The sequence below is a fragment of the Corallococcus sp. CA053C genome (genome assembly GCF_003611675.1).
In the GTDB taxonomy this organism is placed as follows: Bacteria; Myxococcota; Myxococcia; order Myxococcales; family Myxococcaceae; genus Corallococcus.
In genome coordinates this window covers 1-56,232 of the sequence record NZ_RAWA01000008.1, presented here as the reverse complement: position 1 = coordinate 56,232, position 56,232 = coordinate 1, and the positions used below count along the sequence as shown (strand labels likewise).

At 67.9% G+C, this 56,232-nt stretch carries 51 protein-coding genes and 4 pseudogenes (1 of these 55 only partly in view); 23 read left to right on the top strand and 32 right to left on the bottom strand.

All coding sequences use genetic code 11. The features are described from left to right. Positions 1-199, bottom strand: a pseudogene (locus D7V97_RS02450) (IS30 family transposase); its annotated part reaches 89 nt to the left of the window's first position; the annotation flags it as partial. A 510-nt stretch (positions 200-709) separates the two neighbouring features. On the opposite strand from D7V97_RS02450, the gene D7V97_RS02445 reads away from it, so the two are divergent. The 3 genes from D7V97_RS02445 (at position 710) to D7V97_RS02435 (ending at position 3,469) form a co-directional block, all read left to right on the top strand. Then, positions 710-1,444, top strand: a complete 735-nt coding sequence (locus tag D7V97_RS02445; RefSeq protein ID WP_120608949.1) for a hypothetical protein — start codon at positions 710-712, stop codon at positions 1,442-1,444. 127 nt (positions 1,445-1,571) lie between these two features. Then, entirely contained in the window at positions 1,572-2,159 is a 588-nt protein-coding gene (locus tag D7V97_RS02440; protein ID WP_147444656.1) for a hypothetical protein, read from the top strand. Then, positions 2,156-3,469 carry a nitrilase-related carbon-nitrogen hydrolase gene (locus tag D7V97_RS02435; protein ID WP_120608947.1) on the top strand — a complete coding sequence of 438 codons (1,314 nt, stop codon included), beginning with the start codon at positions 2,156-2,158 and terminating at the stop codon, positions 3,467-3,469. The genes D7V97_RS02440 and D7V97_RS02435 overlap by 4 nt, the downstream gene beginning before the upstream one ends. A gap of 626 nt (positions 3,470-4,095) precedes the next feature. On the opposite strand, the gene D7V97_RS02430 is transcribed toward D7V97_RS02435, so the two are convergent. Both D7V97_RS02430 and D7V97_RS02425 read right to left on the bottom strand, forming a co-directional pair. Then, a complete protein-coding gene (locus tag D7V97_RS02430; RefSeq protein ID WP_120608946.1) occupies positions 4,096-4,866 on the bottom strand; it encodes a zinc-dependent metalloprotease in 771 nt (256 codons plus the stop codon). A gap of 442 nt (positions 4,867-5,308) precedes the next feature. Further along, complete coding sequence (locus D7V97_RS02425) at positions 5,309-7,417, bottom strand: hypothetical protein (protein WP_147444655.1); 2,109 nt, start codon at positions 7,415-7,417, stop codon at positions 5,309-5,311. Between the two features lie 448 nt (positions 7,418-7,865). Between D7V97_RS02425 and D7V97_RS02420 the strand changes: the two are divergent. Beyond that, positions 7,866-8,054 (top strand): annotated as a pseudogene (locus tag D7V97_RS02420) (DDE-type integrase/transposase/recombinase); the annotation flags it as partial. Positions 8,055-8,806: 752 nt separating this feature from the next. On the opposite strand, the gene D7V97_RS02410 reads toward D7V97_RS02420, so the two are convergent. Together D7V97_RS02410 and D7V97_RS02405 are read right to left on the bottom strand one after the other, a co-directional pair. After that, positions 8,807-9,361, bottom strand: a complete 555-nt coding sequence (locus D7V97_RS02410) for a dihydrofolate reductase family protein (protein WP_120608943.1) — start codon at positions 9,359-9,361, stop codon at positions 8,807-8,809. A gap of 314 nt (positions 9,362-9,675) precedes the next feature. Beyond that, entirely contained in the window at positions 9,676-9,942 is a 267-nt protein-coding gene (locus D7V97_RS02405) for an integrase core domain-containing protein (protein WP_120608942.1), read from the bottom strand. A gap of 149 nt (positions 9,943-10,091) precedes the next feature. On the opposite strand from D7V97_RS02405, the gene D7V97_RS02400 reads away from it, so the two are divergent. Together D7V97_RS02400 and D7V97_RS02395 are read left to right on the top strand one after the other, a co-directional pair. Beyond that, positions 10,092-10,898: an SGNH/GDSL hydrolase family protein gene (locus D7V97_RS02400; RefSeq protein WP_233582469.1), complete on the top strand. Its 807-nt coding sequence runs from the start codon at positions 10,092-10,094 to the stop codon at positions 10,896-10,898. After that, entirely contained in the window at positions 10,895-11,746 is an 852-nt protein-coding gene (locus D7V97_RS02395) for an NAD(P)H-binding protein (protein ID WP_120608941.1), read from the top strand. Before D7V97_RS02400 ends, D7V97_RS02395 begins: the two co-directional genes overlap by 4 nt. A 4-nt stretch (positions 11,747-11,750) precedes the next feature. Here the strand turns inward: D7V97_RS02395 and D7V97_RS02390 are convergent, their stop codons facing one another. Then, positions 11,751-12,356, bottom strand: coding sequence for a TetR/AcrR family transcriptional regulator (locus D7V97_RS02390; RefSeq protein WP_120608940.1), 606 nt, complete (start codon positions 12,354-12,356; stop codon positions 11,751-11,753). A gap of 347 nt (positions 12,357-12,703) precedes the next feature. On the opposite strand from D7V97_RS02390, the gene D7V97_RS44475 reads away from it, so the two are divergent. Beyond that, the gene (locus D7V97_RS44475) at positions 12,704-12,862 is read left to right on the top strand and encodes a hypothetical protein (RefSeq protein WP_158623251.1); all 159 of its coding nucleotides are present in this window, start codon (positions 12,704-12,706) and stop codon (positions 12,860-12,862) included. A 156-nt stretch (positions 12,863-13,018) separates the two neighbouring features. Here D7V97_RS44475 and D7V97_RS02380 read toward each other — a convergent pair whose 3' ends face one another. Both D7V97_RS02380 and D7V97_RS02375 read right to left on the bottom strand, forming a co-directional pair. Further along, positions 13,019-14,200, bottom strand: coding sequence for a serine hydrolase (locus D7V97_RS02380; RefSeq protein ID WP_120608938.1), 1,182 nt, complete (start codon positions 14,198-14,200; stop codon positions 13,019-13,021). 265 nt (positions 14,201-14,465) lie between these two features. Beyond that, positions 14,466-15,095: a TetR/AcrR family transcriptional regulator gene (locus D7V97_RS02375; RefSeq protein WP_120608937.1), complete on the bottom strand. Its 630-nt coding sequence runs from the start codon at positions 15,093-15,095 to the stop codon at positions 14,466-14,468. A gap of 140 nt (positions 15,096-15,235) precedes the next feature. On the opposite strand from D7V97_RS02375, the gene D7V97_RS02370 reads away from it, so the two are divergent. Then, positions 15,236-16,360, top strand: a complete 1,125-nt coding sequence (locus tag D7V97_RS02370; RefSeq protein WP_120608959.1) for an FAD-dependent monooxygenase — start codon at positions 15,236-15,238, stop codon at positions 16,358-16,360. Between the two features lie 88 nt (positions 16,361-16,448). Here D7V97_RS02370 and D7V97_RS02365 read toward each other — a convergent pair whose 3' ends face one another. Next, positions 16,449-17,477 (bottom strand): hypothetical protein, encoded by a 1,029-nt coding sequence (locus tag D7V97_RS02365; RefSeq protein WP_120608958.1) that lies wholly within the window; start codon positions 17,475-17,477, stop codon positions 16,449-16,451. 638 nt (positions 17,478-18,115) lie between these two features. After that, a complete protein-coding gene (locus tag D7V97_RS02360) occupies positions 18,116-19,036 on the bottom strand; it encodes a LysR family transcriptional regulator (RefSeq protein ID WP_120608936.1) in 921 nt (306 codons plus the stop codon). 57 nt (positions 19,037-19,093) lie between these two features. On the opposite strand from D7V97_RS02360, the gene D7V97_RS02355 reads away from it, so the two are divergent. Next, positions 19,094-19,963, top strand: a complete 870-nt coding sequence (locus tag D7V97_RS02355) for an aldo/keto reductase family oxidoreductase (protein ID WP_120608935.1) — start codon at positions 19,094-19,096, stop codon at positions 19,961-19,963. A 31-nt stretch (positions 19,964-19,994) separates the two neighbouring features. Here the strand turns inward: D7V97_RS02355 and D7V97_RS02350 are convergent, their stop codons facing one another. Beyond that, on the bottom strand, positions 19,995-20,822 hold the full coding sequence (locus tag D7V97_RS02350; protein ID WP_120608934.1) for an NAD(P)-dependent oxidoreductase: 828 nt from the start codon (positions 20,820-20,822) through the stop codon (positions 19,995-19,997). A gap of 298 nt (positions 20,823-21,120) precedes the next feature. Between D7V97_RS02350 and D7V97_RS02345 the strand changes: the two genes are divergently transcribed. Further along, positions 21,121-21,702, top strand: a complete 582-nt coding sequence (locus tag D7V97_RS02345) for an AraC family transcriptional regulator (protein WP_120608957.1) — start codon at positions 21,121-21,123, stop codon at positions 21,700-21,702. An 87-nt stretch (positions 21,703-21,789) separates the two neighbouring features. Here D7V97_RS02345 and D7V97_RS02340 read toward each other — a convergent pair whose 3' ends face one another. Next, positions 21,790-22,731 carry a LysR family transcriptional regulator gene (locus tag D7V97_RS02340; protein ID WP_120608933.1) on the bottom strand — a complete coding sequence of 314 codons (942 nt, stop codon included), beginning with the start codon at positions 22,729-22,731 and terminating at the stop codon, positions 21,790-21,792. 119 nt (positions 22,732-22,850) lie between these two features. Here D7V97_RS02340 and D7V97_RS02335 point away from each other — a divergent pair, with 119 nt between their 5' ends. Beyond that, a complete protein-coding gene (locus D7V97_RS02335; protein ID WP_158623250.1) occupies positions 22,851-23,717 on the top strand; it encodes an MBL fold metallo-hydrolase in 867 nt (288 codons plus the stop codon). A 196-nt stretch (positions 23,718-23,913) separates the two neighbouring features. On the opposite strand, the gene D7V97_RS02330 is transcribed toward D7V97_RS02335, so the two are convergent. From D7V97_RS02330 to D7V97_RS02310, 5 genes are all read right to left on the bottom strand, one after another. Then, positions 23,914-24,249, bottom strand: coding sequence for a carboxymuconolactone decarboxylase family protein (locus tag D7V97_RS02330; protein WP_120608931.1), 336 nt, complete (start codon positions 24,247-24,249; stop codon positions 23,914-23,916). Between the two features lie 13 nt (positions 24,250-24,262). Then, positions 24,263-24,784, bottom strand: a complete 522-nt coding sequence (locus tag D7V97_RS02325; protein WP_120608930.1) for a cupin domain-containing protein — start codon at positions 24,782-24,784, stop codon at positions 24,263-24,265. Between the two features lie 128 nt (positions 24,785-24,912). Then, a complete protein-coding gene (locus tag D7V97_RS02320) occupies positions 24,913-25,950 on the bottom strand; it encodes an alcohol dehydrogenase catalytic domain-containing protein (RefSeq protein WP_199728680.1) in 1,038 nt (345 codons plus the stop codon). A gap of 151 nt (positions 25,951-26,101) precedes the next feature. Beyond that, a complete protein-coding gene (locus D7V97_RS02315; RefSeq protein WP_120608928.1) occupies positions 26,102-27,346 on the bottom strand; it encodes an MFS transporter in 1,245 nt (414 codons plus the stop codon). Then, positions 27,343-28,299, bottom strand: coding sequence for an alpha/beta hydrolase (locus D7V97_RS02310; RefSeq protein ID WP_199728679.1), 957 nt, complete (start codon positions 28,297-28,299; stop codon positions 27,343-27,345). The genes D7V97_RS02315 and D7V97_RS02310 overlap by 4 nt, the downstream gene beginning before the upstream one ends. A gap of 369 nt (positions 28,300-28,668) precedes the next feature. Between D7V97_RS02310 and D7V97_RS02305 the strand changes: the two genes are divergently transcribed. From D7V97_RS02305 to D7V97_RS02295, 3 genes are all read left to right on the top strand, one after another. After that, positions 28,669-29,574 (top strand): LysR family transcriptional regulator, encoded by a 906-nt coding sequence (locus tag D7V97_RS02305; protein ID WP_120608956.1) that lies wholly within the window; start codon positions 28,669-28,671, stop codon positions 29,572-29,574. A 273-nt stretch (positions 29,575-29,847) separates the two neighbouring features. After that, a complete protein-coding gene (locus D7V97_RS02300; RefSeq protein ID WP_233582468.1) occupies positions 29,848-32,715 on the top strand; it encodes a PQQ-dependent sugar dehydrogenase in 2,868 nt (955 codons plus the stop codon). Positions 32,716-32,836: 121 nt separating this feature from the next. Further along, the gene (locus D7V97_RS02295; protein WP_120608925.1) at positions 32,837-33,415 is read left to right on the top strand and encodes a TMEM175 family protein; all 579 of its coding nucleotides are present in this window, start codon (positions 32,837-32,839) and stop codon (positions 33,413-33,415) included. Between the two features lie 19 nt (positions 33,416-33,434). On the opposite strand, the gene D7V97_RS02290 is transcribed toward D7V97_RS02295, so the two are convergent. Then, positions 33,435-33,986, bottom strand: a complete 552-nt coding sequence (locus D7V97_RS02290; protein ID WP_120608924.1) for a TetR/AcrR family transcriptional regulator — start codon at positions 33,984-33,986, stop codon at positions 33,435-33,437. Between the two features lie 105 nt (positions 33,987-34,091). Here D7V97_RS02290 and D7V97_RS02285 point away from each other — a divergent pair, with 105 nt between their 5' ends. Further along, positions 34,092-35,006 (top strand): NmrA family NAD(P)-binding protein, encoded by a 915-nt coding sequence (locus tag D7V97_RS02285; RefSeq protein WP_120608923.1) that lies wholly within the window; start codon positions 34,092-34,094, stop codon positions 35,004-35,006. Between the two features lie 177 nt (positions 35,007-35,183). Beyond that, positions 35,184-35,747, top strand: a pseudogene (locus D7V97_RS02275) (LysR substrate-binding domain-containing protein); the annotation flags it as partial. 20 nt (positions 35,748-35,767) lie between these two features. Here D7V97_RS02275 and D7V97_RS45680 read toward each other — a convergent pair. The 4 genes and pseudogenes from D7V97_RS45680 to D7V97_RS02255 form a co-directional block, all read right to left on the bottom strand. Beyond that, complete coding sequence (locus tag D7V97_RS45680; RefSeq protein WP_233582470.1) at positions 35,768-36,022, bottom strand: DUF1801 domain-containing protein; 255 nt, start codon at positions 36,020-36,022, stop codon at positions 35,768-35,770. Between the two features lie 189 nt (positions 36,023-36,211). Next, positions 36,212-36,628: pseudogene (locus D7V97_RS45675) on the bottom strand (DUF1801 domain-containing protein); the annotation flags it as partial. Beyond that, complete coding sequence (locus tag D7V97_RS02260) at positions 36,625-37,071, bottom strand: SRPBCC domain-containing protein (RefSeq protein WP_120608922.1); 447 nt, start codon at positions 37,069-37,071, stop codon at positions 36,625-36,627. The pseudogene D7V97_RS45675 and the gene D7V97_RS02260, both read right to left, overlap by 4 nt. Then, positions 37,068-37,382: a helix-turn-helix transcriptional regulator gene (locus tag D7V97_RS02255; RefSeq protein WP_233582467.1), complete on the bottom strand. Its 315-nt coding sequence runs from the start codon at positions 37,380-37,382 to the stop codon at positions 37,068-37,070. Before D7V97_RS02255 ends, D7V97_RS02260 begins: the two co-directional genes overlap by 4 nt. A gap of 191 nt (positions 37,383-37,573) precedes the next feature. Between D7V97_RS02255 and D7V97_RS02250 the strand changes: the two genes are divergently transcribed. Next, on the top strand, positions 37,574-38,419 hold the full coding sequence (locus D7V97_RS02250) for a flagellar motor protein MotB (RefSeq protein WP_120608920.1): 846 nt from the start codon (positions 37,574-37,576) through the stop codon (positions 38,417-38,419). Between the two features lie 15 nt (positions 38,420-38,434). Here the strand turns inward: D7V97_RS02250 and D7V97_RS02245 are convergent, their stop codons facing one another. From D7V97_RS02245 to D7V97_RS02235, 3 genes are all read right to left on the bottom strand, one after another. Then, a complete protein-coding gene (locus tag D7V97_RS02245) occupies positions 38,435-39,280 on the bottom strand; it encodes an SDR family oxidoreductase (protein WP_120608919.1) in 846 nt (281 codons plus the stop codon). Between the two features lie 90 nt (positions 39,281-39,370). Next, positions 39,371-40,000, bottom strand: coding sequence for a TetR/AcrR family transcriptional regulator (locus D7V97_RS02240; protein ID WP_120608918.1), 630 nt, complete (start codon positions 39,998-40,000; stop codon positions 39,371-39,373). A gap of 82 nt (positions 40,001-40,082) precedes the next feature. Further along, positions 40,083-40,877, bottom strand: coding sequence for an NAD(P)H-dependent oxidoreductase (locus D7V97_RS02235; protein WP_120608917.1), 795 nt, complete (start codon positions 40,875-40,877; stop codon positions 40,083-40,085). Between the two features lie 104 nt (positions 40,878-40,981). On the opposite strand from D7V97_RS02235, the gene D7V97_RS02230 reads away from it, so the two are divergent. After that, positions 40,982-41,317 (top strand): helix-turn-helix domain-containing protein, encoded by a 336-nt coding sequence (locus D7V97_RS02230; RefSeq protein ID WP_120608916.1) that lies wholly within the window; start codon positions 40,982-40,984, stop codon positions 41,315-41,317. A 6-nt stretch (positions 41,318-41,323) separates the two neighbouring features. Here the strand turns inward: D7V97_RS02230 and D7V97_RS02225 are convergent, their stop codons facing one another. The 4 genes from D7V97_RS02225 to D7V97_RS02210 form a co-directional block, all read right to left on the bottom strand. Further along, the gene (locus D7V97_RS02225; protein ID WP_120608915.1) at positions 41,324-41,674 is read right to left on the bottom strand and encodes a nuclear transport factor 2 family protein; all 351 of its coding nucleotides are present in this window, start codon (positions 41,672-41,674) and stop codon (positions 41,324-41,326) included. Between the two features lie 114 nt (positions 41,675-41,788). Continuing rightward, positions 41,789-42,646, bottom strand: a complete 858-nt coding sequence (locus D7V97_RS02220; protein WP_120608914.1) for an alpha/beta hydrolase — start codon at positions 42,644-42,646, stop codon at positions 41,789-41,791. A gap of 47 nt (positions 42,647-42,693) precedes the next feature. After that, the gene (locus D7V97_RS02215) at positions 42,694-43,515 is read right to left on the bottom strand and encodes an alpha/beta fold hydrolase (protein WP_120608913.1); all 822 of its coding nucleotides are present in this window, start codon (positions 43,513-43,515) and stop codon (positions 42,694-42,696) included. A gap of 141 nt (positions 43,516-43,656) precedes the next feature. Further along, positions 43,657-45,075: a sigma-54 dependent transcriptional regulator gene (locus D7V97_RS02210; protein WP_120608912.1), complete on the bottom strand. Its 1,419-nt coding sequence runs from the start codon at positions 45,073-45,075 to the stop codon at positions 43,657-43,659. A gap of 53 nt (positions 45,076-45,128) precedes the next feature. Here D7V97_RS02210 and D7V97_RS02205 point away from each other — a divergent pair, with 53 nt between their 5' ends. Both D7V97_RS02205 and D7V97_RS02200 read left to right on the top strand, forming a co-directional pair. Next, on the top strand, positions 45,129-48,287 hold the full coding sequence (locus D7V97_RS02205; RefSeq protein WP_158623249.1) for a response regulator: 3,159 nt from the start codon (positions 45,129-45,131) through the stop codon (positions 48,285-48,287). A 48-nt stretch (positions 48,288-48,335) separates the two neighbouring features. After that, positions 48,336-48,791: an OsmC family protein gene (locus D7V97_RS02200; RefSeq protein WP_120608910.1), complete on the top strand. Its 456-nt coding sequence runs from the start codon at positions 48,336-48,338 to the stop codon at positions 48,789-48,791. 3 nt (positions 48,792-48,794) lie between these two features. Here D7V97_RS02200 and D7V97_RS02195 read toward each other — a convergent pair whose 3' ends face one another. Next, on the bottom strand, positions 48,795-51,224 hold the full coding sequence (locus tag D7V97_RS02195; RefSeq protein WP_158623248.1) for a hypothetical protein: 2,430 nt from the start codon (positions 51,222-51,224) through the stop codon (positions 48,795-48,797). A 266-nt stretch (positions 51,225-51,490) separates the two neighbouring features. On the opposite strand from D7V97_RS02195, the gene D7V97_RS02190 reads away from it, so the two are divergent. The 3 genes from D7V97_RS02190 to D7V97_RS02180 all read left to right on the top strand — a co-directional run bounded on the left by D7V97_RS02190 (position 51,491) and on the right by D7V97_RS02180 (position 54,806). Continuing rightward, positions 51,491-52,006 (top strand): OmpA family protein, encoded by a 516-nt coding sequence (locus D7V97_RS02190; protein ID WP_120608955.1) that lies wholly within the window; start codon positions 51,491-51,493, stop codon positions 52,004-52,006. 207 nt (positions 52,007-52,213) lie between these two features. After that, entirely contained in the window at positions 52,214-52,762 is a 549-nt protein-coding gene (locus tag D7V97_RS02185; protein ID WP_233582466.1) for a biotin transporter BioY, read from the top strand. 52 nt (positions 52,763-52,814) lie between these two features. Continuing rightward, positions 52,815-54,806, top strand: coding sequence for a hypothetical protein (locus tag D7V97_RS02180; RefSeq protein WP_147444654.1), 1,992 nt, complete (start codon positions 52,815-52,817; stop codon positions 54,804-54,806). Here D7V97_RS02180 and D7V97_RS44005 read toward each other — a convergent pair. Beyond that, positions 54,700-55,128, bottom strand: a complete 429-nt coding sequence (locus D7V97_RS44005) for a hypothetical protein (protein ID WP_147444653.1) — start codon at positions 55,126-55,128, stop codon at positions 54,700-54,702. The genes D7V97_RS02180 and D7V97_RS44005 overlap by 107 nt on opposite strands. After that, on the bottom strand, positions 55,125-56,045 hold the full coding sequence (locus tag D7V97_RS02175) for a LysR family transcriptional regulator (RefSeq protein ID WP_120608907.1): 921 nt from the start codon (positions 56,043-56,045) through the stop codon (positions 55,125-55,127). Before D7V97_RS02175 ends, D7V97_RS44005 begins: the two co-directional genes overlap by 4 nt. Positions 56,046-56,232 lie beyond the last annotated feature (187 nt).

The following is a 56,232-nucleotide window of genomic DNA, read 5'->3' as shown; positions in this document are numbered from 1 at the left end:
CCAGGTCTCGTTGAGAGAAGGCCGAAACGTCCGTTCCATCTGGGAAGTACTGCCGAAGGAGCCGGTTGGTGTTCTCGTTCGTTCCTCGCTGCCAGGGTTTCTGCGGGTCACAGAAGTAGATGGAGAAGTCGGTCGCCATCGCGAGCTCCCGGTGCTTCGCGAGTTCCGTTCCGCGGTCCCACGTCAGTGAGCGCCGGAGTGTTCGGGCCAAGCTCACAGCCGCACCAGCTCTCTCAACCTGTCCATGTCGACTCTCCGGTAACTCATCCGCGCGCGTCCCTCCGCACACCGCTCCGGCGGTGCTCGGTGGTGCGCGAGGATGCATGGGATGACCGCCCAGGTAGGTACTCAGCCCACCCACTGGCCACGTTTCTTCCGACTGCCTCCGCCCTGAGCCGACCGCCGCGCCCACTGCTCCGGCGCGCGATCCGCTTGGCCGACCTGGCTGCGAACAGCTTGGCCGACCCGACTGCGAGCCATGACCCCGGCCCGTTACGCGCGCACTGGATGAGCAGTGGGGGTTGTAGCGCCGGATGTCACGGAGAGTGAGGGTTTGTAGCGGCGGACGCAACAACGGCACCGGCGTAGCAACACAGATTCGAGGGAAGCCAGAGATGGCCTACTTCCTGCTTTTACGGGGAGTGCCGCAACCATCGCACCCGGCCTTGAGCCGGGTGCGAGATCCCCGCAGCAAGAGGAGTGTCCCCACATGTTTCATCCGGCTGAGTCACACCGTGGTTCTTCCAACGGCCTGCGCGCGGTAACGCTCGCGATGCTCGCGGTCTTCACCATTCAGATCGGCTGCAGCCGTGCTCCCGAGGCCAACCCGATGACCAAGGCGCGCGAGGCCTTGGCCGCGAACATCGTCTTCAGCGACGTGGAGCCCGCGCTGGTCGTCGACGGGAGCCTGGAGCGGTTTGGCCGGCTGGGCATTGCGATGCATGACGAGGTGCCCCGTTTCATGAACTTCGTCCTGCGGCAGACGCTCGTCCGCGGCACGGAGGACGCCGTCCTCGAGGTGTATGACGAGAAGACCGGGGAGCGCACCCTCTACACGGTGAACAACGAGACGGGCGACGCCTGGGTCCACCATGAAGGCGGCAAGCTGCACATGGTCTTCAACGCGGACAAGACCATCATGGTGGGTGACAAGCTGGCCGCCAACGAGGACGAAGCGGCCAAGATCCTCCTCGAGACCGGGGAGCTGGACAGCGTCTCCGAGTACTCCCTGTTCACGATGATTGAAGTCATCAGCAAGTACCTTCCCGAGGACAAGACGGGAAAGGGCGGCGCCGCGGCGGTTGTCGGCCTCATCGCGGTGGGCGTCTGGTACGTGGGCTCCACCGTCGGCTGCTCCCAGCAGTACAGGCGCAACGGCTGCAGGCTCACCGGGCTGAGCAACTACTGCCGCTCGTGGTGCGCCTCGTATTGGTGCCGCTGCTAGCAGGCCTACCGGTGTTTCGAGCCAGGAACTGGAACCGTCCATGACTGTGTTGGTAAGGCACTGGCTCCTGGCCCTGCTTCTGGGGGCCTGCGCGTGTCAGCAGGCCCCCGGTGTGCAGGAGCGTGTCGTGGCGATCTACTCACGAGCGGATGTCGCCGAGCTGCAGCAGTCGCCTTGCTCCGATGGCCGCTGCCCGCATGTGGCCCTCGAGGACTTCTCCTGTCCCTCTGGAGTGAGGGCCGAGGTGCTCGTGCTCAGCGGACACAGCCTGCCGCCGAGCTATCTCAACGCGTCCCCGGAGGACCTCGCGCGGGTGGCTCGGTGCTACCGCCCGGACCTCATCGTCCTGGATACCTGCTACGGCTTCTCAACGCCGCTGCTCACGGCGCTCGCGGAAGAGGCGCCGGGGGCCTGGGTGCTGGGCTCCACGTACAAGCTGCCCCTGGATGGGTTGCTCTATGACGAGGGCTTCTTCCAGGCCGGGAGCCCCGAGCAGCGCGCTCGCTTCGTCCGTACGCGCTCTGGCAAGGCGCTCGAGTTGTGGCGGTTGGATGCGAAGGCCATGGACACGGCCCTCGAAGAGGTGTCGCGCTGGGAGCCCGCGGTGCTGGAGGCCCGGTTGGCGCGCAAGCACCCCAACCTCGTGAAGGTGGCGCTCCCGGGGGAGGCCACGGCGCTGGTCCCCGTTCCGCCCGAGAGGTTCCGGAAGCAATGAGCCTGCTCCTGGCCCTGGGCTCGGGTGTCGCGCTGGGCGTCGCCTTCCTGTGGACGTGGGCGCAGCCTCTGGCCTGGGTGGGCATCGCGCTGCTGGGGTGGGCGCTCCACCGCGCCAACGGCTGGCGCCAGGCCGCCGCGGCGCTGCTGCTGGCTGCGCTGGTGCGCCAGGGCGTGGCCCTGCACTGGTGGGTGGGGACGGCGGGGTTCTACACGGCCCCCTGGCTTCCTCCTCCGTTCATCGTGGCGTTTCTGGGCTGGACGGCCACGGGGGCGCTGTCCCAGGTGCCACTGCTGGCGCTGGCGGCGCTGCCCGTGAAGCGGGTGCCTCCAAGGTATTGGTTGCCGGTGGGATGGGTGCTGGGCGAGGCGGGGCTGGAGGCGTGGAGCGGCTTCTCCATGACGCACGTGCTGCATTCCCAGTGGATGCAGCCGCCAATCCTGAGGGCCGTGGGCTTCGTGGGGTGGGTGCCCACACTGGTGCTCTGCCTGCTCGCCGCCGTGTGCGTTGGAGAGGCCGTGGCCCTGCGCTCGCGCCGCCTGTTGCTGCCGGCCGTGGGCGTCATGGTGGCCCTGGCCGCGCTGCCCCGGCTGCCCGTGGCGGACGATGCGCTCCAGGGGACGGGCGTGGTCCACATGGCCTCTTCCGTGCGGGTGCCAAAGTCGGTGCCCGAGGCCACGGAGCGGCTCATCTGGCCAGAGTCCACGGTACGGGGGCTCCAGCGGGGGACCGAGGGGCGTGTGTCACGGCCGGAGGTCATCGAGGCCTTCGATGCGCGCCTGCCGGTCCCCGCCATCGCGGGGCTGACGCTCCGAACGCCCGAGGGTTTTTTCAATGCCGCCGCCGCCTTTGATGGGGACGGGCGTCTGCAGGAGACCCGAGGGAAGTCCATACTCGTCCCCATCGGCGAGCGCTCCATCTTCGGGCTTCAGGGAAGAGGGGAGCCGCTGGTCGCAAGCCAGGCGCGACCGCTGCTGTCCCTCGCGGGGCGGAAGGTGATTCCGCTCATCTGCTACGAGGCCTTCAGCCGCGCCACCGCCTTGCGTGGACGGGAGGCGGGAGGAGAGCTGCTCGCGGTCCTGGCCAGTGATCTGCCCCTGGCTGGAAGTCGCTTCGCCATGGATCAGGCCATCGGCGGCGTGGTGATGCGGGCGGTGGAGCTGCGCATGCCCGCAGTGCGAGCCTCGCTGGGAGGCGTCGCGGCGGTGGTGTCTTCCGACGGCCGCGTGCTGGCGCGGAGCGCACCGGGGGCGAGCGGCATCCTCACGGTGTCCCCGCCGCCGCGGATGGTGGAGGCGACGCAGGAGTAGGCACGGTCCTCTTGGGCATGCGCCAGTCCTCGGGATGTAAGTGTTCACGGGGTCAGGCGGCTGTGAGCATGAAATGAGGCTACGTACCGGTGTGCCTACCCAGAATTCGGTAGCTGCGTCATGGGGTGCGTCAAGGCGAGTGAGCGAGGCGCGTGGGGCCGAGGCTCACCGGGCTCTCGCCCCTCCCGAAAGACAGTCAGCCCCCTCTCCTGCGCCTCCCGAGAGCGCCAAGCCCCCGAGCCTCGCTCTTGGCAGTCCCGGAGGAAGGACCTCCACACCGAGAAGCCTCGCGCCATGCGCGCAGCCCAAGGAGGGTGAGCAGCATGGGATTCCGCTCGGTTTTCGAGCGAAGCATGGGCTTCGCCTTCATCGCTTGCGGAGGCCCCCATGGAGAAGAACAGCCGGCGGGATCTCATCAACCAGCGGGGAGCTGTTGATGGAGTTGAAATCCGCGGTCGGGCCTCACTGGGAGAGGCTCTTCACCTCCGCCGGCTTCGAGCTTCCACAGACTGCGGGATGCGCGGGCACCTCATCTCCACAGGCCAGAATGCCCGGGAATGCGGTGCCCGCGAGGAACACCTGCCCCACGGAATCATGAACGGACGAGGGGGCAGGCGCGCCATTTCTTAGTAGAGGGTATTCAGCGCGGTGATGTCCGTGCTGGTCCACTCACCGGTCTCGGTCGAGCGGAAGCAGGAGTTCATGATGGAACCGCCCACCGTGGCATTGGCCGGCGTGCCGTTGATGATGATGGCGCCCACGCCCGAGGAGCCCTCGTTGGTGGCGGTGCCACCGCAGCTGATGGACCGGTTGTAGTAGTCCGAGTGGCGTAAGCCGATCGTGTGACCGATCTCGTGGGTGATGACGTGCTCGTTCACGTCCACGCTGTAGGTGTTCAGGCTGGTGCCGATGTTGAGGGTCCCGTAGGGCAGGCCGCCCGAGGGGAAGCCCGAGGAGCCGCCGGCGCCGGAGGTGATCGTCGCGGTGATGTTCGCGCTGCAGCCGGTGGTGGGGCCACGCACCAGGGTGAAGCTGAGACCCAGGCCGTTGTAGTTGCCGATGGCCAGATCGAGGCCCTGGCTGAGCCGGCTGTAGCTGTTGAACGTGGAGGTGGGGTTGATGCAGATCTTCGTCACGCCAGTGCCCACCAGGTTGGTCGTCCGGTACTGCTCCTGGGTCCCCTTGTCGGTCTGGAGCATCTCGCGGGACGCCTCGAGGGTCACGTGAGCGTCGCGGCCCACGTACACCGCGTCGTCGACGAGCATGATGTCGTCAGCCGGGAAGCCGGCCTTGACCAGGTTGGAGACGATCTCCTGGTTCTTGCTCTCCACGTCGGTACCGCAACCGGCCATCAGCGCGCCACAGCTCGCCACGAGGACTACCGCGTTCTTGAGCATTTCCGTTTCCTCTGGTTCGGGGGATGACTCCGCCGCCTGAACTTCCCAGCAGCCGCGGTCGGAGTGCCCTGACATGGAGCAACTGTCGGGCCACTCGGACCGACAGATGGGAATAGCTCGTATTCACAGAACTATCTGGAGCATCAATGCTCCAGGTTCCAAGGATGTGAGCGTAAAGGAATATGACACCGGGGGGTATAAGGGGCTGCCCTGGCGGCGGTTTTGTCCCGCACGCGCGGGCGCTCCCGTTCCGGACAGTGATGTCTTTCAATCAGTCACTGGCCCTGGGTTTGCTATTACCCATGAACACGCAGGGGGCGGGGCCCTGAGCAACGGCGCGCTGCTGTACGAAAATGCCGTTTGGGTAAGACGCGCCTGCTCGGGGACACCGCACCCGAGCCAGGGCCGTAGCTCCCGGGGTCCTGTCGAGGCCGACAGCAAGTCAGCGGTCGAGCTTGGGCCCGTCGACCCGGAAGTCGAACAAGAAGTATGGAGGCACGCAAGCCCCTGTTCCAGGGGCGCTGCCTGGGTAACGGCTGCAGCCGTAGTCGTCGCGGCAGGGTTCGTCGACGGAACAGGCGCGCGTGGTCACGGCTGCCACGAGCCCTCGTTTCCGGACGCAGTCTTCAATCGGCTCCTCCAGCGGAAAACAGACCTGTTCATAGCCGGAGACGAGCATCGGCGCGCACACCGAGGAGCCCGAGCGCGCGCCGGGCTGGGCGCACGCCACGGCGCAAAGCCCGAGCGGGAACCCGTAGCGATTGGCGAAACACGGAATGGCGTCCGGGGGCTGCCCCTGGCACACCTCGGGCGGATCGGCGACGATCTGGTCGCCGCTCGCGCCCGGGTGGGCGACCACCCGCGCGTTCTCACACGCGTCGCCGGTGGTCCGGATCGCGGGCGCGCAGAACCCGACTTCGTCGTGGTGACTGTCGCGGCACTCGAACCCGGTCGGGCACGTCCAGTCCGCGAAGCTTGGATCTCCGAGCCCACAATGTGAGCCATAGAAGCCGGCCGAGGTGGGGTGTTCGGGAAACGGTCGCGGCTCAGCGAAGGCTGTCCCGTCCGCCACGCTGGCGAGCATCCGTGCCCGCCAGCCGAGCTCCTCATGCAGGTGCGGCGAAACGCCGACCGCGAGGGCGTTGAACGTCTGGTCCGGCGCTCTCTCCTCGCCGGGGAGGTGAAAGCCCGCCACGGACCGGCTTTGATGGCAGCCTGTACACGTGAAGCCGTCCAGCCGTCGCAGCAGGCCCCGCGGGGAGCGAACCAGCTTCGCCTTGGCATAGGGGAGATCCGCGAACGCACGCGAGTCGATCTCTGCCTTGAAGAGGGAGCTGAAGACGCGATTGGCGGGCCTGGAGAGCCCGCGGGGGCTCACCGAGATGGCCCGCGTGGCCAAGAACCTGTCCGGAATGACGGAGCGCCCGGCGTCAATGTCCATGAATCTCTTCGCGATCCACTCCACCAGCGCCTTCCGCTCCGCCGGGTTGAGGTCCGCCCGAGGCGTGTTGAGGAGCAGCCGTGGGATGAGGCGATCCGGCCTCACGTCGAAGGACCTGAGGACGTACTCCGCGTGATCGTCCGCCTCGAGGGTTCCCGGCCCGTGCAGGTTCTGGAAGTTCGTCTCGAGGTGGCTCATGGGCGGCAGTTGGGTCACCATCCGCCCCACCGCGGCGTTTCGCTCGGAGGCGTTCGCCGGCAGCGCGCGCCACTGCCGGGCGATCTCCCTGCAGCTCCCGCCCGGCCCCATGGGCAACGGCCGGATGACGTTGACAGTCATTGGCAGGCGGACGACGGGCCGGCCTTTCGGCTGTAAGGAGAGGCGATAGATCAGCCGGATCTGGCCACACTCCTTGGGAGTCGAAAAGCGCATGTCGAGCCGGTTGACCACGCCCACCAGTTGGAAGCGCGCGCCGGGCGAGCGCAGCCACTTCGGATCGAAGACGTAGTTCAGGCGCTTGGGATCGAGCGGGAACTGGCTGAGGGCGACGCCGTCCCGACTGGACAGCTCGGCAAGGTCGCGTTCGATGACCGAGACGAAGGACGCATACCGTGGCGATTTGAGGAGGCTCTGTGCGTCCTCGGCCGGAGCGCCCAACTGCTGGCCAAAAGACAGCCCCTGCCGCTCCAGGATGATCAGCTCCGCGGGGTCAGAGAGCAGCAGCGTGGGTTCGCGAGCTGGCGAAGGAGGCGCCGGCGCGGCGGGCGCTGGCGAAGGAGGCGCCGGCGCGGCGGGCGGTTGGCTTGCCGTAAGGCTCGGAACGCTGGCCGGAGGGTGCTCCGGCGGTTCGCTCGAACAGGCGGCGCATATGAATGCGAGCGTGGTCGCGATAGCGCGCGCTCCGGAGAGGCGTGCTCTGGAACGGTTCGGTTGCATCGCCGCACCTTTCGGATGTCCTGGGGAAGCGCGAAGAGTTGTGCTTGCGCTTCTGGAGGAGGCGTCGCGCCCCTCAGCAGACAGAGCATGCACCGCCCAGCCCACCGCGTCCTCGGCCATCAGCCGGTCCGCGATCAGCGTCACGACTTCTTCGTTCGGCTCTACCCCGGACATGGCATCTCCTACCCACTGGATGCGTCGGGACGAAACCTGCCGGCTGCGAAGCTGTGGATGGCGTCCCGAGCTCGGCGACAGAACGCGAAACCGTCCACTTCTGCTCAAATGCTCCGCGCGGACTCAGGGCCGGTACCGTAGGCGGGGTCGCCAACGGCACAAGGAAACATTGAGGTTCGGGTTCCTGCTGTCCGCTACCCACGAGAACTTCCGAGGCTTCGGAGAGGTAACGGAGGCGAGTGCCTGGCCTCGCCACGCGCGGGGTCAGGCGTGCGCGCCTTCCGGGTCCGCGGCGGGCCGCTGGAGGAGCCACGGAAGCCCTCTGCGCTCTCTCCACTGCCAGCAGATGCCAGACCCCGGGTATTGCCGCAAGCCCCCGGGTCGTGTTCCACCATCGCCCGTTTCGCTCCAGGAGCGGGAGGGCCGAGAAATGCACGCGGACGTGGTGACACAGCACCTTGCCCGTGCACCCAATCAGGTTTGGAGCTGGAACATCACCTACCTGCGGGGGCCAGTGCGGGGCGCCTACTTCTACCTCTACCTTGTCGTGGATGTGTACAGCCGCCGCATCATGGGCTGGCAGGTGCACACCGAGGAGTCTGCGGAGCATGCCGCAGCCCGCGCACCTCGCGCAGTTGCACAGGCTCATCGACGGGGAAAGCGGATGCCAGCCCTACGCCATGCCATCGGGACACACACACCGTGAAGTTCGCGGCGAATCAGTCGGTCCCCAATTGATGGACCAAACTGAAGTCCTCTTTGGAACCACTGAATATTACTCGACTTTCCTCCCTCAGAGAGCTTGAGTCCTCTCAGAGAAACGCCGAGAACGAGTTCGCGCAGGGCTTCATTCGGGGAGCTGAACGAAGGGCCCTACCAACCGGTAGGGCCCTTTGTTTTACACGGGCCTCGCGATGAACATCGCGGGGCCTTCGTGCTTAAGCCGCTGAATCCCAAGGGATTCTGGCTCGCGGTGCTGAAGAGGGCGCTCTCGACCCTCTACCCCGCAGAGCGAGATGCCCCTCTCCTTCGCCGCCGATTGGGCTCTCTGGACCGCTCTTTCACCCGTTTTGGGGAGAGAGAGGCCGAGAGTGGTTAACAGATGCAGTTAACCGTTGGGGAGGCGGTTAACAACATTCCCCTGGAGGCCCGCTCTTTCCGCTCTGAGGTTTCTGAGAAGGCCTCTCTCTCGGCTTTAGGGAGTCGGCTCCTGCCTGTTTTGCGGCTCCCTGCAAAGGGGGCACGGTGCAGAGGCATGAAAGAGAGCGCCGTGATGCTTGCGGCAGTCGAGGCAGTGGCACACGCCGACGCGGCACGGCCGTCCCGACGCGACGATGCGGGCGCTGCCGCACAGGCAGCCGCCGGTGAATCGCTCGGGTCCTTCCACGCTCATCCCGCTTTGCGACGGAAGTGGAGCGCCTGCACGCCGGACTTGAACCGCTGCGTCGATAGGAGCTCGAGCTGCCGCGCACTCGACAGGCCATGAAACAACGTCGGCCCGCGGCCACTGATGATGGGATGAACGACGATGCGGTACTCGTCGATGAGCCCCAACTCCTCGAGCGCAGACGCGAGCTTGGGCGCTCCGACGAGGACACCCCGCTCGGTCTTCGCTTTCAGCGCCGAGATCGCCTCGCGAAGGTCACCCTCCACTTTGATCGTGTTCTGCCACGGAAAGTCGCTCCGCGAGCCCGACACGACGTACTTCGCCTTCGCCTCGAGCTTCTGTGCCCACTCGCGCATCGCGCGCGGCGCCTTTTCGTCGCGTGCCACCGCGGGCCAGGCTCCCTCCATCAGCTCGTAGGTGTTGCGCCCGAAGAGCATCGCCCCGCTCTGGTCCATGAGCTGCGTCCAATAGTCGTGCAGCTCGTCGTCCGCGATTCCTTGGGTGTGATCGATGCACCCGTCCAAAGTCACGTTGAGACCGAAGGTGAGGAGGCCCATGGCGTGGGATTCTACAAAAAGCGCGCCCAGCGCGCAGCAGCCCGAGCCATCGACGCAATGCCCCATCTGTGCCTACCCAAAATTCGGTCGCTGCGTCATGGGTGCGTCAAGACGCGCGTCATACCGGTGAGCGATGCGCATGACGCGCCGCCGAGCCTTCTCTCGTGCTTGATGAAGGTCGGAATTACGCCCGGACCCTACGTCTCAGGGCCTCTCTGCATGCGTGTGGGCACACCGCTGCCTTCCTGTGAAGGTAGGCAGGGTGGCGTGGCAGGCGCAGGTCCGTGAGGCCGTTGCTGGAGGGGGGTGAGGCTCTACGCAGCTCGGCGCTCGTACCGGTGGTGGAGCCCGAAGACTTCCCGAAGCTCTATCACCTTCGCGCCATGCTCCGGGCCCTGCACCTCACGCCTCTCGGGCGCATCCTTGCCGAGCGACAGGTGCGTCCGGCTCGCGTTGTAGTAGCGCGGGTACTCGCGCAACAGGCGCCGAGCGTGGGCCTCGTTCAGGACGACGACATGGTCCAGCAGCTCCCGACGAATTGAGCCGATGACTCTCTCGGGCGTGGAACCTGAGCAAGTCACTCGCCGCTGCGTAAAGAAGGAGTCATTTCAAGGGTTTGGCCGCGGGGCAACGCGAGCTGACCGTGCGGCCCCTGTCCGGTACCTCTATGCCTCCCCAATCACCGGAGATGGAGCACATGGAATGGTCAACTGAACAGAGGCGCTGGCTCGTGAAAGTCCTTCAACCGGAGAGGACCGTCTCGTCGCTTCCGGGCGGCGGCAAAGTATCTGCCGAGACGTGCGCCGCCTTGCTCGGCCTCGAGCCGGAGACGTACCGCGCCGAGCTCGCTCAGAGCCAGAAGGGCGCAAGAGAAGCCGCACAGGGGCTGCTCGCGGAACCCGAGTTCAGCCGGATGCTGGAAAAACTACCGTTGCGCAAGAGCGCACGCATTGTCACGTTCGGCGACAGTCACACGGCGGATCCTCAATCTTGGGCGGTCATTCTCCAGGAGCTGGTGGCTGCTCAGCGTCCCCATGATGAGGTCTCAGTGGCCATCAACGCTGTAGGCGGTGAGACGACCACGCATGGGTTGGTGCGGATAGGGAACGCCCTCATCCAGGAGCCGGATTGGATCATCTTCTTCATCGGCGTGAATGACGCGCGGACTCAAGGCCCGAACGCGGGCAAGACTCTCGTTGACGCCCGTGAGACTGCGCGCAACCTTGAGGAGCTTCGCTCCCGTGCTGCACAGGGGACGCAGGCACGTCGCCTGTGGATTACGCCTCCCCCGGTCCTTGAGGATCGCGCGTCGAAGCACTGGGGGCTGTCCCGCTTCGGAGTCGACTTCCGCAACGAGGACGTCCGCCGTGTCGCGGAGGCCATCCGTGCCCTCAAGGAGCCCACGGTCGACCTCTTTGCGGCCTTCGGCGCATCTCCACCGCCTGAACTCTTCACGGAGGATGGCCTGCACCTTTCGCTTGCCGGTCAGCGAAAGGTCGTCCTTGAGCTCATGCGAACCTGGAGCCGCGTTCAATGACATTCTTGGTGACTGGCGCGACAGGTAATATCGGCTCTCTCGTCACCCATCGCCTCATCAGAGGTGGGCATCGTCCCCGCGTCTTTGTCCGGGATGCAGCCCGAGCACGGGCGCTGTTCGGCGACGAGGTTGACATGCACGTCGGCGACCTGGCCAAGCCAGGCCCCGCTCTACGGAAGGCACTCGCCGGCAGCGACGGCGTGTTTCTCCTCAACAGCGGGCCACGCCTCGCCGGTCGGGACCGAGTCGTCGTTCAGGTCGCTGTGGATGCGGGTGTCAAGCACATGGTGAAGCTCTCGACGCTGGACGTCCGGACCGGGGTGGGGACCGGCCCATGGCACGCGCGCGGCGAGGACGCGGTCCGGCAGAGCGGTATGCCGTACACGTTCATCCAGTCAGCCGCCTTCATGTCGAACGTGCTCGGTTGGGCTCAGTCGATTGCCACGGAGGGGGTCCTCCGTTCCTCTACCGGGCAAGGGAGGATCGCATTCATTCATCCCGACGACCTCGCCGACGTCATCACCCACGCACTCACGACGGGCGAGCACATAGGAGAGTCACGGGTGGTCACCGGACCCGAGGCGCTGAGCTACGCAGCCATGGCGGCCAAGATTGGCGCGGTCATTGGGAAGGAGGTCCGCTACGAGGAGCTCTCAGACGAAGAAGCCCACGAGGCTGCACTCGCATACGCGGGTGGCCGGCAGTATGCGGACGCTCTTGTGGACATCTGGCGTGCCATCCGAGACGGCAGACTGACTACTGTCTCTGACGGCGTTGAGCGGATCCTCGGCCGCAAGCCCCTCGCCTTCGACCGCTGGATCAATCAGAACGCCGAAGCCTTTCAGTGAGGGGTCATGGCCGGTCCAGGTAATGGAGGACCGTCCGGATGACTTCGCCCTTGGCGCGATCAACCGTGAAGGGAGGGCGCGCCTGGGGCACAGCGTGTACCAGCGCCTCGACCAAGTGAGGCAGGACGAACAACATCCGGTCGCCCGCCTGCGGGCGGGACGTGCCGACCTCGGGCGATGGAATCACCAGCTCGAATGCCATCTGAAGGGCTTCCTTGAACCCGAGCGAGGAAGCCGGGACTGCGGCGGAGATCATCTCGTGGAGCTCAGGCTCTACGATGTGGGCATCCGCCAGTCCTTCCACCAAGCAGGCCGCAAACTCGTCGAGGGTGCTCGAGGCGCATTGTGCCACGGCACGTTCGATTCTGTGCTTCACATCCTCCACATGGCGCTCATGAAGGGCGTTGAAGATGGCCTGCTTGTCCGGGAAGTACTGGTACAGAGAGCCGATGCTGACCCCCGCCACCTCCGCAATGCGGTTGGTGGTGACCGCTCCGGCTCCGTGCCTCTTGAGCACTCTGGGGACGGCATCGAGGACGGCCTCCACCATCTGCCGCGAGCGCTCCTGCTGCGGCTGGCGGCGGCTCTGCGTGCTCTCTTCGTTCTTCATCTGCGGACCTGTTCAGGGACTACCACGCCAGGGACAGCTCAAGCCACCGAACGCCAGGCGAACAGGACTTGGAACCATGTAAATACTTGAAAGTACGATCTGGTGCCAAGAGGAAGGATGAGGGCTGTGCCTACCCCAAATTCGATCGCTGCGTCATGGGTGCGCCAAGGCTGCGTCAAATCGCGCGTCATGCGGGCGAGCGACGCACAATGCGGGCCATCGAGCTTCCTGTGGCGGCGAAGCAAGGGTCGCACCCCTCCGCCGTCGACTTAGCGCGGCCGTCTCCCGGTCCCCTGGAGGCGCTCGCCTTCAGCCAGCCCCGGCACCGCCCGGCCGTGAGGTTGGCGGTGGCCCTCCCTCGCCCCCAGTTCCAGGGGCCGAGTCCCGGTGGCCGCGAGGAGTGGGAGGTCGAGCTCCGGCCGCTGTTCGACCCGACGGAGTTCGACGTGCCGGGCGAGGCCGAGGAACGAGCCAGGCGGCTCGGCGAAAAGCCCGGCAAGGCGTAGCCGCGGCGCGGCGCGGTAGGCTCGCGGCGAGTGACCGACCCACACGCCGCGAGTGCCGCCGTGTTTCGCATCGAGTTCCCGCTGTGCCTCCCCAAGATGCTGGAGCCCACCTGCGCAAGCTGCGCCGCGCATTCGGGCACCCGGTAGAACGCAACGCTATTTCTTGCAGGTCGTCACCGGATCGACCTTGGCCACGTCGGCGCCCCACAGGCAGACGACGCGGTCCAAAGCCAGCCCGCTGCGGGAGTTGCTGAAGAAGACGATGCCGTCGCCGGAGTGCGGACGCATCAAGAAATTGGCGCGGAAGCCGGCCTGGTTGCGTCCGTCGTGACCGACGGCGGTACTGCCGTCGCTGAGGCGTTCGATGAAGTGGCCCAGGCCGTAGACCGCCTCATCGGGCGCGCGCGGCGTGCTCAGGTCCGCGGGTGTGTACATCTGGGCCAGTTGTGCCTGGGTCAGTGGATGCGCGCCGGCGGTGTCCTCCATGCCGGCAATCATCCAGCGGGCGAAGTCGCGGACGGTGGTGGTCAGGGTCGAAGGCGCCTGCTCGACGTAGTAACGCATCGGCACCGGCCTGCCATCGTCGCCGTGTCCCTGCGCTGCGCCGGCCAGCACCTCCGGCGTCATGGCGACGCTGCTGTGTTTCATGCCCAGCGGCCGGAACACCAGCTCCCGCGCCAGGTCCGAATACTTGCGCTGCGTGGTCCGCTCGATGGCCAGTTGCATCAGGGTATAGCCGCCGCCGGAGTACTGGAATTTCACACCGACCGGCGCGAACAGTTCCACCGCGCCGCGTCCATGGGTCTTGCCGGCCAGCGACTCCTCCAGGCTCGGCAGCTCCTTGTAATCGAGCCAGCCCTGATACCCGCCCAAGGTCGTGCCCGCGGTGTGCGACAGCAGGCGGCGGATCGTGATCAGGCGAGGGTCGAACGGGCTCTGCGCCAGCGGCCACGGCGACAGCACATCGGCCACCGGCTTATCCAACTGCACGCGCCCCTGCTCGGCCAAACGCATCGTCACCCAGCTGGCGATCGGCTTGGCCAGCGAGGCAGCGACGAACACCGTGTCGGACGTCACTGGCACCTTGCCCGCGTGGTCCGCGAAGCCGAAGCCCTGGGTGTAGACCAGCTTGCCGCCGACAATCAGCCCCACGGCCGCGCCTTGGATACGGGCTTCTTTCATGAGGGCCGGCACTTCGTGCTCGATGACCTGGATGAACGGCGGTGGCGCGACAGCGGGGGCGCGCGCGGCCGCGACAGCGGGCACGGTGAGGGTGCCCAGATCGGCCTGGGCGGGTGACAGCGGAAGGATGAGGCAGAGCAGGAGCACGGCACGCATGGGCGTTCCTCCGAAGGGGCGTTGCGGAGAAGAGGATTCGGTGGCCGGCGCGGCGCGTGGGGTGCCGGTCGCCCAACGTCTCGCAGCGTCGCCGGAGTGCGCGTGGGGCGGCGCCGCGCTACGTATGCTGAGGCCCATGACGTCGTCCGCCCTCCTCGCGGCAGGGACAGGTGCAGGTGCACAGCGAGGCGCGCGGAGGTCAGCGTCAGCTCGGCGAATCCGCCGAGGCGACAACTTCCCTGACACGGGGGGAGAATCGGTCACTTCACGATGACTGGCCGCGCGCGTCGGTCGCCGCCATTCCTTGAACGGCCGCGAAGCCCTGATCGATCAAGGCGAAGAACACAGTGTTCGCCTTCTTCGCGGAGCCTCCGTGTTCGAACACGCGGATGGCTTCCTGGCGAGCCGTGCGCACCGTCAGCACGATCATACCGGCTGCGAGCCGTGCGAGGCCCTCCGGCTTCGGACCGGCGAGCTCGATCGCGAGCCCCTCTGCCGCTTCGTCGTTGAGCTCACGGAGCCGCGCCTCGAGCGACGGGCTCGCCGCGACGAAGCGCCAGAAGTCAGCCGTATGGCGGTCGAAGTGGGCGAACGGATGCTTCTGCTCTCGCAGCTTGCCCATGAGAGCGCGGAGCTCGGCGATCGGAGATTGCCCTTGCGGCCTCGCGCGGATCGCCTCGCGAAAGAAGACCAGCTTCAAGTCATCCTGGCGATCGAGCATGAGGTCCTCCTTGCGCGCGAAGTAGTTGAAGACCGTCATCTTGGAGACGTTCGCAGCGGCCGCGATCTCGTCGAGCGTCACCGCCTCGAAGCCCCGCGCGAAGAAAAGCTCCGTCGCCACATCGGAGATCCGCTGCCGGGTCTCGCGCTTCTTGCTCTCACGTCGCTCGCCCATGCGCCGGATTCTAGCGAAGCGCCGCCAGCATGGGCCATGGTTTTCTGTACTCGGTCAACGAATCTCTTGCGAAAACGTTTACCGAGTATAACATCTTGGACTCGAGGGCTGCCAGGATGCAGCCCTCAAACGGAGACGTCATGGGCGCGAATGGAAAGAAGGTCCTCATCTCCGGCGCGAGCTTCGCCGGGCTCTCGACCGCTTTTTGGATGAGCCGCCTGGGCTACGAGGTCACCGTCGTGGAGGTCGCGCGCGGGCTCCGGACGGGCGGCACGGCCGTCGACATCAAAGGCAACACCGTCGACATCGTCCGGCGCATGGGCCTCTTCGATCAGATCCGGTCGAACCGATTGAGCCTTCAGCGGTGGGAAATGAAGAACGAGCGCGATGTCACGGAGCGCTCGTTGGTGCTGAGAGGTGAAGGCGAAGTCCCTTCGGAGGACGAGTTCGAGATCGAACGAACCGTTCTGCTGAACATGCTGTTCGCCGCCGTGAAGGACCCCATCGAAGTCGTCTTCGACGACAGCATTACCGCGCTGAGCGAGACGAAAGACAGCATCGAGGCCACGTTCGCCAAGGGCGCACGACGCACGTTCGACCTGGTGTTCGGCTGCGACGGTGTCCACTCCGCCGTGCGGAGGCTCTGGTTCGGCGACGAAGCCCAGTACCTGAATTTTCTCGGGCAGTACTTCTCGATCACGATCGTGGACAAGCTGCTCATCGAGCGGAACACCGCGCAGATGTTCAACGTGCCGGGCAAGGCCGTGATGCTCAACGCCTACAAGAACAACACGGACATCATTCTCGCGTTCGCTTCCGACATGGAGATCCCGTACGACCGCCGCGATGAGGAGGCCCAACGACGGATCATCGCGGACCAGTTCGTCGGGGTGGGCTGGAGGACGGCGGAGCTGCTCGAAGCAGTGCGGAGCTCGAAGAGCTTCTACTTCGACAAGCTGTGCCAGATACGAATGCCTTCCTGGACGAAAGGCCGAGTCGCATTGGTGGGCGATGCGGGGTACTGCCCTTCACCCGCTGCCGGCATGGGGGGCTCGTTGGCCATCGATGGCGCGGCCGCACTGGCGGATGCGATGCGAGAGCACGACCTCGACTTCGAGCTCGCGTTTCGAGCCTACAACGAGCGCTTTCGCCCGTTCATCGAGCAGGTCCAAGCAGAGGCCGTGAGGACCGGGCTCGAGAGCCTCGTTCCGAGGACCGAAGAGGCCATCCGCGCCAGGAACGCGCAGACCCACTCCTTCTTCTGAGATCTCGCGCGCGAGGTCGACGTGAATGCCAGCACTCCCGCGCTCAGGACCCGGCGCCGCGGCATTCTTCGCGGAGGATACGGCAGCGCTACAGGAACTCGTCCCCTCCCCCGGTCTCCGGCTCCTGTGCGGAGAGGAGAACCTCCCCGGGCCGCTGCTCCACGCGGAGGCCCAGGCCCATGGCCGTCAACTCCTCGAGCGCGGCGAGGGCCTCCATGACGGGCTGAACATCGGCAACCCGGGCAGGCACGGCGATGCGCTCGAGACGCGAGCCCACCCGTTCCAGCAGCGCGTGCGGGGGGAGGGCCTCGATGTATCGGCCATACAGATAGGCGGGCGCGCTCAGCTGGGCGACCTCGGAGGGCGAGACGGTCGCGACACTCGTATCGAAGCGCGCCCTCACCTCCTCCACCGAAGTTTCCTGACGCCACAGGCCGAGCAGGGAGCGCAGGAAGTCCATCAACGGTTGCGACCGGGACGAGCCCATCCGGGTCGAGGCGACCTCCAGCGCCCGCTCGGCGCGTGCGGGGTCGGGCTCGACGAAGAACAGCGGCAGCACCTCCTCGAGGCCTGGAGTGTAGAGGGGCTCGGCGAGTCGCTCGGGCGCACCCGCGAACGAGCGCAGCGTCTCGGGCTCGAGCGGCTCACCCGCCAGCCAGCGGCACCACAGCGCCTCGAGCGAGCCTGCGGCGAGCGACGCGCGGCGCAGCAGATGGGGTCGTGCCTGCTCCACGCCTCCGAACAACAAGACGGTCACCAGGTCCTCGGCGGAAGGCCCCTCGGGGAACTCAAGCGCATCCGCCCCCGTCCAGCGCGCGTACCGTTTACGCTTCAGGTCGCGCTGGACCTCGCGCGCCACCTCGCTCCACGCGGACCAGGGCACACCGAGCGCCGCGTAGTCCGTCCGGAGGCGCTCGTCCGCAGGGGCCGAGACCCCATTGGGACGCTTCTTGAAGTCGGCCCGCACGCGCTTGAGTTCCTTCGCGAGCGCGGGCAGTTCCTCCGCCGGACAGCCGCCGGTCAGGAGCCGGAGGTGGGAGATGGGAACGCCGTGCAGCTTGAGCAGCCAGGATTTGAACGCCGACCAGGCGGGTGCGGAGAGGTGTCGGATTTCCACGGTCTGTCCTCGCTCAAGCGCCAAGCCCAAAGCTCTGTCCCATGCTGCTCAGCGGGCTATCGATCCGGCAATACTGGGAGTTCGCCGCCACCATCCTGGACGGGGGAAGCCACATGGAACAATACGCCTACGCATATATCGGGCCCGACGAGATCCGTCGCTCCGTCGCCTCGCACCCGGCCGGCCCCCCCAGCGGTGTTCCGGCGTTGCTCCAAGTGCCGCGAGGTGAACCTGGTGAAGGAGGCATGGTTCGTCTGCGTCGACTGCGATGCCGACTTGCCGGCCACCTGGAACGTCTCCGCGCGGCGACCGGTCGAACTCGCCGGAACCTGCTAACGGAGGGTGGTGCGTGGCCCGCTGGCGCAGGGCCGCCACGCCCTGGCGCGATGGGCGCGAGCGACGTCAAGCAGGTGGTGGGCGAAGGCCACCTGCATGCGCTTTGTCTTCGAGAGCCCATCCTTGCGACGCGCCCAGGTGCGGCTACCGTAAAGCCTGCTCATCACGGCCCGGTGGTGAGGTTGGCGAACGCGAAGGTGTGCACGACGTCCTTGCAGTCGCGGGTCCCACTGTAGGAGTAGGACTCCCCACGCGATCGCGGCATCGAACGCCCGCTCCTGAAGCGCACACGTGTGAGCTCGTCAAGATGGAGCGGGCACCTGCTTGACGATATCGATGATCGCGGCGCGTACGAAGGCGCACGTGTCGTCCTCGTCCAGCGCGGCGGGCCAGAGCAGGTCCAGGCCGCCTGCGGGGTGCGCGAAGGGGAACGGCGCGCTGCGAAGGTGCGGCCGCTGCCGCAGGACATGCGCCGCGAAGACGTCGGGCAAGGTCGCCACCAGCTCGCTACCGTCGACGATGGCGCCAATCGCGCTGAAGCTCGCGACCGAGCAGCGGACACGTCGCTCGACGCCGAACGCGTCCTCGACCGTGCCGCGGAGGTCGCCGTTGAAGGAGACGATGACGTGCTCCTGCTCGAGATACGCGCGCTGGGTGGGTCGCGCGCCGAGGCGCACGTGGCGCGGGTCGAACAGGCAGACGAAGTGGCCGCGGAGGAGCGGCTTGCGCAGGATGGCCTGCGGCAGCTTGCCGATGACCGTGGCCGCGAGGTCGACGCGACGGGTCGCCAGCGCCTCGACCACCGTGCGGAACTGGACCGGCGTGCAGATGAGCCGCATCTTGGGCGCGTCGCGCCCGAGCCGGCGCAGCAGCGGCGGCAGCAACAACTCGTCCGCGTAGTCGGCGAGCCCGAGGCGGAGGGTCCGCTCGCTCGTGCGCGGATCGAAGCGCGCCGGTGCGAACGACGCCTGGAGCATCGCCTCGAGCAGCGGGCGGACCTCGGTCACGAGGCGTGCTGCCCGGCTCGTCAAGATCACACCGCGGCCGTGGCGCACGAGCATTGGCGTGTCCAGCGACTCGCTGAGCCGGCCGAGCGCCGCGCTCACCGCCGACTGCGTGAGGTAGAGCCGCGCGGCCGCCTTCGTGACCGAGCCCGCGTCGGCGACGGCGACGAGCACGCGCAGCAGGTTGAGGTCGAGATCCCTGGCACGAATATCGTTCATGATTGGCATGCATGCTATTTGCTGGTGTGAATCCTGGCCAGCGTTAGGTTCGAGCGCATGACAAACACAGACAAGCTCGGCGGTCGGTTCACGTTCCCCGGCACATCGCTCACGGTGCACCGCATGGGCTACGGCGCCATGCAGCTCGCGGGCCCGCACGTCTGGGGACCGCCGCGGGATCCCGAAGCGGCCGCGGCGGTGCTGCGCGAGGCGATCGCGATCGGCATCGACCACTTCGACACGAGCGACGCCTACGGGCCACACGTCACGAACCAGCTCATTCACGCCACGCTGCATCCGTATCCCAAGAACGTCGTGATCGTGTCGAAGCTGGGTGGGCGGCGTGGCGCGGACAAGTCGTGGCTCCCGGCGCTCTCGCCCGCCGAGCTCCGCTCGGACCTCCAGGACAACCTGCGCCACCTCGGGCTCGACGCGCTCGACGTCGTGAACTTGCGCATGATGAGCATGACACCGACGGAAGGCCCTCTCGACAAAGAGCTCGCCGTCCTCATCGAACTCAAGCGCGAGGGGCTCGTTCGCCACATCGGCCTCAGCAACGTGACGGCGCGTCAGGTCGAGCAGGCGCAAGCGCTCACCGAGGTCGTGTGCGTGCAGAACCACTACAACCTGGCGCATCGCGGAGACGACGCGCTCATCGACGCGCTGGCGAAGCAGGGCATCGCCTACGTGCCGTTCTTCCCGCTCGGCGGCTTCACGCCGCTCCAGTCCTCGACGCTGTCGGAAGTCGCGAACGAGCTGGGCGCGACGCCGATGCAGGTCGCGCTCGCGTGGCTGCTGCACCGCGCGCCGAACATCCTGCTCATCCCGGGCACGTCGTCGGTCGCGCACCTGCGCGAGAACGTGGCCGCGGCGTCACTCGTGCTGCCGGCAAAGAGCCTCGCCGCGCTCGACGGAATCGCGCGCTGAAGGCACCTGTGCCCCCCAGATCGCGTCTCGCCTATGCGCCTGCGGCGAGCGCGTCCGCGAGGCGGGGGAACCTGGGCTTGAAGCCGAGGTCTTCACGGATGCGGCGCCCGTCGAGGAGCGCGTCAAAAGTGCGCGCGAACTCAGCGTTCGAGCCGTCAGGCGGCGGCGCGCCCACCGACGCGAACAGCGTGGCGATTTCGGGGGCCTCGTCGTCGACGACGTTGTAGATGCGATGCGCAGGCGAAGGCGCGGCGAGCAAACGAGCGACGGCCTGTTCGACGTCGGCGTGGTGGCTCATCGACATGCGTTGGGCCGGCGGGAAGCTGCGCATCACCGGGATCACCTCCTCGATGTGCGGATCACCGTCGCCGTACACGAATGGCAGGCGAAGCACGCGCACGTCGAGCCCTTCGGTCGCGAGGAGGAGGCGCTCGGCGGCAAGCTTGCTCACCGGGTATGCCGCAGTCGGCGCGCAGGGGTCGTCCTCGCGGGCGAGGCGGCCACCATTCGAACCGTAGACCAGGCCGGTGCTCGTGAAGATGAAGCGCTTCACGGAGGCAGCACGGGCGGCGCTCGCGAGGTGCTGCGTGCCCAGGTCATTGACCGCGTGCGCTTGCTCGGGAGTCGCGCCGCGGAAGAACGCGGCGCAGTGGACCACGGCATCGACGCCGCGCACCGTGGCCGCGAGCGAGTCCACATCGAGCAGATCGCCCTGGACGAGCTCGACACGCGCTTCGTTCAGGGCGGCAGCGCGCGTCGGATCGCGCACGAGGGCGCGCACTTGATAGCCGCGCTCGGCGAGTCGCTTGGTGAGCCGACTTCCGACCTTTCCGGTCGCTCCGGTGACGAGGATTTTCATGTGCGGAACGTAGCCATCCGCACGCGTCGAAGATTGGAAGAACCGGACACGCAAACCGATTCTTGCGCGACCGTCGCGCACGCACCAAAGTCATCTCATGCACGCGAGCCCCATTCACCCCAGTCGCGTTGCGCCGAGCGCATCGGCCGCGTCCGCCGTAGCGGCGCTGTTCGTGGACGAGCGTGACCGCGACGTACCGGGCGTCGTGATTCCGCGTCCGGAGGTCCATCTCGTCGTTCGGTTCGGGCCGTTGGCGCGAAGGGGGCTCGACGCACACGCGTTGGGCGGAAGGCAGAGGGTGCATCGAAAGCTCATTCGCAGCGGGCAGCGCACCGTGACGGCGCGTCTTCACCTGGGCTCGCATGAGGCGGTACTCGGCGTGCCGGCCTCCGCAATCGCCGGAGGCATCGTCGCGCTCGAGGATCTGTGGGGCGGCGCCGCGACCCGGCGGCTCTTCGATCGGCTCGGCGACGCCCGCAGCACGGCCGATGCGGCTGCAATCCTGGAGAGCGCGATCGCCGAACGCCTCGCGCTCGCGGAGGGACACCGCGCCCGCACGCAACTCGCCCTCGACGCCGCCGAGAGGCTGACGAGCGCCAATGTGAACACCGTCGCCGTCGACATCGGTGTGAGCGAGCGGCATCTGCGTCGCGTGTTCCGTGAAACCGTCGGCGTGAGCCCCAAAGCGTTCGCCAGGCTTGCACGCTTCCATCGCGCGCTACGCGCCGCGCTCAAAGCCGATCACGCCAGCTGGGGGAGCATCGCCGCCGAAGTCGGCTACTACGACCAGGCGCATCTCATCGCCGAGTTCCGCGCGATCACGGGCGTGACGCCGCAGGGATTTCTCGGCGAGCTCCGCGCGGCTCCATTGATCGGCTAACGCCGGGTTCGCCAAACAATCCGAGCCGGTGCGATCAGCTGTCCGCGGGGGAGGCCGGCGGGGGAAACCCCGTCGCCCGTGGTGTTTTCAGCGTCGCTTCCGGCCGGCCAGCTCCGCCGTGGTGGACGCGAACAGCTCCACCAGGAAATCGATGAAGACCCGGACCTTGGGGACGGCGGCCTTCTGTCGCGCGAAGAGGGCGTGGACGGTGCGAGGCTCGGGCTCGTACTCCTCGAGGAGGATCTCCAGCTCGCCGCGGGCGAGCTCCGCGGCCACGTGGTACTCGAAGGTCTGGACGATTCCCAACCCGGCGGCCGCGGCCCGGGTGAGCACGTTGCCCGACCCCGCGACGAGTCTGGCGTTGGACACGTAGCTCATCTCCCCCGCGTTTCCCTTGAGGCGCCACGGCAGGGGGCCCGTGCTCGACAGGTACGCGATGCACGTGTGCTCACGCAGCGAGGCGGGCGTGCGCGGACGCCCATGCGCGGCGAGGTAGGCGGGAGAGGCCACCAGGATGGAGCGCGCGCGGGCGAGGTTGCGGGAGATGAGCTCGGAGTCCCGTGCCGCCGCGAGGCGGATGACCACGTCCACGCCCTCGGCGGTCGGGTCGATGAGCTGGTCCCGGACCGTCAAGTCGATCGACACCTCCGGGTAGCGCGCGAGGAAGCGAGGGAGTGCGGCCCCGAGGACGAAATCTGAGATCGCCACCGGAGCATCCACGCGCAGCCGCCCACGTGGGGTGACGCTGGCCCGTGCCAGGGTGGCATTGGCGTCCTCGAGCTCCGCGAGGATGCGCGTACAGCGCTCGTAATACGCGGCCCCCTCGTCCGTGAGGCTGAGGCTGCGGGTGGTCCGGTTGAGGAGCCGCACTCCCAGCCGCGCCTCCAGCCGCGACACGATGCGGCTCACTCCCGACGGCGTGAGTCTCAGTTGCTCCGCCGCCCGTGTGAAGCCGCCCAGGTCCACCACGCGCGTGAAGACCGCGATCTCGGAGAAGGCATCCATGCGCTCGACGCTCGCGTGATTCATGACGCCGCGTCAACGATGTGATGACTTTCATGCCGTTTATCTCACGGACTGGGTTTCGCATCTTGGGGGTGTCTCGAAGCCATCGGCTACGGGCACTTCCCTCGTCGCACGAGAACGCCATGAAACCCGCCCTTCCGCTGTTCGCCCTCTCCCTCACCCTCGCGACCACGAGCCTGGCCGCCGCGCCGCTCAAGACCGAGGTCTTTACCGCGGCTCCCGAGGGCTTCCGCGTCACGTCCACCCTCATCACGGGGGAGCAGGACGCGGTGCTCGTCGACTCGCAGTTCACGCTCGCGGAGGCGCACCGGCTGGTCGCGAAGATCCTCGAGTCGAAGAAGACGCTGAAGACGGTCCTCATCACCCATGGGCACCCGGACCACTACTTCGGCCTGGAGGTGGTGCGGGCCGCCTTCCCCCAGGCGCGGATCGTCGCCGCGCCCGCGGTCATCGCGGAGATCAAGGCGCTCGCACCGAAGCAGCTCGCGCAGTGGAAGCCGCTCTTCGGCGCCAACCTCACCTCCGAGCCGGTGACTCCATCCCCGCTCACGGCGGACCACCTGGCGCTGGAGGGCCAACGGCTGGAGCTCATCAGCCTGAACCCCGGTGAGAGCGAGGCCGCCACGGCGGTGTGGATTCCCTCCACCCGGACGCTCATCGCGGGGGATACGGCCTACCAGCAGGTCCATGCGTATCTCGTGAACGCGGACGCCCGGTGGCGGGCGCAGTGGCTCAAGAACATCGAGCAGCTCGACAAGCGCGGCGCCACCACGGTCATCCCGGGCCACCGCGCGGAGAACGCGGCCCTGGGCCCCACGGCCCTGCGCGACACGGCGACCTACATCCGCGACTTCGAGGCCTCGCTCGCGGCGGCCACCGACGTGGACGGCGTCAAGCGCCCCGTGCTCGCGAAGTACGGCGCGTTCGAGCTCCCCATCATCCTCGACTTCAGCGCACAGGCGGCGCTCGCGACGAAGGCGAAGCGCTGACGATGACTCCAGGCCGCGCTGACCGGACCTCCGGACGGCGCGGCCTGACAATCCCTTGAGATGACCATGCGAAAAGCAACGTTCTGGGCTGTCTGCGCCCTGTCACTGGTTCTGTCCGCCACCCAGGCGATGGCCGCGGACGACAGGAGCCCGAGCGCGAGGACAGCCGCTCGGGCCTGGTGCACGGGCCTTGCCGTCACGGCGACGCCTTCCCCAGCAGCTCCTTGGCGCGGCCAATGGCAGACATGGCATTGGGCCAGCCCACGTAGAAGGCCAGGTGGGTGATGAGCTCGACGAGCTCCCCCTGCGTGACGCCGTTCTCGATGGCGCGCGGGAAGTGGAAGCCCATCTGCTCCGTCTTCCCCGTGGCCACCAGCGCGGCACACGTGATCAGGCTGCGGTCGCGCTTGGACAATTGCGGCCGCTCCCACACGTCGCCGAAGAGGACGTCGTCGGTCAGCTCGACGAGCTTGGGTGCGAAGTCGCCGAGGGCCTTCTGGGCGGCGGTCTGGGGCTTCTCTTTGGTGGCCATGGTGTGGCTCCTTTCAGGGTTGGGTGCCGTACTGCGCGTCGGAGACCTTCTCCATCCACTCCACCACCTTGCCGTCCAGGGCCTCCTGGAGGGCGAGGTGGGTCATGGCGGTGGTGGGCGCCGCGCCGTGCCAGTGCTTCTGGCCCGCCGGAATCCACACGACGTCGCCCGGGCGGATCTCCTGGACAGCGCCACCCCAGCCCTGCACCCGGCCCACCCCCGCAGTGACGACGAGGGTCTGCCCGAGCGGGTGCGCGTGCCAGGCCGTGCGGGCGCCGGGCTCGAAGGTGACGCTCGCACCCGCGCCGCGCGCCGGCGCGTTCGCCGCGAAGAGCGGGTCGACGCGCACCACGCCCGTGAACCACTCGGCAGGGCCCTTCGTGGAGGCCTGGCTGCCCGCACGCGAGACACGGACGCCCTCGCGCGCAGCGGCCGCGGGCACGGCGCTTCCCCCATCCGCGCCTCCCGGGCGTGCCTGAGCGGCGGCGAGCGCGAGCAGCGGGAGCGCGAGTGCGGTGGTGACGATTGCCTTCATGGGAGACTCCGTGTGAATGCCGCGATGGGCGGCGGTGGCGGAAGCCAAGGCGCGGTGCTCGCCCCGCTACGTCGGGTCGTAGCCCGGCTTCTTGTAGAGGCGGTCCGGGTGCCCGAGGACGTTGGGGCTCAGGGGCGGACGAGCACCTTGAGGGCCTCGCGCTTGTCCATCGCGCGGTAGCCGGCCGGCACCTCGTCGAGGCCGACGGTGCGGTCAAAGACCTTGCCGGGATTCACCTTGCCCTCGAGCACCTCCGGCAGCAGTCGCTCGATGTACGCGCGCACCGGGGCCGGTCCGCCCGTGAGCGTGACGTTGGGGCCGAACAGGCTGCCGAAGCCGATGGGGGCCTCCTCGTACTGCGGCACGCCGACGCGACTGATGACGCCTCCGGGCCGCACGACGCCGAAGGCCGTGTCGTACGCCTCCCGGTAGCCGACGGCCTCGATGACCACGTGGGTGCCGTGGCCTCCGGTCAGCTCGCGCACGCGCGCAATGCCCTCCTGTCCCCGCTCGGCCACCACGTCCGTGGCTCCGAACTCGCGGCCCAGGTCCGTGCGCACCTTGTGCCGGCCCATCAGGATGATCCGCTCCGCACCGAGCTGCCTGGCGGACAGCACGGCGAGCAGGCCGACGGCACCATCGCCAATCACGGTGACGGTCTTGCGCGGGCTCACGCCGCCCTTGTGCGCGGCGTGCCAGCCGGTGCCGTAGACGTCGGAGAGCGTCAGGAGCGAGGGCATCAGCGCCGAGTCCTCCTGGACGTCCACCTTGACGAGGGTGCCCTGCGCGAGCGGCACGCGCACCGCCTCGGCCTGCCCGCCGCCAACGCCTCCCCTGCCCCAGAAGCCACCGCTCTTGCAGGAGGTGTGCAGCCCCTCACGGCAGAACTCGCAGGTGTTGTCCGAGTAGGCAAACGGGGCGATGACGACGTCCCCCTTGCGCAGCCCGCGCACCGCCGAGCCGACCTCCTCGACGATGCCGATGAACTCGTGGCCCATGGGCGTGCCCTGCGCGGAGGCGGGCATCTGGTGGTAGGGGTGCAGGTCGCTGCCGCAGATGCACGCTTGCAGCACGCGCACCACCGCGTCGGTGGGAAGCTGCAGCTTGGGGTCGGGCACGTTCTCCACCCGCACGTCACCGGCGCCGTACATCACAGTTGCACGCATATTCAGTCTCCTCCGTGGAGAGATACGCCCAGGCCGCGGGCAGGATTAGGAGCCCCGGAGCTAACGGGCTGTGAAGCCACGCTGAAGAATGTGGTGTCGAGGGGGGACTCCCCACACCGCGCTCGACCCGGTAACCCTGGAGAGCGCCTCCTCAGCGGGTGGGGGAACAGGAAGCCGCACCGTCACCGCGCGGCAAGGCCACCGCCGGCAGCCTCGAGGGCCGTGACGCCCTGAAGGCCGTGAGCGCCGCGGCCCCGAGCAGCGCGGCGCTCGCCAGGAACGTACCCGGGTGGCCGCCGCGGTCGAACAGCAGGCCTCCGAGCGAAGCGCCCGCCGTGATGGCGAGCTGGATGGCCGCGACCATGAGGCCGCCGCCAGCCTCCGCATCGTGTGGCAGCGTGCGGCTGAGCCACGTCCACCACGCGACCGGCGCCGCCGTGCCAATCAGGCCCCAGCCGGCGAGGAGCAGGGCCGTGGCCGCGAGGGACTGGCCGAGGACGACCAGCGCGACCGCGATGACCGCCATCGCGAGGGGCGCGGCGATGAGCACCGCGGACAGCCGCCTGGCCACGAGGAACCCCATCACATACGTGCCCAGGAGCCCCGCGGCGCCCATGCCCAACAGGAGCAGCGAGAGCGTGGACACGTCGACCCGTGTGACCGTCTCCAGGAAGGGACGCAGGTACGTGAACAGGGCGAACTGGCCCATGAAGAGCAACGCAACCGCCAGAAGACCCAACCGGGCCCTGGGGCGTCGAAGGACGGCGACGGGGCTCGGAGGCGGAGCGGCCTGCTCCGTGGGCATCCCGGGCAAGGTGAAGTACTGCCACGCGAGGGTGAGCGCCGCGAGAGGAACGACGGCGAAGAACGCACCCCGCCAACCGATGTATTGCCCCAGGAAGCTGCCGAGCGGCGCCGCGACGGTCGTGGCCAGGGCATTGCCGCCGTTCAGCATGGCCAGTCCCCGCGGCACGTCTTTCCCGGGCACCAGGCGCATGACGGTGGCCGCCGACAACGACCAGAACCCGCCCACGACGATGCCGATGAGCGCACGCCCGAACATGAACACGGGGTAGTTCGGCGCCAGGGCGACGACGAGCCCCGAGACCAGCATGACGCTGGTGAGACCGAGGAGCAGCTTCCGGCGGTCGACGGCCCTGGCCACGGACGCGATGAGGAGGCTCGTCACCACCGCGAAGAGCCCGGACACCGCGATGGCTTGACCCGCGCGGCCTTCGCTCACGTGAAGATCCGACGCGATGGGCGTCAGCAGGCTCACGGGCATGAACTCGGAGGCGATGAGCGTCGAGACGCACAGGGTGAGCGCGAACACGGCGCCCCATGCCGCGGAGCGCGGGGCCGGCGCCCTGGAGTCGTTGGTGGGTTGGGGGGTCATGAGTCTCTCGGGAAGTTGGGTTTGAAGGTCCCGGCTGCCGCGGTCGGGCCCAGCTGCGCATGGAAGAACGACGTCAGCTTGTCCCAGGGGATGAGCTGCACGCGGTCGTAGAGGTCCACGTGGCCGGCGCCCGGCACGACGAAGAGTTCCTTGGGTTCGGAGGCCTTCGCGAAGGCGTGCTCACTGAAGATGCGTGAGTGCGCATGGTCGCCCGTGATGAACAGAACGGGTCGCGGCGAGATTCGATCCAGGTGGTCGAAGGACGCGAACAGCGACATGGAAGCGGCGCTGGTGAGCGACATCGCCGTGGTCGAGCGCGGGTGCTGGCCGCGCGGCGTGCGGTAGTAGTCGAAGAACTCTCGATCGATCGCGGACGAACGCTCGGTGAGGACCTCGGGCGTTCCCACCGTCATCGCTCGCGGTGCACCGTCCACCTCCGCCCAGCGCTGCGCCGCGATTCGCTCCAGGTTCTTCGTGAGCGCGCCCGGGTCCAGGTGCTCCGCGAGCCCCTGCCGTGTCGCCTGGCCAATGTCATACATGCTGACCGTGGCCACGGCCTTGATGCGCGGGTCGATCTCCGCGGCGGCCAGGCCGAAGCCGCCACTGCCACAGACACCGATGACGCCGATGCGGTCCCGGTCGACGAGCGGATTCGCGCCGAGGTAGTCAACCGAGGCGCTGAAGTCCTCCACGAACGCCTCCGGGGAGGCGATGAAGTGGGGCTGGCCGCCGCTCTCACCGTTGTACGAGGCGTCGAACGCCAGGGTGATGAAGCCCCGCTCGGCCATCGTCTGCGCATAGAGCCCCGACGTCTGCTCCTTCACGCCGCCGTAGGGGTGACCGACGATGAGGGCAGGCGCTCGCTTCGTTCGGTCCAGGTTCTTGGGGACGTAGAGATCGGCGACGAGCTTGATGCCGAGCCGGTTGTGGAAGGTCACCTTCTCGTGACTCACGAGGGCGCTGCGCGGAAAGGTCTTGTCCCAGGCCTCCGTAGCCTGGGCGCTCGCAGCGCCTCCAGCGCCCTGCCCCGCCGACTGGCAAGCGAGCGCGCCCACGGCGGCTGCGACCGCTGCCACCTTGAACAGGTGGCGTCGTACCGCGTTCCCTACGACATCCGTGTTCATCCTCATCGTCGGTTCCTTGTCAGTGTCTTCATCACCGCCGGAGTGGCGGCATCCTTCTGACTGCGACGAGGAGAAGATGCGCCCCGGCCCGTCGATGAACTACGCGTCATCGGTGGACGGGGTGTTAAGCGGCGCCTAACAGTGGACGGCGCGAGCGCCACGGCGAGCCTCACAGCGGAGCTCCGCGGGAGTCACGGCATGAAGTCGGTCCCCTTCACGCAGCTCCACATCTTCCTCGTCGTGGCGCGCCTGCAGAGCTTTCGCGGTGCCGCGCGCGAGCTGGGCGTCTCCTCCGCGGCGGTGAGCCAGTCGGTGCGGCAGCTCGAGTCGCAGCTGGGCGTCGTGCTGCTCAACCGCACCACCCGCAGCGTCGCCGTGACGGACGCGGGGCGGCGGCTCGTGGAGGAGGCGGGGCCAGGCCTGGCCCAGGCGTCTTCCGCGCTGCAGAGCGTGTCGGCACAGCCTGGCGAGGTGGTGGGCCGGCTGAGGCTGTCCGTGCCCCGGTCCGCCGTGTCCCTCCTCATCGCGCCGGTACTGCCCGCCTTCCGAGCGCGCCACCCTCGGGTCGAAGTGGAGGTCGTCGTCGAGGATCGCCTCGTCGACATCGTCGCGGAGGGCTACGACGCAGGCGTGCGCCTGGAGGAGACCCTCGAGCGTGACATGGTGCAGGTGCGCCTGACGGGCGCATTCCGCTTCGTCGTCGTGGCCGCACCGAGCTACCTCGCGCGCCACGGCACACCCCAGAAGCCCGAGGACCTGCTGCACCACGAGTGCATCAACCTGCGCTCCCCGACCACCGGCACCTATTACGCCTGGGAGCTCGAGCGAGGGCGGAGGACGTGGCGCGTCCCGGCACGCGGCGGCGTCACCACCAGCGACGAGCTGACCAGCGTCAGGCTGGCGACCGAGGGGCTGGGGCTGGCGTACGCCTTCGAGCCGACAGCGCAGGAGGAGCTGCGCACCGGAAAGCTCGTTCGTGTGCTCGAGGCGTACGCGCCCGGTGTGCCCGGCCTCTTCCTCTACTTCCCCAGCCGCGCGCAGCGCTCGGGGCCGCTGCGCCTCTTCATCGAGGTGGCCAGGGAGCTGACAGCGAAGACGGTGTGAGTCCGAGTCCACGTTCACCACGCCGACGGCGAGCAGGACCTTCTCGGGCAGGAGGGTGAACTCCTGCCCTTGGGATAATCACTCCCTGGCAAACCGGCTTTCGATGTAAACCGGGACAACACCACCAACGTTCACGCAGCCCACGGGCCGCGTGAGCCTGTTCAACCGGGAGAAGTCGCGATGCAATCACAGGTGAGAACAAATGTACGCGCGGGGTGTCCCCTGCCGCTCTGGGTCGTGTGCGCGGTCTTCTCCCTCGTCGTGGGCTGCTCGATGCCGTCGACCCCGGAGCTCGCGGTCGCGCGCGCGGCCGCGGTCACTCAAGACGCCAACTTCGCAGACTCCGTCTTCGTCAGTGGCCTCGAGGGACCGACCACAATGACCTTCGCGCCCGACGGGCGCCTGTTCGTCTCGGAGAAGAACGGCTCGCTGCGCATCGTCGAGAACGGCCAGCTTCTGCCGACTCCGTTCCTGACGCTCTCCGTGGACAACGACAACGAGCGTGGGCTGATGGGCGTCGCGTTCGATCCCAACTTCGCCAGCAACCACTATCTGTATGTCTATTACACGTCGATCGACGGCAGCATCCACAATCGAGTCAGCCGCTTCACCGCCAACGGCAATGTGGCGGTTCCCGGAAGCGAGCTGGTGCTCGCCGACCTTCCGACGCTCGACGCCGCCAACCACAACGGCGGCGCGGTTCGCTTCGGACTCGACGGCAAGCTCTACGTTTCGGTCGGTGAAAACGCGGTCTCCTCCAACTCGCAGAGCCTGAACACGCCGCTCGGAAAGCTGCTGCGCTTCAACTCGGACGGCAGCATTCCCACGGACAATCCGTTCTACGCGACCGCCACCGGGCTCGCCAAGGCGACCTGGGCGATGGGGCTGCGCAACCCCTTCACCTTCGACGTCCAGCCCGGCACGGGCACCCTGTTCATCAACGACGTGGGCGAAGGCGGCTGGGAAGAGATCAACCGCGGCCAGGCCGGTGCCAACTACGGCTGGCCGATGACTGAAGGCTATTTCACGAATCGCCCGGGGCTCACGCAGCCGCTCTTCGCGTACCCGCATGGCACCGGCACGGCCGCCGGCAACTGCATCGCCGGCGGTGCCTTCTACAACCCACCGATCCCGGCGTTTCCCAGCGCGTACGTCGGTCAATACTTCTTCGCGGATTACACCAACAATTGGATCTCCCGCATCGACCCGAACTCCGGCGCGCAGTCGCTGTTCGCGACGGCCGCCGCGGGGCCCGTGGACCTCGACGTGGGCCCCGACGGCGCGCTCTACTATCTGTCGCGCGGCGCGGGCCAGGTCGGTCGCATCGCCTACACGGCTTCGCTGCCGCCGAGCATCGCGCAGCAACCGGCGAGCACGTTGGTATCGGTCGGAAATCCGGCGACCTTCACGGTGTCGGCGAGCGGCGAGCCGCCTCTCACCTATCGGTGGCAGCGCAACGGCGTGGACATCCCTGGCGCGACCTCGCCGAGCTACGTGCTGAACGCCGCGCAGCTCGCCGACAGCGGCGCGAGCTTCCGAGTGGTCGTGACCAACGGGCTTGGCTCGGCCACCAGTGCCGCAGCGGTGCTGACGGTGACGTCCAACAAACCGCCGGTGGCCACGATTGCGACGCCGGTCGCGGGCGCGACCTACACCGCGGCCACCTCCATGGTGTTCTCCGGCTCGGCCAGCGACGCGGAGGATGGCGCGCTGCCGCCGAGCGCGATGACCTGGAGCATCACCTTCCATCACGATACCCACACGCATCCCGCCATGTCCGAGACCACCGGCATCGCGAGCGGGAGCTGGCCCATCCCGAGCATCGGCGAGAGCTCGGCCAGCGTCTGGTATCGCGTGCGGCTCACGGTGCGTGACTCGATCGGCCTCACCCACACGACGTACCGCGACGTCCTCCCGGTCACGGTACCGCTCAGGGTGACCAGCCTGCCGAGCGGGCTGCAAGTGCTGATGGACGGGCGGCCGTTCGCGGCGCCGCACGACACGACCGGCGTGGTCGGCGTCGTCCGCTCCGTGGGTGTCGACTCGCCGCAGTACGCGAACGGAAGATTCTGGGCGTTCTCGTCGTGGTCGGACGGCGGCGCGCAATTGCACACCCTCACCACGCCTGGCAGCGCGGCCACCTACACGGCCACGTTCGTCGAGACCTCGGGCGGGAGCTGCTACCAGATTCAAAGCGAGCGCAGCGACAAGTGGCTCATCGTCGACGTCGCGGGCAAGGTCGTCGCCGGCAGCGCGACGCAAACGGGCGGGCAGATCTTCCAGCTCGTTCCGAATGGCACCCGGTACAAGCTCAAGGGCTCGGGCGACGCGTTCCTGGCGGTGGTGGCGAACCAGCTCGCGATGAGCGCCAACTTCGCCAGCGGGGAGTCGTTCACGCAGCTTCCCTGCGGCTATGGCGGGCGCACTCGGGTCGGCTTCCAGGCTTCGTTGGGGAGCGCGCCCCATTGGAAGGAGACCACGCCGGACGGGCCCATCCAGAGCGGTGACGGCGGCAATGGCGGCGCCTGCAACCCGACCGATGGCGGCGCCTGGGAGGGCTTCTACCTTGAACCGGTGACCTGCCCGGGTGTCAGCACCGGCCCCGTGTGCGGCAACGGCACCGTCGAGAGCGGCGAGCAATGCGACGACGGCAACACCCAATCAGGCGATGGCTGCGATGCGACGTGCCACACCGAGACCGTCAGCGGCGCGGGCTGCTTCCGCATCCAGAGCGAGCGCTCCGACAAGTGGCTCACCGTCGACGGCACGGGCAAGGTGGCCGCCCTCAGCACGACGCAGACCGGTGGAGAGACCTTCGAGCTCGTCACGAGCGGCGCGAACTACAAGCTCAAGGGAGCGAGCGGCGCGTACCTGGCGGTGGTCGCGAACCAGCTCACCTTGAGCGCCGCGCTCAACACGGCGGAGCCGTTCACCCGCTACGACTGCGGTGTCTACGGCGGCCGCAATCGCTATGGCCTCGCATCGTCGACGGGCACCGCGCGCAACTGGAAGGAGGTCACCCTCGGCGCTCCCATCCAGAGCGGAAATGGCGGCAACGTGGGCATCTGCAATCCCACCGACGGTGGCGCCTGGGAGGGCTTCTACCTCGAGCCCGCGACCTGCCCGGCGGCGGGACGCTGAGCAACCGGGGCACCGGTACTCCCGAGCCAGCGCCCGCGTTCGCGTGGGCGCTGGCCAAGGTCGGGAGCGAACACCCTCTCGGCAGAACTACCAGGAGGCTCGAATCGTGTAAGGGGGGAGCATGGACACGAACCGGCTGGAAGCGTTCAGTGACGGCGTCATCGCCATCATCATCACCATCATGGTGCTGGAGCTCAAGGTGCCGCACGGCAGCGGGCTGGCCGACCTGCAGCCGCTGATCCCCGTCTTCCTCAGCTATGTGCTCAGCTTCATCTACGTCGGCATCTACTGGAACAACCACCATCATCTCTTGCACACCCTCAGCCATGTCACCGGCGGCCTGCTGTGGGCGAACCTGCACTTGTTGTTCTGGCTGTCGCTGATCCCCTTCACCACCGGCTGGATGGGCGAAAACCATTTCTCATCCGTGCCGCTGGCGCTCTACGGCTTCGTGCTACTGATGTGTGCCTTCGCCTGGTGGGTGCTGCAAGCCCGCATCGTTGCGACGCAAGGCCGAAGGTCGACACTGGCGCTGGCGGTCGGGCGCGATCTCAAGGGCAAGATTTCGCCGGTGCTCTACCTGGCCGGCATCGTCAGCGCCTTTCTCAATGGGTATCTCTCCGAGGCGTTCTATGTGCTGGCCGCACTGATGTGGCTGGTGCCGGATCGGCGTCTTGAGAAGGCGACGCATGAAAGATAGGTCACCCGGGTGGCTGCGTTCACGGCCGGATGCCGGTGAGCGCGAGGCGCAGCACCCGGCGCGCGGTGAGCGGATCGTCTTCGTTCGCGACGGCGATCGCGTTCGCCAGCATCAGCAGGTCCTCCGTCTTGGCGCTGGCGTGAATCGCGCCCGCCGATGACGCCCGTGCCACCAGGACGTTCAACACCTTGAGCAGCATGTCGGTGCTGCAGATCTCCTCGGCCGTGAGGCCATCCGGGCCGGTCAGCAGCGCGGCGGCAAGCCCGCGGTGGGTCGCGGTGTAGACCGTCAACTCCTCAAGCCAGTCCGCCAACTCGGCGGCGGGATCCTTGCCCGGTTGCGCGGCGGCCCTCGCACAGAGCTGCGCGACGCCATCCCGGAAGACCGCCTCCAACAGCGCCTGCCGTGACGGGAAGTGCCGGTGCAGGGTCGCCGAGCCGACCCCCGCCCGCCGCGCGATCTCCTCGAGCGACGCCTGCGCGCCATCCCTGGCGACCAGCTCCGCGGCGGCCGCGACAATCTGCTCCCGGTTGCGTCGTCCGTCCGCTCGCAACGGCTTCACCTGATCCACGGCGCGCCTCTCCTCACCAGAACCTTCGTTGACAAACGGGGTGCCCCCCCGTATCTAACCACGAAACTAAACGGTGGGGTCCCCCACTTATGAGAGGAGCTGCCCATGAGCCGCACTGGTTCCGTGCTCGTCACCGCCGCCACAGGGCGCCAGGGAGGCGCCACCGCCCGGGCGCTGCTGGCGGAAGGCAACACCTCGGTGCGCGTGATGGTGCGCAATCCGGAGGCGCCAAACGCCAGGGCCCTCGCGGCGGCGGGTGCCGAGGTGGTCGTCGGGGACCTTGACGATCCGGCGTCGTTGCGCGCCGCCTGCTCCGGGGCGCGGGCGGTCTTCTCGATGCAGTCACCGATCATGTCCGCGACCGGTGTGGACTACAGCAAGGAGCGCCAGCAAGGGAGGAACCTCGTCGAGGCCGCGCTTGCCGAGGGCGTCGGGACGTTCGTGCACACCGCGACGTCCGGTGTCGGCGACCACCGCAACGTCGAGGGCTGGGCGGAGGGGCGCTGGAAGTCGCACGAGGAGTACTGGGAGAACAAGCTTGCCACCTGCGACCTCGTCCGCAACGCGGGCTTCAAGCACTGGACCCTCCTCCTGCCCGCCACCTTCATGGATCAACCAATGTTGGATCCCGCCGGCTTCGTCGACGGGCGCCGGTTGCTCACGGTGATCAGGACCGATCTGCCCATCGCGCTGATCGCGCCGGAGGACATCGGCAAGGCGGCCGCGGCGGCGATCAACGATCCCGCGACGTTCCACGGCGTGACGCTGCAGCTCGCGGGTGACCTGCTCACGCTTCCCCAGGTCGCCGAGATCCTCTCGCGCATCGACGGCAAGGAGTACGCGGTCCAGTCCGGCACGGTCGAGGAGGCCGTCGCGGCGGGCCTGCATCCCGGCGTGGCGCGAGGCCTGACATACATGAACGTCGCCCCGGTCCTGGCACGGCCCGAGCTTGCGCGTTCCTACGGCCTTTCGCCCATGAGCTTCGAGACCTGGGCGCGCCAGCGTCGCGAGCTGACCTGACCGTCGCCCTGTCGTCGCGTCTCCGAAGGCTCGGAGCATGCACAGGGGCGCTCGGAGGCAGGCCTCACTTCTTCGGGGGCGCCTCGCCCCCCGAGAAGACAAGCACCTGTTCCGGGAGCCGGGCACCGTGGATCTCGACCGCCGAGACGGCACTGTTCAGCTCGGCGAGTTCGGCCGGCCTTTCGCGCGCGCCACCCGCGGGTGGAGGTGGAGGTCGTCGTCGAGAACCGCTTCGTGGACATTGTCGCGGAGGGCTACGACGCGGGCGTGCGCCTGCACGAGGCCATCGAGCGAGACATGGTGCAGGTGCGCCTCACCGACCCCTTCCGCTTCGTCGTGGTGGCCGCCCCGGCGTACCTCGAGAAGCACGGCACGCCCCAGAAGCCCGAGGACCTGCTGCGCCACGAGTGCTTCACCATCCGCGTCCCCTCGAGCGGTGCGCTCTACGCCTGGGAGCTGGAGCGCGGGAAGAGGAACTGGCGGGTGCCGGTGCGAGGCAGCGTCGTCACCAACCACCGCGAGCTGACGCAGGCCCTGGTCGAGCAGGGCCTCGGGCTGGCGTACGCCTTCGAGCCCGCGGTGAAGGAGGCGCTGCGCGCGGGCCGGCTGGTGCGCGTGCTCGAGGAGTACGCGCCCAGCGTGCCCGGCTACTTTCTCTATTTCCCCAGCCGCGCACGGCGCTCGGGACCGCTGCGCCTCTTCATCGCCGTGGCCAGGGAGCTGTCAGCGAAGGCCGTGTGATACCCGGCCCTGCGCTGCCGCTACGGGACCCAGCCGGGCAACGCTGCCGCCTGCTTCACCCACTTCGCCATCTGCGCCTCGTCGAGCGGGTCGTCTTCGCGGATGTCGTAGTAACGCGTGTCCTGGGTCTTGCTGGGGCCGGGAGGGACCGGCCGCAGCGACGTGCCACGGAAGAAGGTCACCTTCACGTAGTTCGTGAAGGCGTGCATCCCCAGGAAATAGCCCTGGCCTTCAATGCCGTAGAACGGCGTGTTCCACTTCACGGCCTTCTTCACCCCAGGCACGTTGCGCACGATGAGCGCGTCGAGCCAGCTCCCGACCTCGCGCTTCCAGCCCGGCAACGCGTTGATGTACGCCTGCACCGGGGCGTCGCCATCGGCCTTCGCGATCTGCGGATTGCCGCCGGAGAGGAGCTTCACCGGCTTCGCCTTGCTCGCAGCGGGTTTGGCCTTCGCCGTCGGAGCATTCCGGGCCACCGCGGCCTTCACGAGCGCCTTGAACACGCGCGCATCGACCTTCTCCCCTTCGTGGATGTCGATGGCCCTTCGCGTGTTGCCTTCCAGGCTGGAGTTGAAGAGGCCCGAGGGGTCCGGGATCGTGGCCCCCTTGGCGAACGTGAGCTTCACGGCCGCCTTGTAGGACTCTCCGGTGCAGACAATCCCGTGGTGCGACCAGACCGGAGTGCCCCACTTCCACTCCTCGGTCATCTCCGGGTCGGCTTCCAGGATCAGCGCCCGCATGCGAGCCAGGGTCTCCCCGCGCCATCCCCCCAGGTCTTGGATCCGCTGATCGATGAGCCGGGAAGCGGATTCCACCGGCGCGTCCTTGCTCGCACCTGCCTTGGCCTTGGTGGCTGCCTTTGGCCGGGTACGCGTGCTCATGGGATCCTCGCGAGCAGGTCGACGAGCTTCCCGCCCATCATGTTCCAGCCGTAGCGCGCGCCACCGAAGTTCTGCTTCTGGTCCGGCTTGAAGCCCGACTGCACGAGCGACAGGCGCGTGCCTGCCTCCGTGGGCGTGAGCGTGAAGGTCACGACGGTGTCCAGCACCATGTCGCCGACCACCCACGTGTAGCTGAGCTTCCGCTGCTCTTCGCTCTCCAGGACCCGGCAGTTCACCGTGCCGTCCCAGCCGGGGTACGGCTGCGTCTTGAACGCGAACGCGGTCCCCGGCTGGGGCTTGAACCCGACGGCAGGCAGGAGCCACTCGGTGAGCAGCTCGGGGTCGGTGAGCGCGCGCCACACCTTCTTCGGCGAATGGTGCAGATCGAATTCGAATGAAATGGCTTCGGTCTGCGAGGGGGCGGTCTTGTCGAAGGGGGTCATTCGTCCATGTTCTCCAGCAGCGCTTCAAGGCGACCGACGTGCTCCGTCCAGAAGGCGCGGTAGTGCGAAATCCAGTCAATGAGCGGCTTCATCCCGCGCGGCTCCACCCGGTAGTACACACAGCGCCCTTCGCGCCGGCCGTTCACCAAGCCGGCGTCTTTCAAGGCGGCAAGGTGCTGCGAGACCGCCGGCTGGGAGATGGCGAAGCGCGCCGTGAGGTCCTTCACCGCCGCTTCGCCACGCGTGAGCGACTCGAAGATCGCCCGGCGGCTGGGGTCCGCCAGCGCCTGGAAGATCTTGTCTTCGGCCACGACCGCTCTCTGCATGCGCGACCAATAAGTCGACACTTATTGGTTGTCAAGCGCTCGGAGCAGGCCGCAGGCATGCGCCCCGGGTTCAACAATGCACCCCCAGACACCTGCACGCACCCGGTCGCATTGAGGCGCACCCGGGGCATGTCGCTAGCGTGGCCTCCGTCCATTCCACCCCCGGAGGTCGCGACATGGAAACGGAACGCGGAAGGGCCTGGGTGCCCTGGTTGGTGACGGCGCTGGTCGCGGTGCTCGCGGGCCTGGTGCTCTATCTGGCGCATCGCAACACGACCGCCGCGGACGCGGCGGCGGTGGCGGCGGCCACCCGGGCCAGCGAGGCCGAGGCCGCGAAACTCCTGCTGGAGACGAAGCTCGCCTCGCTGGAGGCCGAGCGCGCGAAGCTGTCCACCGAGAAGGACCAGCTCAACACCGAGAAGGAGCAGCTCAGCCAGACGGTGCAAGAACAGGAGGCGGAGCTGTCCCGGCTCAAGGCCACCTACGAGGACCTCCAGGACAAGATGAAGAAGGAGATCGCCGAGGGCGCCATCCGCCTGACGCAGAACGGGGGCCGCATCCAGGTGGACCTCGTCGACAAGGTCCTCTTCGATTCGGGTGACGCCAGCATCAGCGCGCGCGGCCAGGAGGTCCTCACCCGGCTGGGCGGCGTGCTGTCCAAGGTGGATGACAAGCTCATCCAGGTGTCGGGGCACACCGATGACTCTCCCCCCACCCAGAAGCTCCAGGCCACCTTCCCCACCAACTGGGAGCTGTCCGTCGCGCGCGCCGTCAACGTGGTGCGCTTCCTCCAGGACAAGGGCGGCGTGCCCGCCAAGCGCATGCTCGCGGCCGGCTACGGTGACACGCGGCCCCTGGCGGCCAATGCCTCGCCGCAGGGTCGCGCCCGCAACCGTCGCATCGAGCTGCTGTTGATCCCGGAGCTGGCCGCCCGGCGCACCACCGTCCTCGCGAAGTCGACCGCCGCGAAGCCGACCGCCGCGAAGCCCGCCGTCCTCAAGAAGACCAAGGGCGGCAAGTAGCCGCGCCTGGCCCGCTCAGGCGAACGCCGCGCGGTGCTCCTGGCACCACTGCTCGAACGTCTGCGCGGGCCGGCCGGTGAGGCGTTCCACCTCATCGGTCCGCGTCGTTCCGTTTCCCGTCCGGACCGCGGTCCACAGCTCCATCAGCCCCTCGACCATCCACTCGGGGGCGCCGGACTTGCGGACGTTCTCCCCCGCCGCCGTGACGGGCACGTCCATGCACTTGATGGGCTTGCCGAGGACGCCCGCGAGGATGCGCACCTGGTCGTGCGCGCTCAGCAGCTCCGGGCCGGTCAGCGCGTAGATCCTGCCCTCATGGCCGGCCGTGGTGAGCGCCACGGCGGCGACCCCCGCGATGTCCCCGGGCGCGATGGGCGCCAGCTTGCCGTCCGCCGTCGGCGTGAAGACCGTCCCCTGCGTGCGGATGGGCGTGGCCCACTGCAACGCGTTGGACATGAACGAGCCGGGCCGCAGGAACGTCCAGGCCATGCCCGACTCCTCGATGAGGCGCTCCTTCTCGCGGTGACGCCGGCCCATGGCGCTGTTCCCGTTCGTCCCCAGGGATGAAATCTTCACCACGTGCCGGACCCCGGCCCTCCGTGCCTCCTCGATGAGCATCGGATCCGCCGCGTCGCCTTCGCCCGTCAGCAGCGAGACCATGAACAGGCGCTCCACGCCCTGCAACGCGCGCTGCACGGTGGCCCGGTCTCCCAGGTTGCCGATGATCCGCTCGATGCGCGCATCCAGGTGGGCCACCTTCCTTTCGTCACGGGTGACGATGCGAAGGGGCACCCCCTCCGGCGCCAGCCGCGTGACCAGCTCCTTGCCAATGTTTCCCGTCGCTCCGGTGATGAGGATCATCTCGCGCTCCCTGCTGTGTGGGACTTCGTAATTGACTGTTCACTCATTAAAAAGGCGTGACAGAAGCTCCGGCCCTGGCTCATCCGGGGTTCAACGCTTTGAGGGACGCTCGGGCGCCAGTCCGGTCCAGAGGGCGTGGACGACGGCGCGGACATAGGCCTGCTGCATGGCGGGCTGCTTGCGCACCTTGTCGAGCATCACCTGGAGGAACGTGTGGTGCCACAGGGCACCGATGAACGCCTGCGCGACCGTGTCGAAGTCGCCCTCGCGAACCCTTCCCTGCCGGGCCTCGGCGGCCAGGTAGTCCGCCACCTTCCGGGTCCGCTTCGCGGCACGCTCCGAGGCACCGACGATGGGGTGCTGCGCGCGGGGGATGGGTTCGGCCTCCTGGCGGTTGCTCCAGGCCATCATCGTCGTGGGAATGAAGCGGGAGAAGCCCTCCATCAGGTGCGTGCCCAGCTCCACGAGCGTGTCCTCGACGCTGCCCTTCCCCACCCGGGCGTCCAGGTCGATGGGCAGCAGCGAGTCCGGGTCTCCCTGCGGCGTCATCGCCGCGCGGAAGAGCGCCTCCTTGGTCTTGAAGCGCTTGAAGAGGATGCCCGGGGAGACCCGCGCGCGCGCGGCGATCTCCGCACTGGTCGCCCGCATGCCGCGCTCGAGGAACACCTCGCGCGCGGCCTTGAGGATGTCTTCGTCCTGGATGGTGACGGGTCGGGCCATGATGGGTTATTGACTGGTCACTATCCTAACCCCGGCCCGCCGGACCGTCAACACGAACGGTCCGGGGAGCCTTCACGGGGCGTCAGCCGCGGCGCCGGACGTGGAGCCGGAGCCCGCTGGCCTGGGGGTCTTCATCGCCCAGGCCTGGCTTCAGCGTGAGCGCGGGGATGTCGTAGTCCCCGCCGTTCTGCTTGCGATAGGCGATGGGTGCTTCGGTCCACAGGTCGTCGAGTCGCCTGCCCAGCTCCTGCTGGACGCGTTCGAAGCGCGCGGCGTCCATCTTCTCGACCCTGTAGAGGACGACCGGTGGCAGCACGTCGAACCCGGGGTAGTGCAGGATGCCGTGCGTGATGGGGAAGAGCAGGTCCTCCGTCGGCCCGTTGACGCCGCGCTCGCCGTAGTGCGACTCCCAGCCTCCGGCGGTCACGATGAGCAGGGCGCGCTTGCCCTGGAAGACGCCTTCGCCGTAGCGGTCGCCCCAATGGGTTTCGGAATGCTCGCCGACGCCGTACGCGAAGCCATAGGCGTAGACGCGCTCCACCCAGCCCTTGAGGATCGCGGGCATCGAGAACCACCACAGCGGGAACTGGAAGATGACGGCGTCGGCCCAGCGGAGGTCGGCCTGTTGCGCGGCGATGTCCGCGGACTGCGTGCCGGTGGCGAACGCGTGCTGCGAGTCGGCGATGAGGTCGAGCGGGCGGCTGCGGTCGCGCTCCAGGAAGTCGTCCCCGTCCGCGGCGGGCTTCCAGCGCATGGCATAGAGGTCCGAGACGCGGACGTCGTGTCCTCTCTGGGTGAGCCGGTCGACGGTGAAGTTCTTGAGCGAGCCGTTGAGGGACTTCGGTTCGGGATGCGCGTAGACGATGAGGACGTTCATGGTGCTCCAGCCGTGATGGAGTCAGACTGGAGTCGAACGTGCGCCCTTCATGCGCTTCGAACAAGTACGCACATCTTTGGTAGGTAGTATCAAAAGGAGAACCCATGACCACGAGACAACGGGTCGAAGGGAAGAGCGGCTGCTCCGTGGAGTCGGCGCTGGCGGTGATTGGCGGGCGCTGGAAGGGCGTCGTGCTGTACTGGCTTTCGACGCGGACGCTCCGGTTCGGAGAGCTGCGAAAGCTGCTGCCCAATTGCACACAGCGCATGCTGACCCTGCAATTGCGCGAGTTGGAGCAGGACGGCCTCGTCAAGCGCACGGTGTTCGCGGAGGTCCCACCGCGCGTGGAGTACGAGCTCACGCCCTTCGGCAAGAGCCTCCAGCCCATCCTCCTCAGCCTGCGCGACTGGGGCGACTGCTATCGCAGCCGCCTGCCCTGACGCCCGTCAGCGCTTCTCCAGCAGCGGGCGCGGATCGAAGGTAACGCGGATGCGGGTGATGCGGCCGTTCTCGACGTGGCTCCAGTTCGCCACCGGCACCGGCGCACACCCGGAGGGATGGATCTCGAACCAGGTCAACACTTCGTCGCCGTCCACGAAGCGGTGCAGCACCGTCACCTGGGGCGACACCTTCCACATGCCATTGAGGAGCCCCTTCACGCAGGCCTCGGCGCCTTCCGCCGTGCCGAGCGCGCCGACGAAGCTCACGTCCGGCGCGAGCGTGCTGCGCAACAGGGACTCATCCTTCGCACTCCACGCATCGAAGTACGCCTTCACCACTTCCGCGGGACTCTTCACGTTCGACCTCCTGGGCACTCGACGGTGCAGCCCATCGAAGCTGGGCTGCACCCTCCCCCCTGGCACTGACAGCCCTGTGTCAGGTTTGTGCGCCCGCGAAGGCGCGTGACGCCCCTACCCCGTCACCTTCCCGGTCGCGGGGGTCGCACTCTTGATGCGCGCCTCGATCCACCCAACGACGTCGGCCAGCACCTGCTCCTTGCCTTCGTCGTTCAGCAGGTCGTGGAAGTGGCCCTCGTACAGCTTGAGCGTCTTGTCCACCGAGCCCGCGTCCCGCAGGAAGCGCTGGCTGCCGCTCGGCTTCGTGACGTTGTCCGCCGTGCCGTGGATGATGAACACCGGCAGCGTGATGAGCGGGAACTCCTTCTTCAACCGCTCGTCGGCGCGCACCATCTCCGCCACGGAGTTCGCCGCGTAGTTGATGTGCGGGACCAGCGGGTCGTTCATCATCCGCGCCACGAACGCCGGGTCCCGTGAGAAGTCCGCGTCCTTCAGGTTCAGCACGTGCAGATGCGGCGCGATGTGGCTCAGCCCCTTGAGGATGGCGAGCGCGAAGTCCGGGGCCGGCACCTCGTGGGCGAAGCTCTCGCAGATCAACCCGGCCAGCTCCTGCTGGTTCTCGAGCGCGTAGGTGCACGCCACCACGCCGCCCGCGCTGTGCCCGAGCAGGAACACCGGCAGCCCCGGGTGCTTCGCCTTGACCCGCCCGATGAACACCTTCAGGTCCGCCACGTAGTCGGCGAACGCGTCGACGTAGTAGCGCTCACCGTCGGACCGGCCGTGACCGCGGAGGTCCATCGCGTGCACCGACAGGCCCCGGCGCGCCAACTGCGGCGCCGCCCCGTCGTACAGCCCGCTGTGCGACTTGAAGCCGTGTTGCAGGATGACCACCCCGCGCGGCGTCCCCTCCGCCTTCCACGACCGGGCGAACAACTGGATGCCGCCCGAGCCTTCAAACGTCTCTTCAATCATGTGTGTGTTCTCTCAAGTGGAACGACGTGTTCGTGGAAGGGAGCGCTTCAGCCCTGGATGAACGCCAGCAGGTCCGCGTTGAACGCATCCAGCTGGGTGGCCATCAGCCCGTGCGAGCCGCCCGGGTACACCTTGAGCGTGGCGTTCTTCACCCGCTTGCTGCTGAGCAGCGCCGACGCTCCCATGGGGACGATCTGATCGTCATCGCCGTGGAGGATGAGCGTGGGCACGTCGAACTTCTCCAGGTCCTCGGTGAAGTCGCTCTCGGAGAACTCCTTGATGCAGTCGAGCGCCGCCTTGAGGCCGACCTGCATGCTCTGCAGCCAGAACTGGTGGCGCAGCCCCTCGCTCACCTGGGAGCCGGGCCGGTTGGCTCCGTAGAACGGTGCGCTCAGGTCCTTGTAGAACTGCGAGCGGTCGTACGCGACGCCCTTGCGGATGCCGTCAAAGGCTTCCAGCGGCAGCCCTCCGGGGTTGCGCTCCGTCTTGAGCATCAGCGGAGGCACGGCGCCAATGAGCGCGGCCTTCGCGACGCGGCGGGTGCCGTGACGGCCGATGTAGCGTGTGACTTCACCGCCGCCGGTGGAGTGTCCCACCAGCACGGCGTTCTGGAGGTCGAGCTGGTTGAGCAGCTCCGCGAGATCGTCCGCGTAGGTGTTCATGTCATTGCCCTGCCAGGGCTGGCTGGAGCGGCCGTGGCCCCGGCGGTCATGGGCGATGGCGCGGTAGCCCTTCGACGCGAAGAAGTTCAGCTGCTCGTCCCACGCGTCGGCGTTGAGGGGCCAGCCGTGGCTGAAGACCACCGGCTGCCCCTGGCCCCAGTCCTTGTAGAAGAGCGTCGTCTTGTCGTGGGTGGTGATCGTGCTCAAGGTCGTGTCGCTCCTGGAATGGGACGAGCGCGTTCGTCCACGGCGCCACGTTGCAGTGGCCATGCCGTACGACCCGCGTCGCGATTCCAGGCACTTGGGCGCGCCGACCCGAGCGCGCCTGGCTTCAAACTGGCCAGCTGCTCAGTTCGAAGCCAGGTCCGGGTCCGGCGGCTCCGTGCCGTCCGGAGAGAGCGCCCGGAGCTTCATCCGCAAGGTCTGGCGTGAGACGCCGAGCATCCTCGCGGCCTGGCTCTGGTTGCCCTGGCAGAACCCGAGCACCGCCGTGAGCAGGAACCTGTCCAGCGCATCGTGGGCTTCGGCGTAGAGGTTGGTGGTCTTCTGCGACAACCGCTGTTGGATGAGGGCTTCCAGCGCGGTCGGCTCGACGCTCGGCCCTTGCAGGGACGGCAGGAACAACGGCAACAGCACGGTGCCGCTCGCCTTGAGCAGGGCCTGCTTGAGCACGCTCTGCAGCTCGCGCACGTTTCCCTGCCAGGGCTGGGCGGCCAGGAGCTCCAGGGTCTCCGGAGCAATCTCCCGGATGTCGCGGCCCAGCTCCGCGCTGAAGCGGCGGACGTAGTGCCGGGCCAGCGCCGCCACGTCGTCGCCCCGCTCGCGCAACGGAGGCAGGTGGATGGAGAACACGCCGAGCCGGTAGAAGAGGTCCGCCCGGAACTTCTCCTGGGTGGACAGCTTCGCGAGGTCCCGATGCGTCGAGGCGATCACCCGCACGTCGGTGCGGACCGTCTCGTTGCCGCCCACCCGTTCGAAGGTGCGCTCCTGCAGGACCCGCAGGATCTTCGCCTGCAACGCGAGCGGCATGTCGCCAATCTCGTCGAGCAGCAGCGTGCCGCCGTTGCACTGCTCGAACTTGCCGATGCGCCGGCGGTCCGCGCCGGTGAAGGCGCCCTTCTCGTGTCCGAAGAGCTCGCTCTCGAGGAGCGGTTCGGGGATGGCCGCGCAGTTGAGCGCGAGGAAGGGCGCCTTGGAGCGGGCGCTGTGCTGGTAGAGCGCCCGCGCGACCAGCTCCTTGCCGGTGCCGCTCTCGCCGGTGATGAGCACCGTCACGTCCTGCGCCGCCACCCGGCCAATGGACTTGTAGACCTCCAGCATGGCCGGGCAACCGCCGAACATGGAGCCGTCGGCGCGCTCGTCGGGCGGCTCCTCGTTGAGCAGCACCGGGGAGCGCATGCGACGGGCCACCTCACAGGCTTCGCGGACCGTCTGACTCAGCTGCGCGAGCGCGAGCGGCTTGTGGAGGTAGTTGAAGGCGCCATGCTTCATCGCCTCGATGGCCGTGTCCGCCGTCTTCGCCATCGTGATGAAGATGACCGGGATGCGCGCATCGATGGCGCGGATCTGCCGGTACACCTCCAGGCCTGACTGATCCGGCAACATCAGGTCGAGCAGGATGACGTCGGGTGCTTCGCGGCGCACGCTCGCCAGGCCATCGCGACCCGTGCTCGCCCAACGCACGCGGTGTGCCGGCGCGGGGAAGATCTGCCGGACCTGGGCGGGGATGACCGCCGCGTCGTCGTCGATGAGGAGGAGGTCAGCCATGCCGTGACTACGCAGACTGCTCGATGTCGGGCATCATGGCGAGCACCCACTCCATGCCTGCCCATATCCTGCTCGTCGAGGACGACCTTGACTCCGCGCGACACCTCGAAGCGCAGCTCGTGTCGTTGGGCCATCAGGTCATCGCCTCCACGGCGCGCGGCGAAGAGGTGCCAGCGCTCGTGGCTTCGGAGCGCCCCCACCTGGTGCTGATGGGCGTTCGCCTCGGTGGCTCCATCGACGGCATCGACGCCGCCGGGCTCCTCGGCGACCAGGGCCACATCCCCGTGGTGTTCGTGAGCGCCCACTCGGATGCCGGGACGCTGGGTCGGGCGGCCCGCCACGCGAGCGGCTACCTGGTGAAGCCGGTGGCCACCGAGCAGCTCCACGCGGCCGTGGAGCTGGCGCTGCACCCGAAGCGGTCCACGCCTCCCTCCCTGCCGCTCCACCTCCTCGACGTCAGCAACGGCCTGCGCGAACGGCTTCAGTTCGCGCTCCAGGGGTCGACCATCGGCTTCTGGGAGCACCTGCTGGCGGACGAGAACATCGAGAACGGCATCCTGTCGTCGGTGAATGTCTGGGAGCCGCTCGGGTACCCCGCCGTGGGCTCGCGGACCATCGCCGACCGCATCGCGCTCTGGCACCCCGACGATGTCGCGCGGGTGTTGAACGCCTCCACGGCCTACCTGAAGGGTGAAACGCCCCACTACGAGGTGGAGGTCCGCGTCCGGCAGCAGGACGGCACGTACCGGTGGATCCTCAGCCGGGGCACGGCGCTGCGCGACGAACAGGGCCGTGCGCATCGCTTCCTGGGCGTGAGCATCGACATCACGGACCGCAAGCAGGCTGAAGCGGCGCTCGCGCGCAGCCAGGAGCGCTACCGCGCGACGTTCGAGCACGCTCCCGCGGGACTGGTCCACGTGGATCCCCAGCACGGGTTGATGCACTTCAACCCGGCCTACTGCGAGATCACCGGGTACACCGCCGAGGAGCTGCTGGCGCTCGAACCCATCCACCTGGCGCACCCCGAGGACCTCGAGCACGCGCTCGGCCACTTCCTCTCGCTGAGCAGGAACGAGATCTCGACCTACAGCATCGAGCACCGGTTCATCCGCAAGGACGGCAGGACGATCTGGCTCAGCGTCACCTCGTCGCGCGTGCCCACCGACGACGGCACCGCTTCGTACATCATCAGCATCGTGCACGACGTCTCCCGGCGGAAGCAGCTGGAGGAGGAGCTGCGACAGGCGCGCGCGCTCGCGGAGCAGGCCAACCGCGCGAAGGACGAGTTCCTCGCGAACGTCAGCCATGAGATCCGCACCCCGATGAATGCCATCCTCGGGATGACGGAGCTGGTGCTCGACACCCACCTCACCCAGTCCCAGCGCCAGTCGCTCAAGACCGTGAAGTCGGCCACGGGCAACCTGCTGGGGATCATCAACGACCTGCTGGACTTCTCGAAGATCGAAGCGGGCAAGCTGGCGCTGGACCCGGCGGACTTCCACCTGCGCTCCGCACTCAGCGACACCATGCGCGCGCTCGCCGTCCGCGCGCACCGCAAGGGGCTGGAGCTCGTCTGCAACGTGCACGCGGACGTCCCCGACGCGCTGGTGGGTGATTCGAGCCGCCTGCGGCAGATCGTCATCAACCTCGTGGGCAATGCCCTCAAGTTCACCGCGCAAGGCGAGGTGGTGATGCAGGTGGAGGTCGCGAGCACTTCCGCCGAGCGGGTCGCGCTGCGGTTCTCCGTGCGCGACACGGGCATTGGCATCTCCGCCCACAAGCAGGCCGCCATCTTTCGCGCCTTCGAACAGGAAGACGCGTCCACCAGCAGGAAGTACGGCGGCACGGGCCTGGGCCTCACCATCGCCGCGCGCTTGATTGGCCTCATGGATGGCGCCATCCAGGTGGAGAGCGAGCCGGGGCGCGGCAGCACCTTCACGTTCACGGCGGACTTCGGCCGGAGCTCGGGGCTGATGGACGCGCCCCTGGTGCGACCGCTCCCGCTGCTGCGGGGCATGCGGGTGCTCGTGGTCGACGACAACGCGGTGAACCGCCGCATCGTCGAGGAGTGGCTGCGCGTCTGGCAGATGGAGCCCACGGTGGTCGGTGACGGCATCGCGGCGATGGACGCGCTCTGGCACGGCGTGGCCTCGGGACGGCCGTACGCGCTGGTGCTGCTCGACTTCCGGATGCCGGACATCGACGGCTTGAGCCTCGCGGCGAAGATTCGCGAGCGCTCCGAGCTGTCCGGGAGCCGGATCGTGCTGCTCACCTCGGCGGATCGTCCCGGCGACGTCGCCCGGCTGCGCGAGCTGAAGATTGAAGCGCACCTGCTCAAGCCCGTGCCCCAGGACGAGCTGCTGGAGACCCTCCACCACGTCATGGGCAGCGCCAACGCGGCGCCCGTGGTGGACCCGGCCCCGGTGACGGCGAGCACCCCGGGAGCGGCCGGTTCGCCCGCCAGGCCCTTGCGCATCCTCATCGCCGAGGACGACGACTTCGGTGCGCAGCTGCTCCGCCAGTTGCTGACCCGCCGTGGCCACGACGTGAGCTCCGCCGCCAGCGGCTTCGAAGCGCTGAAGCGGCTCGAAGAGGGCTCCTACGACCTGCTGCTGCTGGACCTCCACATGCCGGAGCTGGACGGCTTCGAGGTCATCCGGAGCATCCGTCAGCGCGAGCAGGCGACGGGGGCGCATCTCCCGGTGGTCGCGGTGACGGCGCGCTCCCGACAGCAGGACCGGGCGCGCTGCCTGGCGGCGGGCATGGACGACTTCCTCACCAAGCCCATCATCGCCAGCGACCTGTGGCCGGTGCTGGAGCGCCTGGACCGCCGGAGGGCGCTCCGACAGCTGCTGGATGCTCCCGTGCTGCTGGCGGCGTGCGGGGAGGACGCGCCCCTGCTCACGAAGCTCTGTGATGCGCTCATCGCGCGCCTGCCCGTCGACCTTGGCTCCATCGACGAGGCCATCCGCGACAACGACGCGGCCCGGCTGCGGCAGTGCGCCCACAAGCTCTCCGGGGTGCTGGCGAACTTCTCCCGGAGTGCGAGCGACCTTGCCTCCCAGGTCGAGGACTGCGCGGAGGGCCTTCGCCCCCAGGAGGCGGCGCCATGGGCCGCGCGGCTTCAAGCGCTCTCCGGAGACCTGCTGCTCGCCGTGCGCGGGCTGACCGTGGACGAGCTCCGCGGCGAGGCCCCGCTGCCCAGCGCGTGAGCCCATTCCTGTCGAGACGTCGCGCTTCGACCTGGCGTAGAAGGGGCCATGCCCCATGCGCTCGACAGCGTGTTGCTCTCCCTCGCCACGGTGGAGAGCGGTGAAGGACTTGCCCAGCACATCCGCACCGGACACCACCAGTTCATCGCGGATGAACCGGCGGCGCGCGGCGGCGGGGACCTGGGCCCCGCGCCGTACCAGCTGCTCATGGGCTCGCTCGGCGCGTGCACGGCCATCACGCTCAAGATGTACGCGGAGCGCAAGAAGTGGGACCTGGGCAAGCTCGTCGTGCGCCTCAAGCTGATTCGCGAGCCCGCGGGTGAGCGCGTCGAGCGGGTCCTCGACTGCGCTGACACGGTGACGGCGGAGCAGCGCGCGCGGCTGCTCGAAATCGCCGCGAAGACGCCCGTGACGCTGACGCTGTCGCGCGCCCTGCACATCGACACGCGCTTCGCGTCGACCGAGCACGAGCAGCCCGCGGGCTCCGAGACTACGGGCGGATGAGACCTATGCCGTCGACGTGACGGTGCCGGGCGGGGCCTCCTGCTCGGTGTCGGGAACCGGCGCCCGACGAATCACCCAGACCAGGGTGCCCGCCCCCAGATAGCAGACGATGCCCAGGCCGAAGGTGACGGCCGTTCCGAAGTGGATGGCCAGGTAGAGCGCCCCGGCACTGGCCATCACCGAGAACACGCCATTGAGCGCCCAACCCCACTGCACCAGGTCCCTGCGGTGGTGGATCAGGGACATGCCGAGCGCCATGGGGAGCCCCATCAGGAAGGACAGCGGCGCGATGAGCACCGCCGAGACGAGGATGCGCATGGAGAGCGACAGCCCCACCACTGCCTCCAACACTGGGCCCTTGAAGGACAGGAAGGCCCCAAGCCCGACGGCGAGCGCGAGGAAGACCCCGCCCGTCAGGGCCGGCCGCGCGCGGGAGAGCCGCTGCGCGAACAGGCTGCCCATCCCGCTGGACACCAGCATGCTGGCCAGCACCGTGACGAAGGTGATGGTGGGGCTTCCCAGCACCAGCGCGAAGACATGGAAGAACTCCATCTCCACGAGCATGAAGGCCACGCCCAGCAGCGAGAAGTAGCCGAGCGAGGCCCAGCCGGAGGTGCCCATCCGCCCGGTCTGCCGTGCCAGTTGGAAGAGCGGCAGCAGCAGGAAGGGAACCACCAGCGCCAGGAGGATGAGGACCAGGCGCTGCAGCTCCAGGACGCCGATACCGGCCGCCCGTGCGGGCCCCGCGCGCTCCACGAAGTAGAACGGGTTGTTGTCGGTGGCGGGAGCGATGTCCAGCGCGCTCTGCGCCCACAGGCGCTGCGGGTCGGGGCTGGTGATGATGTCGCGGATCATCCCCGCGTAGGGCGTGAAGGGCTGGGGGGTGGAGGCCACGTCGAGTGAGCCGTCCGGCATCCAGAGGGCCTGGAAGCCGAGCGCGTCCAGGTGCTGCCGCGCGACCGCCATGTCCCCCGCGGTGATGGGCGAGCGCTTCACCAGCACGAAGCACATGGGACGGGGGAAGTGGGGGCTCGCCACCGCCGCGACCAGCATGTGCTTGCCGGGCTCCTGGATGCCCAGCTTCTCGAGCGCCTCGCGCGCCACCGTCAGGCCCCGCATCGAGTCGATGCGCACCACCTCGCCCTCGCCCAGCGCCCGCAGGAAGCCCATGTAGCCGTGGGGCGCCAGGTGCTGGAAGAACTCCTGGTAGGCCTCGACCGTGTAGAGGTAGTTCTCACTGAAGGCCAACGCCGTGGCGCTGCCTCCGGTGTCCACCCAGGTGAGGGTGATGAGATCCCACTGCTCGTGGGAGCGCTTGATGAAGGTCCGCCCGTTCTCGATGTGCAGGTCGACCCCGGGGAGCTGGTAGGGCCGTCCGGAGAAGGAGGCGAGGTCCTCGTTCACCACCCGCGCCACCAGCGGGTTGATCTCCACCGCGGTGATGTCCTTGCGGCCATGGCGCACGGCCTGGAGGATGTCCACGCCGCCCCCCGGGCCGATGATGAGCTGCCGACCCTCCGGGGGAACCAGCTTGTGCGCGAGCGCGGTCAGGTCCTGATCCAGATAGGTGTAGGCGGAGAGCGACTCGGGCCTGCCGTTGAACTTGACGATCTGGGTTCCCCCCAGCCCATCGATGATCAGGTCCATCATCCGGAACGTCGGACCGGTGTAGCGCCCGCTCAGCGACCAGGTGAAGAAGCTGGAAGGGTGCACGCGGACGGAGGAGATGGAGTTCCACTCCGAGACCTCCGTGGGCCGCTTCAGCCAGCTGACGTGCGGCGGCTTCGCGATGGCGGGGACCTGCGTGAGGAAGGTGCCGAGCAGCACGAAGGCGACGGTGAGCCCCACGGCCGCGAGCGCGGTGGTTTGCAGCCTCCCCGCCAGCGCGAACAGGATGGCCGCCACCATCGGGAGGATGACGACCGTGCCGAGCATGACCTCCACCGGCGTGCTGGCATCCAGCAGGAAGACCGCGACGATGCAGCCCAGCGCGGCCGACACCAGGTCGACCGCGTAGAGGCGGTGGAAGCGCTCGCGGTGGTGCGACAGGACGAGCGAGACCACGATGCCGCCGAAGAGGAACAGCGGGAAGGCGCACCAGAAGATGCCCGCCAGGGACCAGAACTCCTGCGCGTAGACGTTGAAGGCGCCTCCGAACCGCACATGCGGCAGCAGGGTGAGGATCCCCATGATGCCGACGAAGCCGGAGATCCCCGCCACCAGGCTCAGGACCGCCAGCTGCCCCAGCAGTCGCTCGCGGGTGAAGAAGCGGTGGGCCAGCTGCGCCAGGAGCCCACCCGACGCCAGCCCCAGCATCGCCAGCGAGATGAGCATGAAGGCGTAGTAGTAGGTCATCGTCCCCGCGAACAACCGCGAGAGCACCACCTGGGCCGACAACATGCTGGCCGCGACCAGCCCGAATCCCAGGCTCATGGCCCGCATTGACGTGCCTTCCAGACGCTCTTGCATGATGCCGACGGTCCTTCCCAGCGGGGGGGAGGCGGAGCATAGGAGAGATGGGGTTCTGGCCCAACCGCGCGGAGCAGGACGCGTTCCACGGCACGTCGCGAAGGGAGCGGGCCAGCAGCCGTGCCCTGCGCACCCTGCCTCGGGACATCTCCGTGCTGGACGCGGCGGGGGCGCGTGGGCAGCCTTGCGCGCCGTTCCACCCTTCCCTTTCGAACCCAGGAGTCCTTCCCATGAAGCTCAAGGCACTGTTCCTCTCCGTGTCGCTGCTGGCCCTCCCTGGCGTGGCCTCCGCGCAGCTCTCGCTGGACTCCCTCAAGAAGACCGCGGGCGACGCCGGCAAGGGCGCCGTCGAGAAGCGCGTCAACACGAAGCTGATGGACGAGGGCCGCAAGAACCAGTGCAGCTTCAAGTCGGGCACCGCCGAGCTGGACGCCGGATGCGACGCGAAGCTGAAGAAGCTGGCCGCGGCCCTCATCGACGCCAAGAAGCAGCTCGATGGCGCCGGGGCGAAGAGCTACAAGTTCGAGGTCTCCGGCCACACGGACTCGTCCGGTGACGCGGCGAAGAACAAGAAGCTCAGCGAGCAGCGCGCGGAGACCATCGTCAAGGAGCTGGTGGCGCGCGGCGTGCTCCGCAACGAGATCATCGCCGTGGGCTTCGGCTCCGAGAAGCCCCTGGTGAAGCCGGACGACACGGCGGCCAAGAAGGCCAAGAACCGCCGCTACGAGCTGCAGGTCCGCCTGTAGCCGTCCACCAAGGCCCCCTCGGGCCGGGGCGCGGCTCGTGATGCCCGGAGAGGAGCCGCGCCTTGCATCGCGATTCCTCCTCGCGGAGCATCGGCCCGTGTCTCCCCGCCCCTCCGCATCGTCACGTGGCTCGCACTCCTCGCTGGCAGGTCAGCGTTGAGCGCGGGCGCCAGTCCTCCCCTGCGTCGCGTCCTGGCTGACGGCTTCGTGCGCACGCGCGCGCACGAAGCAGTGCTCGTGCTCGGCGCGGCGCTCTGCACCGCAGTGCTCGCGCAGGTCGCCATCACGGTGCCGGGCTCGCCGGTGCCCATCACGGGACAGACGCTCGCGGTCATCCTCACGGCCGCCGCGCTCGGGCCTAGACGTGGCACGGCGGGGCAGCTCGTCTATCTCCTGCTGGGGGCGGTGGGACTGCCGTTCTACGCGAAGGGCGCCAGCGGCTGGGGGCAGCTTGTCGGACCAACCGGGGGCTACCTGGTGGCCTTCCTGCCCGCGGCGTGGCTCGTGGGGCTCGCGGCGCGCCACGGCCTGGACCGGCGACCGTGGACGGCGGTGCCCGTCTTCCTCGGGGGCCAGCTCGTCATCCTGGGCATCGGCATGGCCTGGCTCCGGGTGGCGGCCGCCCTCGACGCCGCCACCGCCTTCCACAAGGGCTTCCTCCCCTTCGTTCCCGGAGGCCTGCTCAAGGCCTTCATCGCCGGGCTGATCACGTTCCTCGCGTGGCGGCTCACGCGGGCTCGCGCCCTGGCACCCTGAAGACAGTGCAAGCAACCGCGTCTCCTCCCTCCGTCTGGCTCCGAGGCTTGTCATGAAGGTGTTGATGATCAACCACCACCTGTTCCAGGAGGGTGACACCTACGGACTCATCTATGCCTTGCAGTTGAGCAAGGCCTTGCGAGTCGAGAGCCCTGACTATTCGAAGGTCTATGGGTTGCTCTACTTCAACGGCGAGGAGTTCCAGAACGATGCCGGCTACCGGGAGAAGATCCTCCGGAGGTTGGGCTACTTCAGCTCCTTCGACCTGCTCGACGACCGGTTGAAGCTGGTGGCCTGCTTCTATTCAGACGACACACCGACGCTCCGACTCGAAACCAGGCCCTTCGCTTTCAGCGCGCGTCTGGAGGTGCGCTGCATCCACGTCACCGCCAACAAGACCCTCTTCAAGAACAACCCCCGGCTGATCGCGCTGGCCCTGACGGGCGCGGAGAACGATCCCCACAAGGCGGTCAAGACCCTGACCCGCACACTGCTGGAGCGCGAGGGCATCCCGCCGGAGGCGTCGACTTCGCGGCTGACGGCGGGCCCCTTCTCCCAAAGGCTCAATGAGGAGCTCCTGCATCTGGTGCAGGGCGATGAGGAGAACACGGAAGAGCGGATCGAGGGCGTCAGCTATGCCTACATCAGCAAGTCGACGGACTACATCGTCGACTGCATCCGCAAGAGGAGCTTCCTGGCGGTGGCCAGCACCCTGAGACAACTGGTGGAGCGCTCCACCCAGGAATACGAAGGGGCCAACAAAGCCTTCCTGGATGAGTTCATGGGAGGGCTGGTGGGGAAGTACGTCACCGACAAGCGGCAGAAACCGCACTACGCGTGGCAGAAGTTCACCTCCACCGAAGACAAGAACCAGTTCTTGATCATCCTCTTCTGGATCCGAGGGGCCAAGCAGGACGAGAAGGAGGCCATCTTCATGGAAGGCGAAGGTTCCGTCGGGAAACCCCAGCACCACACGAACCTGACCCTCTATAAATACATCCGCAACATCACCCAGCTCCTGGGACAGGAGCTGGACACGCCCTTCCTGTTCGTTCCCATCGGCGACGAGCTGAAAGAGCTCACCGGGGAGGGCGAGACCTTCGGGTACACGAAGAGCGGGAAGGCGCACAACCTCATCAACTTCTTCAGGCGCGAGCCCTTTGCCGGCAGGCCCATGGGCTCGCAGATGAACTTCCTGCTGCAGCTCTCCAAGGAGTACCAGGTCATCCAGGTGGGCATGAGAAGTGGCTCGATGGAGCGCTTGATGTACCTGGGGGTGCCCACGATCTATTTCGACCGGACGGGCGCCGTGACGGGGCTGGCGCCCCCGGTGGGGGCCGAGCGCATCAAGCAGTTGTGCGGCTTCAAGTCAGGGGGCATCAACAAGCTGATGGAGTACTTCGACTTCTGCGCGCAGACCCTCGGCAAGAATGCGGAGGCCATCGAGTCGTCCGGTTCGAGTGGCTTTCCGCTGTTCTTCCAAGTCGAAAACAAGGACACGGGCTTCTTGCGGTACTCCGACATCGGACCGACCTGGGTCGCCCCCCCGGGCGGGTGGACCCGGGATCCGCGCACCGGGAAGTGGGAACAGGAGTCCTGGGTCCGGGTCCCGGGAACGCGGCTGGACAACACGATTCGCGGGCTGCTTGGGGTGCTGAACAAGGGATTGAAGACAGACATCACCTTGCACGAGTTCAACCGGTTCAAGGCGAAGCTGACCCAGAAGAACTACCTGCGGCAGAACCTGGATGCGTCCAAGAAGTTCCTGATGCTGGGCGGCCTGAACGAGGCCGAGGAGACGAAGTTCTCCGCCATGCTCTGGTTCATGAGCGTCGTCTACCCTCGATACAGGGACCTGTTCGGGGAGGCCCGTACCACCCAGGCGACCCTCACGCTCAGGGATGGCTCGAGCCGCCAGGCGAAGACGTTCAGCGCGTTCAAGCAGTCGCAGGAAGAAGCTCGCACCCAGAAGACGATGTCCCGGGCGGCCAAGAAGGGCAGCGGGTCTCCGCTTCCCTCCAACTCCAATGACGAGAACCAGTAGCACGGGCCGTCTGGGCATCCGCGGTGGTGGCGTACACCTCGTTGATGGTGACGTAGGGACTGAAGGTCGGGTTGATCAGCCCGCCGCGCCCCTTCGCGTACACCACGAACTTGAGCGCGCCGGTGGTGGCGGACTCCATCGAATGCAGCCCCGAGCGCAGCGAGAGGTCCTTCGCCGCGTGCGGTTTGATCTCGTGGGTGGTGCCGTCGATGTTGACCGCGATAACAGCGTCGGTGGGGTTGTCGATGGAGAAACTCACGCTGTCGCTGGAGCATCCACTCGCGCAGAGCAGGATGCACAGCACGGCAAGGGCTTGGGTCATGGCGCTGTCTTGGCGTGATCAGCGGTGTCCGTCAACACGGCGATCAACGCGCGGGAGGCCGCGGACAGGCTGCGGTGCGGGACGTAGATGACGGAGAACGGGCGCGAGCGGCCCCGCAGGCGGGGCAGCACCTCCACCAGGGTGCGCCGGCGCAGGCGTTCCGCGGCGATGAAGTCGTAGGTCTGGCACACGCCCATGCCCTGCTCCGCGAGCGACACCACGCCCAGCACGTCGTCCGACACGCGCAGCGCGGCCTGGGGCGTCCAGTCGATGTCGCGCCCGTCCTCGCGGAAGATGAACGGCGACACACGTCCGGTGCTGGGCATGACGAAGGACAGGCAGGCGTGTCGCTCCAGCTCCGCCAGCGACCGGGGCGTCCCGGCTTCCTTCAGGTAGGCCGGTGAAGCGACCAGGCACATGGGCGCATCTTCCAACCGCCGCGCCACCAGCCCGCTGTCGGGCAGCTCGCCCACGCGGATCGCCAGGTCGAAGCCCTCCGCCACCAGGTCCACGTTGCGGTTCGCGATGCTCAGCTCCACCTGCACGCGCGGATGCCGGCGCACGAAGGTCCTCAGCTTCGCCGGCAGGCGGTAGTGCCCGTAGGTGGTGGGCACACTGAGCCGCACGCTGCCGGTGACCTCACCGCCCTGCCCCTGGATGGCGCGCTCGGCGTCCGCGATCAACCCGAAGGCCGTGCTCGACTGCTCCAGGTACAGCCGCCCCGCGTCGGTCAGACCCAGGCGCCGCGTGGTCCGCCGCAACAGCTGCACGCCCAGGCGCTGCTCCAACCGGGCGATGGCGCGGCTCACCACCGAAGGCGTCGTCCCCAGCGTGGCGGCGGCGGCCGTCAGCGACCCGCGCTCCACCGTGGTGAGGAAGGCTTCCACGTCGTTCAGGTGGTCGAAGCGCCGGCCCATTCATGCCTGAATAGCAAAGGTGCCGTGCCAAGGAGCCCATTTATCACCGACAGTGGCGACAATAGTTTGAGTCACGAAGCCGGGCCCGAGCGTGGGCCTCTTCCCCCAGGAGTTCCAAAATGTCCGTCTTGTTCGCCGCCTCCCTGGTGGGGCTCGCCGCCGCCACGCTGGGGACGACGCCTTCGGT

Coding starts and splice junctions, on each gene's coding strand:
- D7V97_RS02260 (WP_120608922.1), bottom strand. CDS start 37,071: ATGACCCCCTTCGACAAGACCGCCCCCTCGCAGACCGAAGCCATTTCA.
- D7V97_RS02330 (WP_120608931.1), bottom strand. CDS start 24,249: ATGGCCACCAAAGAGAAGCCCCAGACCGCCGCCCAGAAGGCCCTCGGC.
- D7V97_RS02425 (WP_147444655.1), bottom strand. CDS start 7,417: ATGTCCGGGGTAGAGCCGAACGAAGAAGTCGTGACGCTGATCGCGGAC.
- D7V97_RS02395 (WP_120608941.1), top strand. CDS start 10,895: ATGACATTCTTGGTGACTGGCGCGACAGGTAATATCGGCTCTCTCGTC.
- D7V97_RS02370 (WP_120608959.1), top strand. CDS start 15,236: ATGGGCGCGAATGGAAAGAAGGTCCTCATCTCCGGCGCGAGCTTCGCC.
- D7V97_RS02435 (WP_120608947.1), top strand. CDS start 2,156: ATGAGCCTGCTCCTGGCCCTGGGCTCGGGTGTCGCGCTGGGCGTCGCC.
- D7V97_RS02445 (WP_120608949.1), top strand. CDS start 710: ATGTTTCATCCGGCTGAGTCACACCGTGGTTCTTCCAACGGCCTGCGC.
- D7V97_RS02250 (WP_120608920.1), top strand. CDS start 37,574: ATGGAAACGGAACGCGGAAGGGCCTGGGTGCCCTGGTTGGTGACGGCG.
- D7V97_RS02380 (WP_120608938.1), bottom strand. CDS start 14,200: ATGCGTGCCGTGCTCCTGCTCTGCCTCATCCTTCCGCTGTCACCCGCC.
- D7V97_RS02315 (WP_120608928.1), bottom strand. CDS start 27,346: ATGACCCCCCAACCCACCAACGACTCCAGGGCGCCGGCCCCGCGCTCC.
- D7V97_RS02300 (WP_233582468.1), top strand. CDS start 29,848: ATGCCGTCGACCCCGGAGCTCGCGGTCGCGCGCGCGGCCGCGGTCACT.
- D7V97_RS02235 (WP_120608917.1), bottom strand. CDS start 40,877: ATGAACGTCCTCATCGTCTACGCGCATCCCGAACCGAAGTCCCTCAAC.
- D7V97_RS02355 (WP_120608935.1), top strand. CDS start 19,094: ATGACAAACACAGACAAGCTCGGCGGTCGGTTCACGTTCCCCGGCACA.
- D7V97_RS02410 (WP_120608943.1), bottom strand. CDS start 9,361: ATGGGCCTCCTCACCTTCGGTCTCAACGTGACTTTGGACGGGTGCATC.
- D7V97_RS02285 (WP_120608923.1), top strand. CDS start 34,092: ATGAGCCGCACTGGTTCCGTGCTCGTCACCGCCGCCACAGGGCGCCAG.
- D7V97_RS02220 (WP_120608914.1), bottom strand. CDS start 42,646: ATGATTGAAGAGACGTTTGAAGGCTCGGGCGGCATCCAGTTGTTCGCC.
- D7V97_RS02430 (WP_120608946.1), bottom strand. CDS start 4,866: ATGCTCAAGAACGCGGTAGTCCTCGTGGCGAGCTGTGGCGCGCTGATG.
- D7V97_RS02350 (WP_120608934.1), bottom strand. CDS start 20,822: ATGAAAATCCTCGTCACCGGAGCGACCGGAAAGGTCGGAAGTCGGCTC.
- D7V97_RS02195 (WP_158623248.1), bottom strand. CDS start 51,224: ATGAGCCTGGGATTCGGGCTGGTCGCGGCCAGCATGTTGTCGGCCCAG.
- D7V97_RS02325 (WP_120608930.1), bottom strand. CDS start 24,784: ATGAAGGCAATCGTCACCACCGCACTCGCGCTCCCGCTGCTCGCGCTC.
- D7V97_RS02190 (WP_120608955.1), top strand. CDS start 51,491: ATGAAGCTCAAGGCACTGTTCCTCTCCGTGTCGCTGCTGGCCCTCCCT.
- D7V97_RS02375 (WP_120608937.1), bottom strand. CDS start 15,095: ATGGGCGAGCGACGTGAGAGCAAGAAGCGCGAGACCCGGCAGCGGATC.
- D7V97_RS02210 (WP_120608912.1), bottom strand. CDS start 45,075: ATGGCTGACCTCCTCCTCATCGACGACGACGCGGCGGTCATCCCCGCC.
- D7V97_RS02205 (WP_158623249.1), top strand. CDS start 45,129: ATGCCTGCCCATATCCTGCTCGTCGAGGACGACCTTGACTCCGCGCGA.
- D7V97_RS02360 (WP_120608936.1), bottom strand. CDS start 19,036: ATGAACGATATTCGTGCCAGGGATCTCGACCTCAACCTGCTGCGCGTG.
- D7V97_RS02320 (WP_199728680.1), bottom strand. CDS start 25,950: ATGCGTGCAACTGTGATGTACGGCGCCGGTGACGTGCGGGTGGAGAAC.
- D7V97_RS02245 (WP_120608919.1), bottom strand. CDS start 39,280: ATGATCCTCATCACCGGAGCGACGGGAAACATTGGCAAGGAGCTGGTC.
- D7V97_RS44005 (WP_147444653.1), bottom strand. CDS start 55,128: ATGACCCAAGCCCTTGCCGTGCTGTGCATCCTGCTCTGCGCGAGTGGA.
- D7V97_RS02180 (WP_147444654.1), top strand. CDS start 52,815: ATGAAGGTGTTGATGATCAACCACCACCTGTTCCAGGAGGGTGACACC.
- D7V97_RS02200 (WP_120608910.1), top strand. CDS start 48,336: ATGCCCCATGCGCTCGACAGCGTGTTGCTCTCCCTCGCCACGGTGGAG.
- D7V97_RS02390 (WP_120608940.1), bottom strand. CDS start 12,356: ATGAAGAACGAAGAGAGCACGCAGAGCCGCCGCCAGCCGCAGCAGGAG.
- D7V97_RS02335 (WP_158623250.1), top strand. CDS start 22,851: ATGAAACCCGCCCTTCCGCTGTTCGCCCTCTCCCTCACCCTCGCGACC.
- D7V97_RS02305 (WP_120608956.1), top strand. CDS start 28,669: ATGAAGTCGGTCCCCTTCACGCAGCTCCACATCTTCCTCGTCGTGGCG.
- D7V97_RS02340 (WP_120608933.1), bottom strand. CDS start 22,731: ATGAATCACGCGAGCGTCGAGCGCATGGATGCCTTCTCCGAGATCGCG.
- D7V97_RS02240 (WP_120608918.1), bottom strand. CDS start 40,000: ATGGCCCGACCCGTCACCATCCAGGACGAAGACATCCTCAAGGCCGCG.
- D7V97_RS02295 (WP_120608925.1), top strand. CDS start 32,837: ATGGACACGAACCGGCTGGAAGCGTTCAGTGACGGCGTCATCGCCATC.
- D7V97_RS02230 (WP_120608916.1), top strand. CDS start 40,982: ATGACCACGAGACAACGGGTCGAAGGGAAGAGCGGCTGCTCCGTGGAG.
- D7V97_RS02175 (WP_120608907.1), bottom strand. CDS start 56,045: ATGGGCCGGCGCTTCGACCACCTGAACGACGTGGAAGCCTTCCTCACC.